Origin of the sequence: Neobacillus vireti (genome assembly GCF_001026695.1) — a bacterium.
Classification (GTDB): domain Bacteria; phylum Bacillota; class Bacilli; order Bacillales; family Cytobacillaceae; genus Neobacillus; species Neobacillus vireti.
This window is the reverse complement of sequence record NZ_LDNB01000021.1, coordinates 173,015-219,787: the sequence shown is the minus strand read 5'-3', so window position 1 is coordinate 219,787 and position 46,773 is coordinate 173,015. Positions and strand designations below refer to the sequence as shown.

The following is a 46,773-nucleotide window of genomic DNA, read 5'->3' as shown; positions in this document are numbered from 1 at the left end:
GAGTTGCTTTCCAATTAATATCCAGTAAATGTCGTAAGTTTCGAAAAATAGGTGGTAAGTGCCCGAAAATATGTCGTAAGTGACCGGATATTTGTAGTAAATTCTCGAGATTCGAGTCGCTTTCCAATTAATATCCAGCAAATGTCGTAAGTATTGAAAAATAGGTAATAAGTGACCGGAAATATGTCGTAATTAACCGGATATTTGTAGTAAGTTCACGAGGTTCGAATTGATTTCCAATTAATATCCAGTAAATGTCGTAAGTTTCGAAAAATAGGTAATAAGTGACCGGAAATATGTAGTAATTAATCTAAAATACGTAGCAAATGCGCAGAAATACGTTGTAAGAGAGGTAATTTAACATGAAACATCCATACTTAAACGAAGATCATGAAATTTTTCGTCAGTCATTAAGAAAGTTTTTAGAAAAGGAAGCATATCCCTTTTATGAGCAGTGGGAAGAAGATCGGATGATTCCCCGTTCCTTTTGGACAAAGATGGGCGAGCAGGGGTTTCTATGCCCTGATATCGCTGAAAAATATGGCGGCAGTGAGGTTGATTGGGGATTTGCCGTTGTTATTAACGAGGAACTGGAGCGAGTAGGCTCCGGATTAGTAGGCATTGGACTTCACAATGATATTGTGGTTCCGTATATCACCTCCTATGGGACGGAGGAACAGAAGCAGCGCTGGCTGCCAAAGTGTGTTACCGGCGAAATCATTACCGCGATTGCGATGACAGAGCCCGGTACTGGTTCCGACCTCGCCAACATCAAAACAACCGCCAAGCTGGATGGAGACCATTATATCGTCAACGGTCAAAAGACGTTCATCACAAATGGGATTCAATCCGACTTGATAGTTGTGGCAGTTAAGACCGACTTGCAAGCTCTACCGAAGCACAAAGGTGTCAGCCTGCTTGTCATCGAACGAGATGCTCCCGGTTTCTCCAGAGGTAGAAAACTGAACAAAGTGGGACTCCACTCACAGGATACTGCGGAACTGATTTTCGAAGATTGCCGTGTTCCGCAAGAAAATCTGCTCGGCGATGAGGGCAATGGCTTCCTTTACTTAATGGAAAAACTCCAACAGGAACGGCTTCTTGTCGCGATTGGGGCGCAAACGGCGTCGGAAGTGATGCTGAAAATGACTCTGGATTACGTGAAAAGCCGGGAAGCGTTCGGAAAACCTGTCGGCCAGTTTCAAAATACGCAGTTTAAAATTGTCGAAATGACTACCGACATTGAAATGGGCAGGGTGTTTTTAGATCAGTTAATTGCCGAGCATATTGAAGGAAAAAACGTGGTCACAAAGGTGTCAATGGCAAAATGGAAGCTGACGGATATTGCCAAGAAAATAGCGGCAGAATGTATGCAGCTCCACGGCGGTTATGGATATATGGAAGAATACGAGATTGCCAGAAGATTTCGCGACATTCCGGTTTCGAGCATCTACGCCGGCACGAATGAAATTATGAAAACAATTATTGCGAAAAACCTAGGATTATAGAAAGTGAGGATGAAGAACATGCGTGAGGTAGTAATTGTTGAGGGGGTCCGTACCCCTGTTGGAAGAAGAAATGGTGTGCTAAAGGACATCCGTCCCGATGACCTGGCAGGGCTGACCTTAAAGGAACTTGTCAACCGGGCGGGGATTGATCCGGCGATTGTGGATGATGTTATTTTAGGGTGTGTCACTCAAGCGGGGGAACAAGCAGGGGATATCGCGCGGGTAGCAGCGTTAATCGCTGGATTTCCAATTGAGGTGCCAGGCACCACGATTGACCGCCAATGCGGCTCAAGTCAGCAGGCGGTGCATTTTGCCGCGCAAGCCATCCTTGCGGGGGATATGGATGTAGTTATTGCTGGTGGTGTTGAAAGCATGTCTCGTGTACCAATGGGTTTAAATTATAAAGGGGTAGAAGAACCATTTAGTCCGAATTTAAGGTCAAAGTACGAAATGATTCATCAAGGGCTGTCAGCTGAGCGGATTGCCGAAAACTACGGATTTACCCGTGAGGAACTTGATCAATTCTCTCTCGAAAGCCATCAAAAAGCATTAAAGGCTCAAGAAGAGGATTATTTTTCAAGAGAGATCTTTCCGTTAGAAGTAACGCTTCCGGACGGAACAACAACCGTTATTAAGGAGGATTCTGGTCCAAGAAAAGGTACATCGTTGGAAGCATTGGCAGGACTAAGAACTTCTTTTAAAGAAGATGGCGTCATTCATGCTGGAAATGCCAGCCAAATTAGCGACGGGGCGGCCGCGTTATTACTCATGTCACGTGAGAAAGCGGAGGAACTCGGGCTTAAACCGCGATTCCGTGTTCACACCCGCGTGGTCGTTGGTTCTGACCCAACCTTGATGCTGACAGGGCCGATTCCTGCCACACATAAGGCACTAGAAAAATCCGGGCTCTCCATCGATGATATCGATGTATTCGAAGTAAATGAGGCATTCGCGCCAGTACCGCTTGCCTGGCTGAAGGAAACGGGTGCAGATCCGACAAAGCTGAATCCAAATGGGGGTGCGATTGCCCTTGGTCATCCACTAGGCGGCAGCGGCGCTCGCTTAATGGTGACGATGATGCACGAACTCGAGCGAAGCGGCGGCCGCTACGGATTGCAAACGATGTGCGAAGGCCACGGCATGGCAAATGCTACGATAATTGAGCGATTAGTTTAACAATCAGAGGTTAATTGCTGTCCATTTAAATTGGATTCGCTGATTGAATGGGGAAATTCGCCGATTGAAGTCCAAAATTTCGCCGATAGAATGGCCAGATTCGCCGATAGAACCCGGAAATTCGCTGATAGAACGGAATATTGTTTGATAACGATAAGAAATGGGAGCAAATCTGTAATTCTACCGGGGTAGATTGTACAGAAAAAACATATTGGGTTAATAAAAAGCGAAAATGAAGATTTTTTCTAGGTAACACTCTTCGGAAATAATTAAGGCAATCGGCGCACCCGACGATTGCCTGCAAATCTATCAATGGAGGCGTTCAAAATGACCACGACAATCGGAAAAATCTTTGATTTAACAGTGAAAAAGTTTCCGCACAAGGAAGCCCTCTACGATTTTCGGAAAAATGTCCGCTACACCTATCAAGAGTGGAGCGAACAAGTCAACCGGCTTGCAAATGCCCTGCTAAACGAAGGAGTCAAAAAAGGAGACCGTGTCTCCACCTTCATGTTTAACACCGAAGAATTGGGAACTGCCTTCTTTGCCTGCGCGAAAATCGGAGCAATTTTTAATCCGATTAATTTCCGCCTCACACCTGAGGAAGTGGCGTATATTTTATCGGATGCCACTCCAAAGGTTGTTCTTTTTGAAAAAGCATTGGAGCCAGTCATCGGGGCGATAGAAAACCGCTTCGACAAAATCTCTTTCTGGTTCATTGATGAGGAAAAACCGGAATACGCCGCCAGCTATCAAGAAAAAGTCGCCTCCGCCTCCACTAAAGATGTTCAAGCTGAAGTCAATGAGAACGATATCTACGCATTTATCTATACAAGCGGCACAACCGGAAGGCCAAAAGGAGTCATGCACAGCCACCGAAATATGGTGGATCAAAGCGTATTATGTAATGCTGCTCAGAAGCTTGAGTCGGAAGATGTAGGCCTCGTGACGGCACCGATGTTTCATTGTGCCGAACTGCATTGCGCTTTCCTGCCAAGGGTGCATATTGGTGCAAAAAATGTCATCTTGCATCAATTCAATCCCAAAGCGATCCTTCGATTAATCGAACAAGAAAAAATTACGAAATTATTTGCCGCACCAACCATGTGGAACATGCTTCTTCAAGAAGATTTGAGCCAATATGACCTATCAAGTCTGAAGCTTGGTTTATATGGTGCAGCTCCCATGGCTCCGACGCTTGTGCATGCTCTCCATGACCGCTTAGGGATCACCTTAATTCAAGCCTATGGGATGACAGAAATGGGGCCGGCGATTACCTTTTTATCGGAGAGTGACCAGCTCCGAAAAGCGGGTTCCGCGGGACAGGCAGCGCTAAGCCACGATATCCGGGTTGTCCACACAAGGGAAGATGGACCATCAGAGCCTGACGATGTTGTCGCAACCGGAGAAACTGGTGAGATTATTGTTCAAGGGCCGTGTATGATGATTGGCTATTTCAACCGCGAAGAAGCAACGGAAAAAGCGTTGTATAAAGGCTGGTACCATTCGGGTGATATTGGTTATCTCGATAAAGATGGTTTCCTGTTTGTAAATGATCGTGTCGACGATATGATTATCAGCGGCGGGGAGAATATCTACCCAAGGGAAGTGGAGGATGTTCTTCATGCACATCCGGGCGTCCTAGATGTTGCGATTGTCGGCCAGCCTGATGACCGCTGGGGCGAAACCGTGACGGCTTTTGTTGTGAAAAAAGATCCGAATCTGAACGAAGAGGAATTGGATGAATTCTGCAAAAATAGTGATAGTCTCGCAAACTATAAGCGCCCGCGCAAATATGTTTTCTGTGAGGCATTGCCGCGAAATGCCAGCGGGAAAATCATGAAATTTGTCCTAAGAAAACAGCTGGAGGAGCTTTTTACTCCAGGTCCAACGAATTCGTAAGAGAGGATCATCACAATGTTAAAAGGTGTTAAGGTCATCGATTTCACTAAAGGAAGAATCCGGTGTCGAAACGGCGTTTAAATTAATTGCCCATATCGATGTTGTGATTGAAAGCTACTATTGAATAAAACAAGGGACAGCCTCTAAAGCTGTCCCTTGTTTTATTTGTGCAACCCCACCTTTTACTAACGCTAGCTGGTGAGTGAGTAATCCCCTAATTGTTCTCAGACGAATCCCCTTTTTCAATCGTATTAAATGTTTTAATAATCGTCTTAGCCAAAATTTCGATTCCTGTCAGTAGTGCATCATGATTAAAGGTCATTTTTGGATGATGGAGACCTGGTACTAAGTCACAACCAAGCCCAAGCATCGTTGCTTTAATAGTTGGCCTCTTTAGTGTGTAAAAATGAAAGTCCTCGCCGCCGCTGGACATGTAGGGCATGACATGGTTTGCCTGTCCAAGTGTTTCCGTAATGACATCCTGCATAATTGCTTGGGCCTCCACACTAATTTGGGCAGCGGCGACTCCAGCATTCACTTGAAGTGCAATCTCTACCCCGTAAAGTAAAGAAACAGATTCCATGATTTTTTCAACGCGCTCGGATAGTTGATTCATGACATCGTTACTTTGGGCACGAAGATCCAATGCGAATGTTGCACGCCCAGGGATAATATTGCTGCTTTCTCCGCCTGCATGGAATGAAGTCATTTTAACTGAGTAAGGGACCATCGGGTTAAGATGGATTTTGCTGAGTTCATTAACGATTGATGCCCCAACCTCAATCGCATTTTGCCCTTGATGCGGTCTGGCACCGTGGGCATCGGTTCCATTTATTTCACCAGTAATAAACTGGGCTGCACCGTTAATAATTCCCGATGAAGCCTTTCCAAAGGGTACTTCTTCCATCGGGCGAAGATGAACACCATATAAATAGTTAATATCATCGACCACTCCTTTTTCAATTAACTTTAATGCCCCTGTTCCTTTTTCCTCTGCGGGTTGAAAAATGAATTTTAACCTGCCAGGTGGTTGATAATTCATCTTTTTAAGTAAAAGTAATGTCCCGAAAACGATCGTCATATGCGCATCATGACCACAGGAGTGATTGGCTTGAAACGTGCCGTCTACCTCCTGCCAAAGTGCGTCGATATCTGTTCGCAGCCCAACACAGGCTTCACCCGAGCCAATTTCAGTTACTAGCCCGGTACAATCATCAAAAGAAGTAATAGAAAGACCAAGGTTCTCTATCAATCCCTTCAAATAATCTGTCGTGTTATATTCCTTCCAGCTAATCTCGGGATTGGTATGTAAATGGTTAAAAATACGGTAAAGTTCTGATTTCAATTCAGCGAGCTCTGTTTGCATGATTTCCTCCTTGGAACTGATTTTTAATTGGGTGAATTAGGTGGATGTCGCAATAGAAAATAGCAACCTAATCCTTTTTAAACTGACTTATTGACAAATTATATCAAAATAATCTAAAAATTAAAACTTTATAGGTTGTTTTAGGTTAAAAAGTGTTTTATAATAATTTAAAATTATTAAAATTTTTAGATTAATAGCTGTGAAAAGTAATGTTCCGTTCCAGGNGCGCCTGCGGGGTCTCACCTGTCCCGCTGCTCCCGCAGGAGTCTCGCGCCTTCCACTCCAATCAACATTGTGTTCAAAATCAACAATATTCTTTAACACAGCCAAAATAATAGAAATGAGGGGTGATAGAATGGATTCTACAAAATTAGTAAATGTAACTAGGGGGAATCTAGTAGAAAGTTCTCATAAGGGGCACGTAGCCGTCGTGGACTCAAAGGGTCAATTACTATACTTTGCAGGAAATCCTAGCGCTAAAGTTTTTGCCCGTTCCTCCATGAAACCAATTCAAGCGATTCCAGTAGTGGAAACAGGAGCTGCCGACCATTATGAATTCAGTGATGCTGATCTTTCCCTATGCTGTGCTTCGCATAATGGCGAGAATATGCACACCGATCGTGTTCTATCCATACTAGGAAGGACGGGAATGGAGGATACCTGTTTAAAATGCGGCACCCATATTCCTCGTTGGCAAGATACATATAAGCAGCTAATTTTGGCAGGGAAGGACGTTACTCCTTTATATAACAACTGTTCCGGGAAACATACAGGGATGCTGGCAACTGCGAAACACATGAATGAAGCGATTGAAAATTATTATGATTTGGACCATCCCGTACAACAACGGATACTGGCAGCAGTTAGTGAAATGACAGATTATCCAAAAGAGGAGATTGAAATTGGGATTGATGGATGCGGCGTGCCAGTTCATGGGGTGCCACTTGAACGACTGGCTCATGGCTATGCAAAAATGGCTAAGCCTGACGAACTTTCCGAGAAACGCCGTAATGCCATCAAGCGAATTACTAAAGCAATGGTAAATGCGCCGGAAATGGTTGGCGGCACCGATCGCTTTTGTACAGATTTTATGAGAGTGGGCAAAGGGAGATTTATTGGTAAAGCAGGTGCGGAAGGCGTTTACTGTATTGGAGATCTTGAAACTGGAATAGGTATTGCAATCAAAATTGAAGACGGAAATGGTCGAGGTGTTTACCCTGCGGCAGTGGAAGTGTTAAAACAGCTAAATTTATTAACGGATCAACAAATTGAAGAACTTATGGGTCACTTTCGTCCAAAATTACGGAATGCTCGTAATGAAGTGATTGGGGAATTGGTAGCTGATTTCAAGCTTCAAAGTGCAGGAGCACTTCAAGAATAATTTTTACTATAAGGCTGTGTTAAAAGTGAACGTTGATTTCCGTTCCAGGCACTTCGCTTTCCGCGGGGCGGGCGGTGAGCCTCCTCGGCGCTAAAGCGCCTGCGGGGTCTCTCCTGTCCCGCTGCTCCCGCAGGAGTCTCGTGCCTTCCACTCCAATCAACAATGTCATTTAACAAAGCCAATAATAAAAGGAGGAAGTCCATTGAAAAATCGTTATTTGCATATGTTACTTGCCGTATTTGTAATGTGCAGCTTGTTCTTAATTGGGTGCAGCAATTCAAACAAGGCTTCAAGTGATTCGAAAGATGGCAAGAAAAATATTAAACCGGCGGAAACACAGGAGTTGGCTAAAAAAGAAGGAAAAGACGTTACAATTGCTGTTGCGGATAATTTTATTAGCATGGATCCACATGACACAAATGATACACTTTCTTATTCAGCTCAAAAAACCATGCTTGAAGGATTGGTTGGTTTTGACAAGGATATGAAGGTTGTCCCAGTTCTTGCGGAAAGCTATTCGGCTAATGATGCTGCGACGGAATTTACTTTTAAACTTCGTCAAGGTATTACTTTCCATGATGGAACACCATTTAATGCCGAAGCAGTAAAAGGAAATATTGACCGCTTAGCAAATCCGGACCTTAACCTAAAGCGTCATAGCTTATTTGCTCTTGTGAAAGAGACACAGGTTGTCGATGAGAACACTGTTAAAGTAGTTTTAAGCGAACCATTTGGTGCGATGATTAATACATTTGCCCATCCTGCGGCAATGATGATTAGTCCGAAAGCGTTAGAAACCTATGGCAAGGATGTCTCACAGCACCCAGTCGGAACAGGGCCATTTAAATTTGCAGACTGGGATCAAAGCGATCACTTAAAAGTTGTGAAGAATGATCAATACTGGAAAAAAGACTATCCGAAGGTTGATTCGATTACATTCAAACCAACACCTGAAAATGGGGCGCGGGTAGCGATGCTTCAAACAGGAGAGGCTGATTTTATCTATCCAGTGCCAACTGAGCAAGCAGAAAGCCTTAACGGTAAAAACGGAATTATGGTTGAAAACAACCAATCAATTGTTGTCCGTTATTTATCGATGAATACAATAAAGAAACCATACAGTGATGTCCGTGTTCGTCAGGCCATTAACTATGCAATCAATAAGGATGCGTTTGTAAAAGTTGTTATGAACGGTTTTGCGACACCTTTAGACTCAGTCATTGCTCCAAACGTGCAGTTTTATTCAAAGCAAGATCAGTACAAATTCAATCTTGAAAAGGCTAAAGAATTGCTGAAGGAAGCCGGACTTGAAAAAGGCTTTACTGCAAAATTATGGGGCAGCAACAGCTCGCAAACGATTAAAGGAATGGAATTTATTCAGCAGCAGCTTGCTCAAATTGGCGTAAAGGTTGAAATCGTCCCAATGGAATCTGGAACAATGGCGGACAAAATTTGGTCTGTTCAAGATCCTAATGCAGCGGAGATTGAATTGTATTATGGCGGCTGGTCACCATCCACAGGTGATGCGGACTGGGGGATTCGTCCGCTTGTAGGCGGAAAAGATGCATTCCCGCCGAAATCCTATAACACGGCTTATTATAACAATGATGAAGTAAACCAAGCGATTAAAGATGCTCTTGCAACTGCAGATCCTGAAAAGCGAAAAGCAGCATATGAAAAGGCTCAAACGGCAATCTGGAAGGATGCTCCGTGGGCGTTCTTATCCGTTGATGACACGATGGCAGGAAAGAAAAACTACCTGGAAGGCATTAACTTGCTGCCAGATGGTGCTTTAAGTGTAGAAAATATCGAAATCAAACAATAAGTAAGGTTGAGCGCTATAGTCATATAGCGCTCATCTATTATCTGTAAAGGAGGAATCCAATTGTTAAAATTTTTTTTAAAAAGATTAATTGGAATCATACCTATTTTATTCTTTGTTTCCATTTTTATTTTTCTGTTTGTCCATATGATTCCAGGAGATCCAGCTAGATTAGTAGCAGGACAAGATGCCAGTTTAGCAGATGTCCAAGCCGTTCAGAGAGAGCTCGGCTTAGATAAGCCATTGTATACTCAATATGCAGATTTTGTAAAAAATATTGTTCAAGGGGACTTTGGTTTATCGTTAAAGACAAAACGTCCTGTTTTTGATGAAATTGCCGCACGCTTTATGCCTACTTTTTGGTTAACCTTTTGGAGTATGATTTGGGCTGTGTTATTTGGCCTTGTGGTAGGAGTATTTTCTGCAACGAAAAGGAATAAATGGCAGGATTATCTCGGAATGTTCGGGGCAGTATCAGGAATTTCCCTTCCATCCTTTTGGCTCGGCCTTATGTTAATTCAATTATTTGCCGTGAATTTAGGCTGGCTGCCAACTGGCGGGATGGATTCATGGAAGAGTTACATCTTACCTTCCATCACACTTGGGGCTGGGGTTGCAGCAGTTATCGCACGGTTTTCCAGGTCTTCATTAATGGAAGTTATGAAAGAAGACTATATTCGTACAGGACGTGCAAAAGGATTAAAAGAAAATAAAGTGGTTTGGGGGCATGCGTTAAAGAATGCGATGATTCCCGTTGTTACCATGACAGGGTTACAGTTTGGATTTCTACTTGGCGGATCAATCGTCATTGAAACGGTGTTTAGCTGGCCTGGTTTAGGGAGATTGCTGATTGATTCTGTTTCCTTCCGCGATTACCCAGTTATCCAGGCAGAAATGCTTTTGTTTGCTTTAGAATTCATATTAATAAATTTATTTGTCGATCTATTATACGGAGTTTTAAATCCACAAATCCGTTACGAATAAAGGCTGAGAACAAGGAGGAAAGATGAATGGCGGAAATGAAAGTAGGAGAAGTGATTCAACAACCGCTTCCTCAAGCAGGTAACGTTAAAAAGTGTACACCAAAACAAGAGTTTTGGCGGAAGTTTAAAAAGCAAAAAATGGCGTTAGCCGCCGGTTTTTTTGTTGTAATCCTATTTTTATTAGGAATTATTGGTCCCTTTATCGCGCCTTTTGGTGCGGCTGAATTTGATTATGACCACATTCTTGAGGGGCCGTCAGCAGCACACTGGGCTGGTACAGATGCGTATGGGCGGGATATCTTTAGCCGCATTCTCATCGGAACAAGACTATCACTTTTTGTTAGTTTATTATCTGTATTTTTAGGGGCGGTTGGCGGAACTGTCCTAGGACTTATCAGCGGGTACTATGGAAAATGGATTGATAATTTAATTATGCGATTCTGCGATATTCTCTTTGCTTTTCCTGGAATTTTATTGGCGATCGGAATCATTGCCATTCTTGGACCTGGTTTAGGAAACGTCGTGATTGCAATCTCCATTTTCAGTGTTCCTATTTTTGCAAGGATTGTAAGGAGCAGTACATTACAGGTGAAGGCAACTGTTTATGTGGAAGCGACGAGATCAATTGGTGCGAAACCGCGAAGAATCATTTGGAAGCATATTTTCCCTGGAACTCTCTCAAGTATTATCGTAAATTTTACAATGCGTCTTGGTACGGCAATCTTAACAGCCGCGTCGTTAAGTTTTCTTGGACTTGGAGCACAGCCGCCATCACCTGAGTGGGGAGCAATGCTGAGCGGCGGAAGGGATTATTTGAATAATGCTCCGCATGTGACATTTTTTCCGGGGCTTGCAATCTTTCTAACCGTGCTGGCGTTTAACCTGTTTGGTGACGGGCTAAGAGATGCATTAGATCCAAAAATTAAAGATTAACCTTCAGAAAGGAGTACGGTGATGGCTGAAAAAATACTTGAAATAAAGAATCTGCAAACACATTTTACGAGCGACAGCGGAGTGGTGAAAGCCGTTGATGGTGTAACGATTACGGTTAATAAAGGGGAAACGGTTGGAGTCGTTGGCGAATCAGGGTGTGGTAAAAGTGTTACCTCATTATCAGTAATGCGCCTATTAAAGGATACTCCCGGAAAGATAGTAGGCGGAACGATTGAATTTGAAGGAAAGAACCTGGAAGCCATTTCTGAAAAAGAAATGCGTATGATCAGAGGAAATGAAATTGCGATGATTTTCCAAGAACCAATGACGTCGTTAAACCCTGTCTATAAAATAGGCAGGCAAATAGAAGAAGCGGTCCAGCTTCATTTGAAATATGACAAAAAACAAGCAAGACAACACGCTATCAATATGCTAAAGCTGGTCGGAATTCCAAGAGCAGAGGAAATCGTTGATGAATTTCCCTACCAGTTATCCGGAGGAATGCGGCAGCGGGTCATGATTGCAATGGCAATGGCTTGTAAACCTAAGCTTCTGATCGCAGACGAGCCGACTACTGCGTTAGATGTGACCATTCAAGCGCAAATTTTAGATTTAATGAGGAAATTAACTAAAGAAGGCGATACAGCAATTATGCTGATTACTCATGATTTAGGGGTAGTTGCTGAAATGTGTGATCGGGTTGTCGTTATGTATGCAGGCAAGGTGGTAGAAGAAGCGGATGTGTTTACCATCTTTGAAAATCCAAAACATCCATATACAGAAGGGTTGCTATATTCAGTTCCAAAGCTTGGTCAGAAGGTCGACAGATTAGATTCGATTCCAGGGAATGTTCCTACACCGAGCAATATGCCTGAAGGATGCAAATTTGCACCCCGCTGCCCAAAGGTCATGGATATATGCAGACAGCAGGATCCAGAATTACTGCTAATAGATAAAGAACATACATGCAGATGCTGGCTCTATCAGAATAGCGAAGCATTGGAGGTATAAGCCTATGGAAGCTCCATTAGTTGAAGTGAAAAACTTGAAAAAATACTTTCCAAAGAACAAAGGGTTATTTGGCGGAAAGAAGTCATTTGTCAAGGCAGTAGATGATATCTCCTTTACGATTAAAAAAGGGGAAACGCTTGGCCTTGTTGGTGAAAGCGGCTGTGGAAAGTCGACTACCGGAAGAATGCTGATGAGATTGCTTGATCCGACAGAAGGCCAAATTTTATTTGAAGGAAATGAAATCAGTAGTTTAAACGATAATCAAATCCGGGATATGAGAAAAGAATTTCAAATGGTGTTTCAGGACCCATATGCGTCCTTAAATCCAAGGATGAAGGTAAGCGACATTATTGCCGAACCTCTAATCGTTCATGGTTATCCAAAAGAAAAGAGAGAAGAACGTGTCCAACATTTATTAGAGGTAGTTGGATTAAACGCCTATCATGCGGACCGATTTCCCCATGAATTTAGTGGCGGCCAAAGGCAGAGAATTGGGATTGCCCGCGCTCTTGCCGTTAATCCAAAGTTAATTGTTGCAGATGAACCTGTTTCAGCGTTAGATGTATCCATTCAATCGCAAATTTTAAACCTTTTAAAGGATCTTCAAGAGGAATTTAATTTAACCTATTTATTTATTGCACACGATTTAAGCGTGGTTGAGCATATAAGTGACCGTGTTGGTGTCATGTACCTTGGAAAGATTGTCGAATTGGCCGATAAGGATAACTTATATAAAGAGCCTTTACACCCCTATACTAAAGCATTGCTTTCTGCGGTTCCGGTACCAAATCCCCGCTTGAAAAGGGAGCGGATTATTTTAACAGGGGATATTCCAAGTCCGTCCAATCCACCGAGTGGCTGCACTTTTCATACGAGATGTCCATTTGCAATGGAAGAGTGTAAAAAAGTGGTCCCGCAGCTCAAAGAAATTTCTAATAGGCATTTTGTATCATGCCATTTATACTAGTATAATAGAAATACTTTGGAGGTAATTCGGGGGTTGTACTGGTGAAATCTAATCGAGCTATTCACATTATCGCAATACAAGAGAACTACTTAGAAGAAATAACGAAACAAATGAAAGACGTGCTCGGCCATGAGATCATGATTAGACCGACTGCGCTAAAAGAATTACGGGCCAATATGGTTCAGGACGATGATATCGTTGTTCTTTCCCATCATATGATAAAGGGATTAGTCAGCCAGCTAATTCCTGCTGATTGCCCGTGTATTATTGCTAAGCGGGATGTTAATTTTGCCAATGCAAGGGAAGTAATTAATCTCCCTCCTGGTCAAAAGATTCTTGTTGTTAATGATACGAAGACTAATATCGAAGAGACTGTTGCTTCGCTGAGAGAAACCATTTTTGAGCATGAGTACTATCCATACAACCCAGATGAATCAATCCCAGATTCGATAGATTACATTCTAACACCAGGAGAAATGGACTTCTTGCCTACGGGTTTAATAGACGTGATTAATATCGGCTCAAGACTTTTAGATATTGAGACATTTTACGAAATAGCAAACGCTCTTGGATTCAAAAATGATCAGACACAAATAGTAAAAAGATATTTTAAAACACTAGTATCGCTTTCAACGGAATATGATGAGGGAAAAAGAAGTACAAAAACGAATCCAATAAAGGATATTCGCAATGTTGCCAGCTATTCATTTCAAGATGTTATAGCAGTGAGTGAGCCGATGCAGAAAGTCGTTCAGCTTGGAAAGGAATTTGCCAAAACACCACTTTCAGTCCATCTATACGGCGAAGATGGGACTGGGAAAAGCATGCTCGCCCAGGCTATTCATCATCATTCCAACCAATCTGGTAATCCTTTTATTGCGATTAATTGTAAATCTAAATCCACCGACATGTTGGAGAGAGAATTATTTGGATCAGAAGAAAACCAGATGATTTCTATTGGTGCATTTGAAGTTGCTGAAAATGGAACCGTATATTTGGAAGATGTGGATGAATTGCTCATTCCACTTCAAAACAGAATTTTTCAGGCAATAAAGGAAAAAAATTTTCATCGTGTGTGTGGTATCAAGACCATTCCTTTTCAGGTAAGGTTGATTTCATGCAGTAAACAAGGATTGATATGGCAAACTGAGGGTGGAGAGTTTAACCGTTCTTTTTATGAAGCGCTTACGTCGTTGACATTAAAGGTCCCATCGTTAAAGGATCGTAGAGAAGATTTTGTTGCGTTAATCGAGGATATAAAAACAAGACTGAAAAAAACAGATATTATTTTGAATCAGGACGTAATGAATCAATTACTGAATTATGAATGGCCAGGGAATGTGACAGAACTGTATAATACCATAACTTATCTATCTTTCTTAGGAGAACAAACGATAGAGGTGGAATTATTGCCTTTACGGATTCGAATAGAGGAGAGTACCTTCCGATCATTACCAAAGATAGAAATAAATCCAAATGAGACAATAAGAAAAATTGAAGCTCATGGCTTTTTGGAGGAAAGTGTTGAAATCCTCAGGATATTTGAAGGTGGAAAGCGGGAACGGATCTCATATGGGCGGTTGACGCTTAAAAAGCATCTAGAGAAAAAGGGGATAAATCTCACCGAACAGCAATTGCGGATGAGAATGGAAGTCCTTCAGGAACTAGATTTATTAATTGTTCGACAGGGGAGGGCAGGATCAACCATTTCACAAAATGGAGAGGAGTTTCTTCGATTTATTTCGAATTCTATTCTAGAAAATTCAAAAAGATAAGTAAGAAACAAAACGAAGAGGCTTATGCGCCTCTTTTTCTGTGTAAACTATTATTTTATCTGCTCAAAGCTAAAATCGAAAAATGTTTCAGAGCGAATGGCTTTTTCATGAAAGTTTAAAAAGGCTGTAACCTGATTTGGAATAACGATGCAGGTAATCCCGGCTTCTATTGCAGCCAAGGCTCCATTAAGCGAGTCTTCAATTGCCAAGGCCTCTTCTGGTTCAACCTGTAATGCCTCCAAGGTCTTAATATACAAAGCAGGATCAGGTTTAACGTTAACTACATCTTCTTTTGTCTTTATCACAGAGAAATAATCCCAAAGGTCAAACTGTCTAAGGAATCCTTCTACCCACTCTCTGGATGAGCTGGAAGCAAGCCCTATCTTATATCCAAGCACCTTGGCTTCAGATAGTTTTTCCTTTACTCCCTCGCGAACCGCTAAGATTCCCTTTTTTGCTAAAAAGCGTTCAGTTGCTAACTTTTCTAAGTCCTGTTGATCAATCTTCTTTCCGGTTTGGTTTTCTATGTATTGAAAAAACTGCTCATCAGTCGTACCGATACTTTTTGCAAATTCCTCTAGCGGCAATTCCATTTGATAAGTCTCTTTCAGGATTTCCTGATAAACTTCAAACCAAATCGATTCCGTATCAATTATCGTCCCATCAAAGTCAAAAATCACTGCTTTAATTATCACATTCTCCCCCATTCTATTACACCTTTAATCTCTTATGATAGTTATATTATATGAATCCCAGGTGATCGACACAAATTAATGGATTAAATGACTGGAATTTATTGTGTGGGAGCCTTGGAAAGATAAGGGTGAATCTTTTTCCACAGTCGTTAATTTTCTTCTTGACTTAGAGCTAACTCTAAGTTGTAGCATGTGATTAGGAGGTGGTGTTGTTAATGTTTAGTATTTCAGAGGTTGCCAAGGAAACAGGATTTTCTGCTCATACTTTACGATATTACGAAAAAATTGGCTTATTGTCGGCACCAAAGAAACTTGGCGGAAAACGGCAATATACGGCAGGCGATATTCGCTTGCTGCAGTTTATGAAAGTGTTAAAAAATACGGGAATGTCTTTAGAGGATATCCAAGAGTTTTTGTTGGATGGATGCCTTTTGGAAAGTGAGGATTCAGAACATGAAAGAACACCGAAGGTACAAAAACGAATGAACATTCTTCAAAAGCATTTACTCACTTTGGAGCAGCAACGGAAAGAAATCGAGATGGTCATCCGGCTAACAGAAGAAAAGCTGGAAACCTATCAGGAAATGTTAGAAGGGGGACATAAAGATGAACGGTAAAGTGTTTGTGATGTTACTAGGCTTTGCCATTGTTACAGGTGCCACATTTAATCTTGCCAAATACGCTGTTGATTATTTCTCAGCAGCTAGTGCGGCAGGCTGGAGATTTGGGATTGCAGCCATTGTGATGCTTTTTATTCTGTTGCTACAAAGGAAACTAAAATGGGGCGTTATTAGAAAATACGCTGCCATATACGCTTTGTTAGGTGTTATCGGAATTTTCGGTTTTAATGCCTTATTCTTTTTCGGAATGAAACTTACTTCTCCATTAAATGGAGCATTAATTATGGCAACGAACCCTTTAGTTACGACCATTTTGTCTTATTTTATGCTAAAAACCCCGATAACCAAACGACAAACAGCAGGAATTATTTTTGCACTCATTGGAGTGATATTGGTTTTAACTCATGGCTCATGGGAGGTTATTCGTACCCTTTCCATATCAAAGGGTGACATGTTGATTTTATTAGGTAATGTGTGCTGGGCGTTATATGGGGTATTGGGGCGAAAGTATTTAAAAACCAGTTCCTCTATGGAGACCACCACCTATACAATGATTGTCGGTGCCGCTTGTCTCGTTCTTTTATCGCTATTTTCACCAAGTACTCAACCGCTAGCAGACGTTACGATATCTGCCTGGGAAGCAATATTATTCATGGCCCTCTTTACGAGTGTGTTAGGTTATCTATGCTGGAATAGAGCAATGGAGATGATTGGGGCGGCTAAAACCTCGATCTTCTTTAACCTCGTTCCTGTGGTTACCATGATCCTTTCAATCATAACGGGAACGCAAGTATCAATTGTTCAAGTGCTTGGAACAACAATGGTTATTTTGGGTGTTTTAACATCTTCAGGTTTTCTTAAATATCAACTGATAATGAAATCTACAAGTAAAAACGCTTGAGGTTATGTTTGACCCTCAAGCGTTTCCCCATTACTAATTAATAAGTTTCTGAACTTCGTATCCATTTTCCCTAAAATAGGAAAGAATCCCATTTTCCCCTTCTAGGTGTCCGCTGCCGACAGCCGCAAAATAAATATCGCCACTTTCGATAAAAGACGCAAATTTTTCCACCCAGACTTTATTTCTGTCCTCAACAAGTATTTTATTTTGTTTTTTATCAAATTCATCTGCAAGCTGCTCTTCAATGTCTACTAATTTTCCTTGAATATAATCAGTATATAATTGTGCCAGCTGCTTTTTAGATTCTTTAAATGAGGGAATTTGCTTGATTACTTTTTCAGCTTCATTTTCAGAATATACTTTTTGCATCGCTTCGATTTGGTATTGTGGTGTTTCAAGAAATTTGTTTATAAGACGATAGAAATCCGCCAATTCCATTATCTTTTGATCAACGCCATAATCCGCTGTCAAATCATCCGTGCCAGCGTCTAAAAATAAACTCATCACATACCATAATCGATATTGCTGAAGAGATGGATAATCGAGCCCATATTCTTTAGCCCGCTTTTCCAAATGCTCTTTGGCATCCGTTGATAAATAATCACTTAAGCTTTCATCCTTTTTAAAAAAACACATGTCTTGAAAATCACTATTCATCAGGTCGATGGCATTTGTTTCCGTAACGAGAAATTTTGATTCCTTGAGGGCCTGTGAAATTTTATTAGGAAAGGGATACATCTCTTTTTTACCTATATGTATGGTACCGAACAGATACATGTAGTGATTATTTTTTTCAATTCTATAAATCGGCCACTTTACATCAATCTCAGCTTCATTTCTTGTTTGACTTGCAGCAGCAGCATCGCAGCTTGTTAGCAGTAAACACAAGAAAATCGGGACCTTCCTAATAAATGATTGATTCAACACTACTGGCTCCCTCCACGTAACCCAAATATCTATATTCATTGGTAAATATACCACATTAATCTTTAACAAAGCGGCAAAATTAGAGTTATAATAGGATAAGCACCCTTGCACTATTACATAGATTATCCCCAAATTGAAAGGAGAAACCATCTTGTTTGAAAAAGCACTCCCCTTACTAGAATCCCATTTTGGCTATAACGCCTTCCGGAATGGCCAAGAGCAGGCAATCCGCTCAGTATTAACCGGAGAAAACACGATTTGTGTCATGCCGACCGGCGGCGGAAAATCGATTTGCTACCAAATTCCTGCCCTCATTCTGCCAGGCACCACGATAGTCATCTCCCCGCTGATCTCCTTAATGAAGGACCAGGTAGATGCCCTCATTCAAGTCGGGATTCCGGCGACATTTATTAATAGTTCCCTTACTTTTAATGAGGCTGCCGAACGGATTCGAGCGGCAAAGCAGGGCAAATATAAATTACTCTACATTGCACCCGAGCGTTTGGAATCGTACGAGTTTCTGGAAGATCTTAATGGGATGGATATCCCCTTAGTTGCCGTGGATGAAGCCCATTGTATTTCACAGTGGGGCCATGATTTCCGCCCAAGCTATCGCCATATCCAGCAAATGATTCAAAATCTGCCGAAGCGCCCGAATGTGCTCGCCCTAACAGCAACCGCAACCCCAAGAGTCCGCGCAGATATTTGCCAGCTGCTAAATATTGATGAAAACAATACTGTCATTACCGGGTTTGAACGGGAAAATCTTTCTTTTTCAGTTATAAAAGGACAGGACAGGGGCAAGTTTCTCCAAGCCTATCTTAAAAAGAACGACAAAGAAGCAGGGATTATTTATGCGGCAACAAGGAAAAATGTGGACCAGCTTTATGAACGGCTCCGCAAGGAAAACATTAATGTTGCCCGCTACCATGCCGGCATGGGCGATGCGGATCGTGCCCGAGAGCAAGAACGATTTTTAGAAGATAATGCATCGGTCATGGTTGCGACCTCTGCCTTCGGAATGGGGATAGATAAATCAAATATTCGCTATGTGCTTCATTTTCAGATGCCGAAAAACATGGAGAGCTATTACCAGGAAGCAGGCCGTGCTGGTCGTGACGGGCTGGAGAGTGAATGTATCCTGCTTTATTCCCCTCAGGATGTGCAGGTGCAGCGCTTTTTAATTGATCAATCAAGTGACCGGGGCCGGATCACACAAGAATTAGAAAAGCTTCAGCAAATGGTTGATTATTGTCACACGGAGAGCTGCCTCCAGGAATTTATTTTAAAGTATTTTGGCGAAACAGAAACGGACACCTGCGGCAGATGCGGCAATTGCTTAGATTCGCGGACAAGCATCGATGTCACCAAGGAAGCGCAAATGGTGATGTCCTGTGTGATTCGGATGGGGCAGCGCTTTGGCAAAAATCTAACCGCACAAGTTTTAACAGGATCGAAAAATAAAAAAGTTACCGAAATGGGCTTTAATCGGCTCACCACCTACGGAATCATGAAGGATCAAGGGGCGAAAGAGGTCAGTGATTTTATTGAATTCTTGATTTCACAGGAGTTGATTGCGATTGAACAGGGGCAATTTCCGACCATCTATGTTTCTCCGAAAGGAAAAGACATTCTATTAGGAAAGCAGCCGGTTTATCGCCGAGAAGCCGTTAAAGTGAAAGAAGTTTCGAAAAATGACCCATTGTTTGAAGAGCTTAGAGAGGTCCGAAAAAGCATTGCCGAAACAGAAAAAGTACCGCCATTTGTCATTTTTTCTGATGCCGCGCTTAAGGACATGTGTGCCAAACAGCCGAAAACGAACGAAGAGTTTTTACAGGTCAGCGGTGTCGGGGAACATAAGCTGCAAAAATATGGACTTGAATTTATTCAAGCGATTCGGACCTATTTAGAAGCCCATCCGGATTATCAGAGCGAAATCCAAGCGGAATCAACTGTGCCGAAAAAGCCAGCCAAAGCTGTAGGAGATTCGCATCTAGAAACACTCGAGCTGCACCAAAATGGTCTGTCCATTAACGAGATTGCGGAAAAGCGCGAGCTTGCGATAAGCACCGTCGAAAGTCATCTGCTTCAATGTGCCCAGCAAGGAGTAACTGTAGACTTCATCAGGCTGATTCCAAGTGAATACATTCCACTGTTAGAAAAGGCAGTCGAAGAGGCTGGTCGAAATCGGCTAAAGCCAATTAAGGAACTACTCCCTGAGGAAGTTAGTTATTTTATGATAAAGGCATATGTGTATTATTTGAGTAAAAATAAATAATAGATTGGCTGGCGCAGAGGAAAAACCCCTTCGCCAGCCATATTTTTACCGGAAATAAAGGCAGAACATGGTAAAATAAAAGTATCAAATGTGATAGAAGGTGATGGTCATCGAAGAAATAGTATTATGTTTACGAGATTTAAAGAAAAATTACGGGACAAAAGAGGTATTAAAGGGGATTGATTTAACGGTCCACCGCGGGCAAATCATCGGTTATATTGGACCAAATGGCGCCGGGAAAAGCACGACAATCAAGATATTGCTAGGGCTCGAGGGTGACTTTTCCGGGAAGGTGGAGATTTTTGGCGAGGAAGTAACCGAGAAGAATATCGGCTATAAAAGGAAGATTGGCTATGTGCCGGAAATCGCCGAACTCTATGATAATCTCACCGCCAGGGAATATTTGACCTTTGTCGGAGAACTATACGGAATGGATTTTCAAACGGCGGATGAAAAAGCACAGCGGTTGATGAAAGTCTTCGGCATGGAAGAGGTGTACGATTCAAGAATTGCCTCCTATTCCAAAGGAATGCGGCAAAAGGTACTGATTATCTCAAGTTTACTACATAACCCGGACCTGTTATTTTTGGATGAGCCGTTAAGCGGCCTTGATGCCAACAGTGTCATGGTCTTTAAAGAAATCCTCGCTGTGCTGGCTGCGCAGGGAAAAACGATTTTCTACTCGTCACATATCATGGACGTCGTTGAGAAAATCAGTAATCGGATTATCTTAATTAATGATGGAAAAATTGTTGCCGATGGCAGCTTCAACGAGTTGAAGGCGCAAAATATGGAAGGGACCTTGGAACAAATCTTTAATCAGCTAACTGGTTTTAATGAATATAAGGCGCTGGCGGAGGAATTCGTGGCCATCGTCCAAGAGGTATAATTCGATGAAAAACTTTCAAACGCTCAAATTCTTAGATTTGTTCCGGCGGATTTTTGAGAGCTTTGGGATTGACTATCCCGTGATGCGAAAAATTTTAGCAGTCAAATTAACGATGGATGGGCGAAGGACACCGACCATCTTTAACCAACAGGCTAAGAAAAAGAAAAAGCCGGAAGAAAACGGCTTTATCAAATCGTTAGGGATGTATGTATTATTAAGCCTCTTTCTAATTCCTATTGTAGTTTTTGGACAGAATTATCTCTATCAAATGAGTATTCTTTTCGGAATCGTCATGTTTCTGGTAATGACCTCGATGATCTCTGACTTTTCCAATGTTCTTCTCGATATCAAGGACAAAGGAATTCTGCAGACAAAACCGGTTGGGCGAAAAACGATAAGTGCTGCAAAAACGGTTCATATTAGTATTTATCTATTCTTTCTGACGGCGGCTATCGCGGGAGCCCCGATTGTGGCCGGGACATTTAAGTATGGAATCCTGTTTTTACTCCTCTCACTGATTGGACTGATCTTGGTCAATTTATTTATTGTCGTATTAACGGCGATTATTTACTATTTCATCCTCCGTTACTTTGACGGTGAAAAATTAAAAGATATCATCAACTATGTCCAAATTGGTTTATCGGTTTCGATTGCTGTCGGTTATCAGATTTTGGGGAGGGCCTTTAGTTTTATCGATATGAAAATTACCTTTTCGCCAAGCTGGTGGCAATTCTTTATTCCACCCATTTGGTTTGGGGCACCTTTCGAGTTGTTCTTAGGGAGCCATTCGAACGGATATCTAGTGATCTTTTCACTATTGGCTTTGGTTGTGCCAGTCCTCGCGATTGTTGTTTATAACCGAATGATGCCTTCATTTGAAAGAAATCTGCAAAAGTTAACAAATAATAGCGGGGGAGGCAAACGGAAGGAACGCAGGTGGAAACAGTGGCTGACGGGTGTTATTTGCCGAAGTAACGAGGAAAAGGTATTGTTTCGATTCTCCGATAATATGATGCGGAACGAACGGGAATTTCGCTTAAAGGTTTATCCCTCTTTAGGGCTATCGCTCGTTTTCCCATTTATTTTTATGTTTAACGAAATTCAAATGAATTCCTATGCACACCTCGTATCGAGCAAATGGTATTTAGGACTTTATGGGTCTTGTTTGATGATCCCCAATGCGGTGACGATGCTGAAATACTCGGGGAAATATAAGGGAGCCTGGATTTACAAAACCGCACCGATACAGAGCTTAGCACCCTTATACAGTGCGGCATTGAAGGTGTTTATTGTCAATCTTTTTCTTCCGGTTTATTTGATCCTATCCGTCATTTTTATCGGTATCTTCGGGATAAAAGTCATCCCAGACCTTTTGGTTGTTTTCGTGACCGCCGTATTATACACGATTATTTGCTCAAACTATCTTAAAGGGACGCTGCCTTTTTCGGAATCGTTTGAGGATGCCCAGCAGAGCGGGGGAGCAAAAATTCTCCTTGCGTTACTTCTGATTGCTGTTTTTATCGGTATCCATTTTGCCGTTACATTTATTCCATATGGAGTGGTGATGTATTACATATTGCTCCTGGTAATCACCATTTTTGCGTGGAAACAGGCATATAAGACGATTTGGAATTTTCAATAGATAATTATACGTTCTTCATAATTATTGTCGAAATCACACTCATATTGTTGTTATTTCCCCGGTAATTGTCGATAAAAAAAGAACAGGGCCACAGTAGAATTAAGCTGCCCTGTTCTTTTATATATTCATCCAAAAACGGTTTATTAGCGTAAAGGTACATTATCGCCATGAACATGGAGCCGCCATGCTGTTATGCAGTATGCCTCACTAGCTTTGGATTGCGCTGCATGGTGACAAGTAAAATAAATCCGCTGATAATCAATAAGGCACTTGTACTAATAAATACCGCGGAAAATCCGAAAGAGCCAGAGATGAATCCTCCCAACAATGGACCAATAATATTTCCAAGAAACCTCAGACTTGTATTGTAACCAAGCACCTCACCTTGCATCGCAATCGGTGCCTCCTGGCGGATATAAGCAATTCGTACCGGAATAATGCCGCCAATCGTGACACCGAGGGCAAAGCGGATGATGACAAGCTGCCAAAGACTTGTAACGGCTGCTCCCGGCAGATAGACAATTCCCGCCAAGAAAAGAAGAATGATAAGTATTTTGATATAGCCATACTTATCAGCAATTTTCCCCCAATTCCTCGACATCATTAAATTTCCAAGACCTGCGGCGGAAAAGGCAATCCCTGAATAAAAGGCAATATTTGCTGGTCCGTGCAGATCACTAACAAATAAGGACAAAATCGGTTGGATGCTAAAGTGGGCAATCTGGACAAGTGCAGAGATTAGCAGCACGGTTAATAATACGGGATTGCGCGTAATATGCTTCAATACTTCCTTGCTTGAATAATGGGATTTTGTGCCCTTTTTGGCTTCAAGCAGAAATTCTTTTGTGGCAATGACAAGGAGGGCCGAGATGAATATAGAAATGGAGGTCCACTTAAAGGTGGTCGAATATCCAAGGGAATCTGCCAATATTCCGCCTAACATCGGCCCTAACAACGAACCTGTGATACTGCCGGTTTGCAAAGTCCCAAGAACACGTCCGGCAATCTGTTTCGGTGTTTGTGTTGAGATAAAAGCTTGTGACATCGGGATAAACCCCGAAAAGAATCCCATGAAAAATCGCAGCATAAATAGCTGCCAAACGGAATGGACATAGCCTATAAGAAAAATCGATAACGCCATTCCTAATCCGGAAAAGATTAGAATTTTTTTTCTCCCATAGCGGTCGCCAATTCTTCCCCAAATGGGTGAGAAAAGGAAGGCCGAAACAAATGTAATTGCAAATGTTAACCCTGACCAATGCTGGACATATGTTTCGGAAAAATCACCAAATGACTCAATGTACAACGAAATAAACGGCATAACCATCGTCATACTTCCGGCTACAAAGAAGTTGGCAAACCACATGATCAGTAAATTACGTTTTGCACTTTCCTGCTGGTTCAAGTAATTAACACTTCTTTCTGAAATTTATTTCGGTTTACTAAATATTATCATACCGAAATTTCAAATGATTATAAAGAGATAGCACTTACATTTAAACTTGTGTAATTTTTCCCTAAATGTAGGGGTTTTGGATATCACTTTATTAAAAATATTCAAAACACTATTGACAACTTATTAATAGGAGTTTAAATTTAGTTTAATACTTTAAATGAATAATACGTTCTCTTATCAAGAGTGGCAGAGGGACTGGCCCGATGACGCCCAGCAACCGTTCCGAAAAGGAATTGGTGCTAAATCCTGCAAAACAAGTAATTGTTTTGAAAGATAAGAGAGGAGTAATCCGTCTATTTGTGATGAAACCTCTCTTTTCTGGAGAGGTTTTTTATTTTACATAAAAGCTAACCTTTCCAATAGGAATAATGCGTTAATTGGTAAGAGGTAAAAAGGGGGAGTTTCAAAGATGAAAAGGAATTTATTAAAAACTACACTCGTATCAGCATTGGCAGCAACGCTATTACTCACTGGCTGTACTTCTGGCGGGGAAACAAAACAGGCAAGCGGCAATAAAAAGGTTTCTCTTGAAGGGGTACCGGAGGCATTCTCTAAAGGGGATCAGTTGAAAATCAAGGTCATTCGTAAAATTGGCGGTGACGACCATACAGCCCAATTCTTAGCTGGGGCAAAAGAAGAAGGAGAAGCATTAGGGATAAAAGTAGACGTGTTTACCGCAAATGGGGACACAGCGAAATTTCACGATGCCATCAATCAGGCATTAGATCAGAATTATGATGGATTTATCATTTCCCATGGTGACGACGATGCCACAGTAAACGATGTAAAGAAAATCGTAGAAAAAGGAAAACCTGTTGTTGCATTTGACTCGAATCCAAACCTAGCGGATGTTGAAGGCGTGACGCTTACTTCTCAGGATGATGAAGCATTAGCGGCCTTAGCACTTGACCAGCTCGTAAAGGATACGAAGGGTAAAGCCAATATTGCTTATCTTTGGGTAGACGGCTTCCCACCAATGGTCCGTCGGAATAAAGTTTATCAGGATGTGCTTGCGAAGAACCCTGGGCTTAAAGAAGTTGAACGCTTTGGCGTAGCAGCAGCGGACACAAGTGTACAAACGCAAAATGCCGTTGCCGCGATGTTGAACAAATACCCTAAGGGCAAACTTGACGCTATCTTTGCTACGTGGGATGCTTTTGCGATTGGTGCAGCGCGTGCACTTAAAGAAGCAGGCCGTGAAGATGTGAAAATCTATGGAATTGATGTTTCCAATGCGGACCTTCAGGATATCCAAAGAAAAGGCAGTGCGTGGAAGTATACAGCGGCAGTCGACCCTAAATTAATCGGCGCTGTCGATTTGAGATTACTTGCGAAAAAACTGGCTGGCGAAGAAACACCAAAGACCTATGACTTAGAAGCATCACTTGTTTCTCAAAAGAATCTGCAGGACTCCAAGGATCCAGTCAACATGGTTAATCTTTCAAAAATCATCCCAGGCTGGGGTGAGTCTGCGGCATTTGAAGAAGAATGGATGAAAACGTTAAAGAAGCATTATAAAAAATAAATCCGGCTGGCACTCTCTTATTCAATCGATTAAGAGAGTGCCGTTTTGATAGGGGTGGCATTTTGATGAGTTCAACATTGGCAATGAAAAACATCTCAATTGAATTTCCAGGCGTGAAGGCGTTGAATCATGTCAATTTTTCGATGGAAACGGGTAAAGTTCAGGCATTGATCGGGGCGAATGGTGCGGGGAAATCAACGTTAATGAAGGTTCTCTCCGGAGCCTATGACCACTATACCGGCGAGATATCTATGGATGGGCGAAACCTGAAGATTCGTTCACCGAAAAATGCCCAGGATGCTGGTATTCAAATTGTTTATCAGGAGGTTGATACGGCCCTTATTCCCTATTTAACCGTCGCTGAAAATATTATGCTGCTTGACACTGTTCATAACATGGGAAAACGACAATGGATGAGATGGAATAAAATTCATCAAAAAGCGGCGCGAATCTTGGCCGGTATGAATATTAGACTTTCAACGAAGACGCTGGTGAGTGAGTTGTCACTTGCTGAAAAACAAATGATTTTAATCGCTAGAGCCGTTTCAAATAAGTGTAAGTTTCTTATTTTAGATGAGCCGACTGCACCCTTGAGTCATGCCGAAACGAGCGAACTTTTTCGGATTACCCGGGAACTAGTTAAACAAGATGTAGGGATTATTTTTATCTCACACCGCCTGCCGGAAATATTTGAAATCTGCGATGAAGTGACGGTCATGCGAAATGGCGAATTTGTTGTAAAAGAGCAGGTTGCCGCGACAACTTCCAATAAAGTGGTTGAGCATATGCTTGGTCAAAAGCTGGAGGAGCAGTTTCCCGAAAGGAATACGACTTTTGGAAACAGCGTCCTAGAAGTGAAAGGACTTTCTGATAGAGGAAAAATTAAAAACTTGAATTTTCACGTTAAATCAGGAGAAATCGTTGGAATTGCAGGGCTTGTTGGCGCTGGGAAAACTGAAATGTGTAAAGCGTTATTCGGTTCCGAGAAACCAACTAGCGGAGAAATCCTACTTCACGGGGCCGAAGTAAAAATAAAGAGTCCGTATAATGCGGTAAAGAAGGGGTTTGCTTTAGTTCCCGAAGAGCGGAGGAAGGAAGGAATTCTTGTTCTTGAATCCGTGGAAGCTAATTTGACAGCGGCTAGCCTAGGGAGCTTTTCAAAGGCTTTTAGCTTCTTAGATAGAAAAAGAGAAAAAGAGACAGCTAGGCAATTGATCAGCCGTCTCGGAATTAAAACACCATCTGAGGAAACGAAGGTCCAAAATCTGTCTGGTGGTAATCAGCAAAAGGTAGCAATCGGAAAATGGCTCGTTGCCGATGCGGATGTCTATATTTTTGATGAACCAACCAAAGGCGTTGATGTCGGGGCGAAGAAAGATATCTTTGAATTAATTGCCGAATTGGCCAGCCGGGGCAAAGCGATTATCTATGCTTCATCCGAGCTTTCTGAGATTATCGGGATTACAGACCGGGTCTATGTTTTATATGATGGCAAGGCGGTAAAGGAACTGGAAACAAAAGCAACCAGCGAAGAGGAACTTTTAATGTATTCAACAGGGGGCAGGTAAAATGGAAGCAAACATTTCAGCGAAGAATCAGGAGGCCCCAGTGAAAAAGGCCTTTGAGCTATTTCAGTTTTTATATAAATACGGGACCATCATTACGATTCTTGCACTTATCATTATTTTTTCAGCCGCCAATCCTGCATTTATTCAGGGCAGCAATATTATCAATATTTTACGTTCGATATCGATAGTGACGATTATTGCGATTGGTATTACGATTTCGTTGTCTGTAAATGGTTTCGATCTGTCGGTCGGTTCGGTGGCATCACTTTCTAACGCGGTTGTCATTTCGATGTTTGTATGGTTTTCACAAAATACACTGGTGGCGATTATTTCTGCGATTGCAGCGTCATTGGTTGTTGGGGCATTAAACTCGTTCATGATTGTGAAGTTAAGAATCCCTGATATGCTAATGACGTTGGCGACGATGTTTATTATCCAAGGGACAGCACTAACCTACACAAAGGGAGCAACGGTTTCGCAAAATATGGTGATGCCGGATGGCTCAATGGCAACAGGTTTGATTAGTCCATTTTTTGCAAAAATCGGTGAGGTGCCATGGATTATTATTATCATGGCTGTGACCGTCATACTTGTACACATCTTTTTAACCTATACAAAGCATGGCCGCTATATGTATGTAATCGGTGGAAATAAAGAAGCGGCAAGACTCTCAGGGATCCCTGTGAATAAATATAAGGTAGCCGCCTACTTACTATCGGCACTGTTTGCGGCGATTGGCGGGATTGTGCTTGCATCTCGTGTCATGACGTCAGAAATTAATTCAGGGGCGCCATACTTAATGGATTCAGTAGCCGCCGCCTTTATCGGCTTTTCAGTACTTGGGGCCGGGAAGGCCAATGCAATTGGCACATTTGTTGGGGCAGTCTTAATTGGGATATTGCAAAACGGGCTCGTAATGATGTCGGTACCGTATTATGCGATGGATATTGTTAAGGGTGCAGTATTGGCCTTTGCACTGGCGATTACCTATTATAAGCAGAAATAAACCTATTCACATTGTGGATAGGTTTTTTTGTGCCTTAACTGTTCCTGGGTCAATGGTCAATGCGTAAATAAACTGTCACGAATCGCAAATAAATCCTATATTTTCGCAAATAAACCAGTAGGATTAGCAAATAAACTGGTATTATTCGCAAATAAACTTCATAAAGTTGGAGTTTTATTAAGGAATTATTAAAAATATCGTCAGAATTGGATCCTAAAGTCTGCTTGCTGTGTTTTATCAGCGGATTTGAACTGTTTATCAGCGAATCCAGCCCTTTTATCAGCGAATTTCCTCATTTATCAGCGGAAATCGTGATTTTATCAGCGAATCAAAAAAGAGAGTAGCTGGCGATTACTTTCATTAAAAAAGTTGAAAAAATATCCAATTTTTATATTGACAATATTTATATTAACAATGATAATATAAACATAAATAATATGAGGTGATCAAAGATGAACATACAAGATGTTATCCTTGGCTTTATCTACGAGGAGCCGATGAGCGGCTACGATATCAAGCAAATGATGGAAAACTCCGTGTCCTACTTTTTCGACGCGTCATTTGGGGCGATTTATCCGGCATTAAGGAAAATGGAAAAGGAAGGCCTGGTTGAAAAACAGGTGATTCAGCAAGACGGAAAGCCGAACAAGAATTTATTCGTGATAACCGAAAGTGGAAAAGAGCAATTTCAACATTACCTTAACAGCCCAGTCAATCCGACAATTACTCGATCAGACATCCTTATCCGCATCTTTTTCGGGCGGTTTACCACCAATGAAAAAATTCAGCAGTGGTTAGAGGAAGAACGGGAAAAAAGCCAGGCAATGTTTGATAACTTAAACAAAATTGCCGATATGTACCCAGAGATGGAACAGCACAAAAGATTTACATTAGAATTTGGGATCCGCCAAGCTGAGATGATTTTAGGAATGGTTGATGAAGAACTAAAAAAATTAAAACAACAACAAGGGGAGATATAGAATGAAGGGAACGGGTGGAATGAAGGTTGTTTTGCTCATGTGTTTGGGGATATTTGTTTGTATGCTTGACTCTACAATTATGAACATTACGCTGCCGGCGATTCAGAACAGCTTGCACACAACATTAGAAACGAGCTCATGGATGTTGAATGTATATACGATGACGATTGCTGTATTAGCCATTCCGCTGGCAAGGTTTGCCGAAATGTTTGGCAGAAATAAATTTTACATTGTTGGGCTGTTTATTTTTGGATTGGGGTCTGCGCTTTGCGGACTTGCAACGAGTGGGGACTTCTTAATTGTTGCACGGTTCATTCAAAGCTTAGGTGCCGCTATCTTAATTCCTTGCAGTATGGTGATTGGTATTGCTGCAATGCCGATTGAAAAAAGAATACTGCCACTCACCTTACTAGGGGCAACACAAGGTTTAGCCACTGCAATGGGGCCAACGGTGGGGGGAATCATAACGGAAAAGTTAAGTTGGCATTGGGTATTTTATGTGAATGTTCCAATCTGTTTAATGGCCATTGTCATTGCCTTCTTTTTACTAACATTAAAGGAAGAAAATCGTGTAAAATCAAAAATAGATTGGTTTGGATTACTCTTCTCTGTTTCAGCCATTTTCTCGTTAAATCTTGTGTTAATAAAGGGAAATACATGGGGCTGGAATAGTACTCAAGCGATTTTCTGTTATCTTGTTACTGCCGCGTCCATTCTGCTATTTATTTTTGCAGAGAAAAAATCAAAGGCTCCAATGGTAAATCTAAATCTCTTTAAAGACCGCTTGTTCACAGGTTCAGTTGTAACAGTGACAACAGGGTTTATCTTCCTCATCGGTGTAATGGTCCTACTACCTCAGTTCTTAACTAACTTCCAGCATAAGACGGAGCTTCAAGCCGCATTACTCGTCACACCCGTGTCTGCCGCCATCTTTGTTTTTTCCAACATCGCCGGTTTACTAACGAAAAAAATCGGATATACCATCCCAGTCATTCTTGGTTTTGGAATTATGGGATGCGCGTATTATTTGTTGCACAATTTAACTATTCACAGCACTTCAAAAGAAATTGTCCTATTGTGCAGTTTGCTTGGCTTGGGATTTAGCTTTGTTATTTCCTCGGCCACGATTGCCAGTACATCCTCTTTCGAAGGAGAAATGCTCACTGCCTCCCAGGGTGTTTTTTCGATGCTGAGGCAATTAGGAGTAGTGTTAGCCGTCGCTATTTTTGTGGCAGGGCTAACGAATAATATTGACACTAAAAAGAAGGATGTTGTTCATTTCGCAGCCCAACAGCTTGAAAAGCTCGACGTACCACAAGCGGCAAAAGAGAAAATCTTGAGCGAAACAAAAAGATCAATTAATGGCGATGAGACTGCACGCAAAATCAATCCAACCTTAATGACAGCAGTGGAACGTCAACAAATCATCGACATTAACGTCCAAAAAGCACTTGCCACTATTCCGGAAGAACAAAGAATCTCAGCCAAGGAATTGATTTACCCCAAGGTAGCAATGCAGGTGGATAAGGATATCGCCGAAAAAGGAAAGCTTGTAAAAAACTATTCGAATCAGGTATCAACTTTTGCGAAAGAAACAATTGCTTCTAGTTTTGCTGACCTTTATAAAACGAGCATTCCATTTGTATTACTTTGCTGCTTAGCTGGATTCGTTTTTATCGAAAGAAAAAAGAAGTCAACTACTGCTTTTGTAACTACTCCTGCTGCTGAATAAAGAAGATAGACATTGTTATATTAGAAGGGCGTGGACGAATGGAAGGATTAAAAGTAATTAACCTGGGAGTGCGTTTTCTTTTAGAAATCTTAGTTTTGGTCATTTTAGGGTATTGGGGTTTTCGGGTTTCACAGGGAACCATCATGAAAATAATAGTAGGAATCGGGTCCCCTCTGCTAGTAGCTGTCATTTGGGGAATGTTCGGTGCTCCAAAGGCAACGTACGTGCTAAGTGGACTCCCTTTTCTTTTATTTGAAATTGTTATATTTGGTTTACCCGTTGCAGCCTTGGTTTTTATCGAAAAACAATCGCTTGCCTATATTTACGGGTTCATTGTAATAATTAATCTTGTATTAATGAAAATTTGGCATCAGTAAACCAAAAAACTGTTTATACTCAGAGGATGAAAGCTGTTTTGTTATCACCAGGTGCATTAGGATCTTTGCTCATGGCTATATCTTGTGCATTGCTTCAAACCATTGTTTTGATTTAAACTAAGAAGCAAATGTAGGAATAATGGGTGAGATATAATGGGAAACCAAGTTGAACAAACATACGATATCATGGAGGTCTGTCTGCTTGCTGGGAAAATTATGCTCCAGAGCGGCGCGGAGACCTATCGGGTGGAGGATACGATGATGCGGATTGCCTCCTCCTTTGGGATTGTAAAAACACATAGTTATGTAACCCCAACCGGGATTATTTTTTCAGCGGAGGGGGATGAGCCGACAAAGACTAAGCTGATTAGAATTTCGGAGCGCTCTACGGATCTGAAAAAGGTGGCTTTGGTTAATAGTATTTCGCGAAATATCAGTAGCGGTACAATTAATCGAAAACAGGCATTAGAGCAATTGAATGAGATTGATTCCATGGACCTTTCCTTTCCCCTGGGAACTCAAGTGGCCGCCGCAACTTTAGCCAGCGGCTGTTTCATGATAATGTTTAAAGGCGGCTGGAATGACTTTATTCCCGCGATGATTTCCGGTGGATTAGGGTATCTTAGCTTTGTCTGCTTCCACCGCTTTATCCCAATCAAGTTTTTCTCGGAATTTTTGGCTTCCTTCGTCATTGGATTGCTGTCGTTTATTTTTGTGAAAATGGGTGTAGGCCATCAATTAGATAAAATTATCATTGGTTCGGTGATGACGTTGGTACCTGGTCTTTTAGTGACGAACGCCATCAGGGATTTAATGGCTGGACATTTAGTTTCAGGGTTGTCAAAAGGAGCAGAGGCTTTCCTGACGGCCTTTGCCATTGGGGCGGGAATTGCCGTTGTCGTTTCATTTTTATGAGGGTGAGGTTAGAAATAGTGGCGATTCTTGCACAGTTAATCACGAGTTTTATTGCTACAGGGTCCTTTGGGATTGTTTTTAATGCGCCGAAGGAAACCTTGGTGAAATGCGGGCTGATTGGCATGGGCGGCTGGCTAGTTTATTATCTTCTTGAAGGCTATACAAATAATGCTGTGCTCGCCACATTGGCAGCCACTGTATTTATCGCAGTCCTCAGTCAGGAGCTAGCAAAGTTTTATAAAACACCTGTAATTATTTTTAGTGTAGCCGGCATTATTCCGTTAGTGCCGGGCGGCCTTGCTTATGATGCCATGAGGAATTTTGTTGAGAACGATTATAATACGGCGCTTGGCTTAGCGGCAAAAGTACTTATGATTGCCGGATCAATTGCCTTCGGGCTAGTCTTTTCCGAAGTAATCAATCAAGTGATTCGAAAGCTTACTCCAAAAAAAAGCTGAGAAATTCCCTTTTAGCGAAAAAGCTAAAGGGGTTTTTTCTTTAGGCTGTGCTAAAGAACAATGTTGATTTTGAGCACAATGTTGATTGGAGTGGAGGGCGCGAGACTCCTGCGGGAGCAGCGGGACAGGTGAGACCCCGCAGGCGCTTTAGCGCCGAGGAGGCTCACCGCCCGCCCCGCGGAAAGCGAAGCGCCTGGAACGGAAATCAACATTCACTTTTAAACAGGTCTTGCTTAAAGAAAATCTTTAGAAAAGATGAATAGAATGTATTTGGAAATATATTTCCTTTATCCTTTTAGTATTATTTGATATGGTTATATAGTAGCATATTTCGATAGTCGTAATTTATAGATAAAATTATCTTATGAGGAATGGTATAAAATTCTATGAAAAAATTGCTAATCATCATTATTATTATTATTGTCATATCATTTATTAGTACGAAAACGATAATTGCTGTGAAATCCAAGTCCAAATCCACCCAATCGGCAATCGCCTCTCTGAAAGAGGCTGCTCAATTAAAAATGCGTGAAGTAAATATTCTGCAGAAGGAAGTTCCCAGTTTACCAGATAGTATCCTTCTCGATGTTCCGTTATTAAATCAAATGGATAAACCCAAGCTCTACAACGGGTGTGAAGTTACCAGTTTGGCCATGATTCTTAACTATCATGGTATAAAAGTGACAAAGAATGAATTAGCTGATAAAATCAAAACAGTCCCGTTAACTTACAGTAATGGCAAGAAGGGGAATCCAAATGCTGGCTTTGTCGGGGATATGGCACATGGACCAGGTCTAGGTGTATACAATGGTCCGGTATTAGAACTGGCAAAGAAATATGTTGGGGATAAAGCAGTCAATTTAACGAATAAACCGTTCGACGATTTATTAAATGAAGTGGGTCAAGGGCTTCCTGTGTGGATCATTACAACATCCAGCTTCTCACCTGTCTCTGTCTTTCAAACGTGGGATACACCGCAGGGGAAAATTGATATTACATTTAGTGAACATAGTGTCGCAATTACCGGCTACGATGAAAATTATATTTACATAAACGATCCTTATGGAGAGAAAAATAAGAAAATAAACAAAGACAGTTTTATCAAAGCTTGGGAGCAAATGGGCAAACAAGCAATTGTGATTAAAAAATAAAAATGCCCTGAAATGGGCGAAGGCAGAGGAATAATGATCCCTCTGCCTTCTTAGCTTTTGATTCAATTTTTTTGAATCCTTATCGTAACTTGTGATTGGTTGTAATGTTAATGTCCAGCGCCTAACTAAGTTGCTTGCGCTTTTCTTAATCGCCATCGCAAGGTAAAAACTTATATATTGTAATTGTTATAAAAACAAGTTTGCCGCGGTTATTCTTCCACCTGATGGTTTTATACCTAAACGACGTAAGCCCTACCTCTCTTACATCCTAACGGCTCCGAAGCCGATCCAGTGTGAATAAGTTTTTATTTTAAACATAAGCAGAATGCCAGAAAAAATTCTTACATTGCGTTATCTCATTAATTACAAGTTACTTTATTTGTAAAGCACAAATACTAATATTACAGGATAATTGTAGTTTTGTCAACATTTTTTAATTCTATTTGTAAAAAGAAGGATTTCTCATCCATTTCTCTAATTACCTTATATAAAAGAAAAAAGGTGGAACTTTATATGAACCCATTTGTATTTGCTTGTATGGCGCCGCATGGAGGGGAAATTATTCCGGAACTACAAGGTGTATACCCTGAAAGAATGTCTGTGACACGTGAAAGTATGAAAATGTTAACGACTTTCATGTCTAAGGAGAATCCGGATTGTCTCATCATTCTTACACCGCATGGAACAAGAATCCATGGTCAATTTGCGATAACGGATTCAGAAAGAATGGCTGGGACCGTTGAAGAAAATCAGGCGTCTTATGCAATGGAAAGACTGGTAGACAGAGAACTAGCTAGGATGATTAACAAATGTGCACTAGAAGAGGGAATTCCCTCTGCCACGATTAATTTTGGAACTGTTGCTGGTCCAATTTCTTGCCTGCCACTCGATTGGGGCGTAATTGTTCCGCTAAGGTTTATGCCAGATGTGCCAATTGTCGTCATTAACCCGGCAAGAGAACTTTCTTTTGATCAGCATTTGGAATTTGGAAAGGCACTTGGAAAAGCTGTCAAACAATCACAAAAGCGCGTTGGTCTCATTGCCAGCTGTGATTGGGCCCATGCCCATGACGAGGATGGACCATACGGCTTCGACCCGGCGGCCAAGGCTTTCGATGAACAAGTAGTAGATTTAATTAAAACTAATCAATTAGAAAAAATGGCGCAATTTGAAGAAGGATTTATTGAGGCAGCAAAGCCGGATGGAATTTGGCAGACGTTAATTCTTGCCGGGGCAATCCCTGCTGAAGAACGCCATGTCGAATTTCTATCCTACGAAGCGCCAACCTACTTTGGCTTAATTTGTGCGGCCTATTATTCCAAAAGAAAATAGCTATTTTTACAAAACGCAGGTCAGTACGATGACTTTCTATTTTTTATGTGAAAATAAAGTAAATTTTATGAAAGTTTTTTTGAGTTGAAGGAAAATAGGGGACTTTTGTCGTATTGTTTATCTATCTATTTGGTTATTCCTGGGGGAATTGCAATGTTGGCAGAAAAACTTCTTTTGAATGTATTAATTACATTAGCACCCGTTCTGCTTTATAGCATTCTTATGGATGATAAGCAAAAAGTTAATTCTCGCTTGATGTTTGGGCTGGCACAAGGTGCTGCCGCGGTTTCGTGTATGCTTTTTTCCTATTCAAATTACGGTTTCCATTGGGACCTGCGTTATGTTCCTCTTATTATCTCGATCCTTTATGCAGGTCCGGCAGTGGGCGGAATCGTTTTTTGCATGATTTTTGGAGCGCGTGTTATCATTGGCGGTGACACAGTAGTTTTTGGATTAGTGAATATCTTTTTAATCGCGCTTGTATCCTTTCTCTTGAGGAGGAAATTTTTGGATTTTACCGCAAAAAAAAGAGTTCTTATCGCAACGGGTATTGGCGGCTGGTCGATAATCCTTTGCTATTTATCCTTTATCTTTTACCGCTATTTTAACGGAGGTTTCTTTAAATTAGATTTTAATATTCCTGACGTCCTCCTTGTCGGTCTGATTGAAACGCTGGCTATTGTCTTAGGAGCTAAGCTGAATGAGGGGATAATCGATAGGAAAAGGATGAAAGAAGAGATTCAGCGGGCAGAAAAGCTGAATACACTTGGAGAGCTCGCCGCTTCGATTGCCCATGAAGTCCGCAATCCATTGACGGTCGTAAAAGGGTTTCTTCAGATGATGCAGCAACAGGAGGAAGGAAAGAATTACGAATATCTTTCCCTTGTTTTAAGTGAATTAGGTCGCGCGGAATCGATTATTAGTGACTATTTGAATTTTGCCAAACCTAAATTTGAAAAAATAGAAACATTTAAATTAAAAGAAGTGCTCTTAGAAGTAGTTATGCTATTGGAGCCGCTTGCAGTAAAGCAAGGGGTAGAGCTGAAAAGTGAATTGGACGCATCTGAATTCTCGCTAGTTACCGATCGGAATCAGTTAAAACAAGCCTTAGTTAACTTAATAAAAAATGGGATTGAAGCCACTCCAGATGGTGGGATAGTAACTATTCATTCAAAGATTGACAATAATCAGGCGGCTATTCAAATCTCTGATACAGGCAAGGGGATGACGAAGGAACAAATAGCGCGGATTGGCACCTTATTTTATACGACTAAAGATAAAGGAACAGGGCTTGGTACATCAGTTTCCTTAAGAATTATCGAAACCATGAAGGGGAAGGTGTCTTACCAGAGTGAACCTGGATTAGGTACAGAAGTTACCATGGTCCTACCGGTAAGTAAAAAAGAAGAATTATTGATAGGTTAAGCTAACCATTTTGATAAGTGGTTAGCTTTTTTTGGGTTTTTTATCGAAATATGTCGAAAATCACATTTTTTTCGTTTTTTTTGTCATTATTTATGAGGAAAGATGATAAGATAGTAGGAGAAAATACTATTTAATATTTTCAGAAAACTTGTCGGGGAAACTCGGCCAAGGGAGCTACTAACATGAAAGAAAGCAATAATAGTCCTAAATTGATATATGAAGAGAAAAAGGCAATAAAACTATTCTTGTGGTTGTTTTATATCTTTTTTATTACCTACGATATATTTTGGTATGCTATTTTACCAAGATATACAGGGTATGGGGGTTCGAAATTTCCAGACGGTGGACTGGGATTATGGCTTTATGTATTGATTTTAGGCTTTCTGCCTGTATCTATTAATTTTATTAAAAAGGGTAATCCGTACGTAGTTAAATATTTTTATCTTTTAGGCTATGTTATCCTCGATGTAATAGATACTTTTATAAAGTATTTTGGAACTAAGGATGTTTTTGCTTCAGGAAATGCAGTTGAACTTTTATTTGTGTTTTTTTCTCCTATATTTGTAAATAAAAAGTATTTCTGGACTGTTGCATGTGGAATTATTGGGAAGTATATTCTTTTAGGCGTCGCACTCAAAAATGGAGGTGTTTTACCACCTATAGTTATAACAATAATAATATCTGCGATTGCATCCATTATTCTTATCCGATTTTATTCGTATATAAATTCCTTAACTTCGGCCCATGAAGATCTCCGCCAAAAAGAAAAGCTAGCTGTTATCGGTCAAATGGCTACAGCGATTGGCCATGAAATTCGTAACCCCTTGTCATCATTAAAGGGATTTACTCAGCTGCAGCAAGAACGGGATCCAAATAGTAACGAGTATTATCCAATTATGATTCAGGAAATTGACCGGATTAATTCCATTGTTAACGATCTGATGTACCTTGGGAAACCGAAGGAAATCAAATTTGAAAAGGCTAGTATTGAAGAAATTATTGCCTATACGTTATCGATTACGCAGCAACAAGCTGAACGACAAGGGGTAACAGTGGAAACGATAATGGCCGGACCGCTGCCGCCTATCGACTGTGATGAGAAACAACTAAAGCAAGTGTTTATTAACTTAATCAAGAATGCGATTGAATCTATGCCTAATGGGGGAGAGATAAGGGTCCATGTAAAGGTTCATGAGCAGAAAAAAATGCTCATCGTTATCCAAGATGAAGGTTCCGGAATTGAGGATGAAGACATTCTTAACCTAGGAGCACCTTTTTATACAACGAAAAAAGATGGTACTGGATTAGGTCTAATGGTGACGAATCAAATTATTCAAGATCACCATGGAAAGTTGAAAATAGAAAGCGAGATTGGTAAAGGAACGAAGGTTAATGTAACTTTACCTATAAAGCAGGGAAATTATTCAAAAAAATAGTTCTATATTTATACAAAATTCTTCAAGATAATATCTATCATGGGTACAACGAATGATATATAATGGAGAAGAATATGGAATTATAATAGATTTTGTAAGCAATAATTGATATGCTTATTACGAAAAATTCGAAATTGTGATAAAATTACTTAAACCTTATATTCCGACCAAACAAGACATAAGGCAATTGTAATGAAGGACTTGGAGGATTATATGATACCACACGAAGAAAAGCGAACGGTTAAATGGTTTCTATTATTTTCATATATTATTTTGTTTGGATATGATTTTTTTAGTTATTACCTTTTTCCGAATTTCATAGCACATAAGGATATTGTCCCGCCAAGGTTTTTGTATTTAACCTATATTATTGTATTGTTATTAATTCCAATCGTCTATTATTTAAATAAAGTTAAAAAGCAATTTTGGATAAAATATGTATTTTCTATTACCTACATAATAACCACTTTTGCTGTTGAACTCTTAACTTTTTCTAGAAAAGATGACTACACATATAGTGGAAATATAGTAGAAGTATTTTTGATTTTATCCCTACCTCTTTTCATTAATAAAAGATATTTTTGGATTGTGAGTGTAGGTATCACTGCAAAATATCTATTATTAGGCATTATTTTAGATTCTTCCTATGTGATAATTGCTATTATTTTAATTACAGTTCTATCTATTATGTCATTCTTTTTATTAGTTCGTTTTCAAGGTTATGTTCATGCAATTAGTACTTCGTATGATAATCAATTGCAGGGTATTGTAAAAGGGGTAATTGCGACACTAGAACTAAAAGATCCATATACAAGAGGACATAGTGAACGCGTAGCCAGCTATGCTTTGTTATTTGCTCAAAAAATTGGTGGTTTTTCGAAAGAGGACCTAAAATCCTTTTATTATGCCTGCTTACTACATGATATAGGCAAAGTTCATATTCCTGATTCAATATTAATGAAACCCGGGAAGCTAACGAAGGAAGAATTTGAGATTATTAAATTGCATCCTGGTGTCGGTGCTGAAGCCGTTAAGAATGTTGAGGGGATAAAGGATTGTATCTGTGTTATTCGTTCTCATCATGAGCGGTGGGATGGTAAAGGGTATCCTGATCAATTAAATGGGGAAGAAATTCCTTTACTTGCAAGAGTGACCTCTATTGCAGATGCTTTTGATGCGATGACTTCTTCACGGTCTTACCGTGCAGCAATGCCGGTTGAAGAGGCTTATCAGCGAATTATTGAAGGTAAGGGTTCCCAATTCGATCCAATGTTAGTGGAGGAATTCAAAAAGGTTTTCCCTATTTGGATTGAATTTCATAAAAAATATCAGTGGACGAAGCAATGGGAATTACCAAAGGAGGTGGAGTTATGAAAATCCGCAAACTTAAGAAAATAAAAACGACGTGTTGGTGGTGTCCTTTCATACCTGGATACAAACCATGAGAAAAAGGGATGCTAGCAAAGGCTAGCATCCTTCTTTAATACAATTGATAGGTAGGGTGTAAATAATGAGCATTACCTTCGATTCATGTCTTTCTTTAAAACCAGTTGATATTCGTAAGGAAAAAAAACATTACATCGTTGAAGACAAGACTTCTGGAGAGTTCTTCGAGATGCCCGAGGTGTGTATCGATGCCATCAATTTTATTAACAATGGCAAAACGTTAGGGGATATTGAACAACTGCTTAAAGAGAAATATCCTAATGAAGAAGTTAATCTGATTGATTTTGCCGGACAGCTTCTTGAACTGCAACTCATTGCTGAAGTAGATGGCGTAATAATTGATAAAAAGATACTAAAAATAGATAGACTCGGTTTTTTATGGCTTTCACCACAAATAGGGAAAATCTTTTTTAATAAGATTTCACTTTTTCTTTATGCGATCCTGTTCATAACTAATGTTTGTCTTTTCATCGCCCAACCGGTCTTATTTCCCCATTACCAGGATTTATTTATCTTTGATTTAATGGTTCTCAATATCCCAGCATGGATGCTTTTGACTTTTATTCTTGTCTTAATCCATGAATTCGGCCATATTTTAGCTATGAGGGCGCAAAATTTGCCGACTAAGTTAGAGGTCAGTCATCGTTTATTCCTAGTTGTCCTTGAAACTGATATGTCCACAGTATGGAAACTGCCTTCAGGAAATCGCAATGTTTTATTTCTTGCCGGGCTTTGTTTTGATACAGTAATCCTGACGATTGCGTTAATTAGTCAGCTAATCTTCGCAAACGGGCCAGCGATTTTCCTGAGTATCATGCATGTCGTGGTTTTAGACACATTTATTCGCATGGTGTACCAATGCTGCGTCTATATGAAGACTGATTTATATTATGTTTTTGAAAATGTGTCCGGATGTTATAACTTGATGGAAAATGCACAGCAACAGTTAAGGAAATGGCTCCCGTTTCAACAATCAGCTTCAAATGGTGAAGTTGTTTTTGCTGAAGAAAGAAGAGTTGTAACAGTCTATTCTATTTTCTATTTCATTGGTGTATTTGTGACCCTTGGTTTATTTGTGATTTATTATATCCCACAACTATTGTTTGCCTGGAAAAAGGTCTTGCCCGGTTTTGCGGCCGGTCCGGCTTCACTTCCGTTCTGGGACGCTATGCTTTTCACCTTGCAAATATTAATTGGAATAGGGCTTCTTCTCTACGCATTGCGGAAAAAAAATGCCCGTTGATTGGGTTTGTGTCAGAACTTTGTCTAAAAATGAATATCTCAGGGTTTTTTCCCCCGATGATAGGGGAGTTCCCCGATATAGATAGCACTTCTGTTTTTCTTACAATAAGGGTAAGAAAACGGAAGTGTTATTTTTTCTAAGGGGGAGCATGAAATGCAGGCGAATACTTCAACAACTAAAAAAACGGAAAGCTCAGTCAATGATGCCTTTGCTTCACATTTTGCGAAATCAATGTTTCTATCGATCGTCGGACTACTGATCTTAACTTTTATCGGCACAAGAATGTTCACCCACGTCGACTTGAATTTATACGGATATATGGTCGGAACCATCGTATTTATCGGAGGATTCTTCTACCGCTTTATTGCTTGGGGTGAAAGGCCGCCGACCAAACTTTTTATAAAAAAAGGCTTAAAGTTGCTGTTTAGAAAAAGCACACCGAAAACGGCAGTAAATCATTTAGCAATTTTCGATTTCATCCGCAATCGCGGCGTTTACCGCTGGGTTCAGCATATCTTAATCGGCTGGGGCTGCGTCCTTGCCTGCCTAGTTACCTTTCCTCTCGTGTTTAGCTGGATGTATTTTACGATGGAAGACAATGGCTATTATACGATTGTGTTATTCGGAATGAACATCATGAACGTAAAAGCTGATGGAATCATTGCTTGGTTATCCTACAATGCCCTAAACATTGCAGCCATCATGGTTACCGCTGGTGTATGCATGGCGTTATACCGCCGCTTGAAAAATATGCAGGCAAGAGCAGAGCAAAAGTTTATCTATGATTTCTTGCCGCTTTACCTATTATTATTTATTTCGATAACTGGACTACTGTTAACTGTCCAAAACGTTTTTCTACATGGCTGGATGCAGCCACAAATGTCGCTGATCCACCAATTTTCCGTTATTGTAACGTTAATCTATCTGCCATTCGGAAAGCTGGCCCACATTCCTTTCCGTCCAGTGAGCGTTTTTGCAAGAAACTACCGTGAACATTATGGGGAACAACATATGAAAGAGTGTAAAGTGTGTGGCGATCAGTTTGTATCGGTTGAACAATCAAATGATGTCATTCAAGTGTTAGGCGTAAATGAAATTGATTTCAATATGAATGACGGTTTTAATCTTGCTGAACTATGCCTGCCATGCCGCAGGAAATATCGAATTGCGAAATTCTCAGGTTTCGCAACGCATCAAGTGAAGGTCAAGGAGGCAAACCAGAATGCAAATGGATAATTTTAGAAATGAACGAGATCAATATTTTAAAGAAGTCGACAACTTAAACCATCCAAATGAAACATTAGTCAAGACGCATTGCAGCTATTGCGCGATGCAGTGTGGGATGAACTTAAGGGTAAATACAAAAACAAACAAGATCGTTGGGGTTGAGCCTCGATATGATTGGCCAGTAACTTTAGGAAAGATGTGCCCGAAAGGAGTTACGGCTTACCAGCAAGTAAACAATAAAGATCGTTTATTAAAACCATTAATTCGGGACGATCAATCATTAAAAGGAACGAAAAATGGCTTCCGTGAAGCAAGCTGGGATGAAGCATACGATCTTATAGTGAAAAAATTCACCGAACTGCAAGAGAACTATGGAAAAGATTCACTCTCGGTGTATAGCGGTGTTTCTATGACAAATGAAAAGTGTTATTTAACCGGAAAATTTGCTCGTGTCGGACTTCAAACACGCTATATTGATTATAATGGCCGTTTCTGTATGGCTAGTGCTGCAGGTGGTTTAAATCGTTCATTGGGTATTGATAGAGGTTCAACAATTCCTTGGACGGATGTGCAGGATACCGATTGTATATTTCTGGCCGGCAGTAATACCGCTGAATGTCATCCGACGATGATGTTCCGGGTTTGGGCAATTCAAGAACGGGGCGGCTATGTGATTGTTGCAGATCCACGGGAAACACCGGTTGCTAGAAGAGCAGATCTTCATCTTGATTTAAGACCAGGTACAGACCTTGCACTAGCCAATGGAATCGTCAATTTATTAATCGAAAATGGCCATATTGACGCAGAGTTTATCAAAAATCATACAAATGGCTTTGAAGACACAAAAGAACTTGTTAAACAATTCACACCGGAATATACAAGCGCAATAACAGGTGTGGCACCTGAGAAAATTATTCGCGCGGCTGAAATTTACGGTAAAGCTCCAAACGCAATTGTCATGTTTGCCAGAGGGATTGAGCAACAAATTAAAGGGGTAGATAATGTTTCTGGCTATACGAATATGGCACTTGTAACCGGGAAAATTGGTCGTGCCAAATCAGGTGTTGCAACCATTACAGGACAAGGAAATGGCCAAGGTGGACGTGAACATGGGCAAAAAGCAGATGCATTGCCTGGCTATCGAAAAATTGCCAATCCTGATCACGTAAAATATGTTTCAAAGGTGTGGGGCATTGAACCGGAAGAAATGCCTAAAGAGGGTGTTTCCGCTTTTGAAATGTTTGGGTTGATGAAACAAAAAACTATTCGTGCTTTATACCTATTATGTTCAAATCCTGCCGTTTCTGCACCAGATCAAAATTATGTTCGGGAACAGATGAAAAACTTGGACTTCATGGTATGCGTTGACTTTTACCTATCAGAATCTGCTGAATTTGCTGATGTCGTGTTACCTACAACAACTTGGGCAGAGGATGAAGGGACAACAACAAATGTTGAAGGTCGGATCATTAAGATTAATCAGGCACAAATGCCGGTAGGCGAATCAAAGCCAGACTGGAAGATTCAAGTAGAACTTACCGAGCTAATGGGCCGTGGTAAATATTTTTCTCACTTAAAAACCCCTGAAGACATATTTAATGAACTTCGGGTTGCTTCTAAGGGCGGCACAGCTGATTACTATGGCGTTACATGGGAAAAAATCGACAAGCAAGATGGCGTGTTCTGGCCATGTAAAGATGAAGATGATCCTGGAACACCACGTTTATTTTTAGATAAAAAGTTCAATCATCCAGATGGAAGAGCTAAAATTTTTGCCTTGCCTTACAGACCTTCCGCAGAAGAACCGGATGAAGAATACCCATTGCGATTAACAACAGGACGTGTTGTCTACCATTATTTATCAGGGAATCAGACGAGAAGAATTCAATTCCTTCGTGATATGTGTCCGGATCCATTTGTTGAAGTACATCCAGAAACAGCAGCAAAATACAATATTGATCACGAAGAACTTGTCCGTCTCTATACACGTAGAGGAGAAACAACCTATAAAGTGAAAATCACAGAGGCCATTCGGAAGGATACCTTGTTTGTTCCGTATCACTGGGGCCATGAAAAATCTATTAATCTATTGACAATAGGTGAGCTTGATCCAATCTCAAGAATGCCGGAATTCAAGGCATGTGCCGCGCAGATTGAAAAACTGAAAATAAAGAAGGTGCAGTAAATGAAGAAGAGGCTATATTTAGAACTTGAAAACTGTATAGGGTGCCGCTCTTGTTTAGCGGCTTGTACACAGTGCGGAGGGCATGAAGAGCGTAACCGTAACTATGTGTACGACGTGAACCCGCTTGTTAATCGTCAAACGATGCCTCTTATGTGCCTTCACTGCGTGAATCCGGCATGTGCGAGAAGCTGTCCGGCTCAGGCAATTCAAATTCACGAAACAGGAGCAGTCCTTTCCGCTCTTGTAGAAAAATGTATTGGCTGCCAAAACTGTACGATTGCCTGCCCGTATGGTATACCAAAGTTTGATACAGAACAAAATCTCATGTATAAGTGTGATTTATGTATCGACCGGTCAAAGGATGGCATTCCGCCGATGTGTGCTAGTGTATGTCCTACAAACACGTTACAATGGTTAACAGATGAAGAAATTGAAGCGAAGCAAAAGCAATTTAATTTAGATAATGGTAAATGGGTCACAAGCATGCCTTATTTAGAAGGCGAAACGAATGTAAAAGTGAATCTCCCTGGGATCCTTCAGGGTGTCACTAAACTGTTTTAGGGGGGATTAACATGAGCGATAAAAATAATAAAATCCCGTTCAATGAAGATAACTATACGCATAATATCAACCGCAATAATGAACGAAAACTGGACCGCCGCGGGTTTATGAAAACATTAGTGGGGGCAGCAGGTGTGTTCGCTGTTTCCTCCCTGCCATGGGGAGTGCTTGCAGCAAAAGAATTAACCGGACTTGGAGACAAGAAATATCCGAAACAGAAAATCACTGATGTTAGTGCTTTACCAATCGGTGATGCTGTAGATTTTTCTTTTCCAGGCGAGCACGATAGCGCAATATTAATCCGGCTTTCAGAAAATAAATACGTGGCCTATCAAAATGCCTGTACACATCTGCGCTGCCCGGTTTTTTGGAAAAAGGATGAAGGGGAAATGATTTGCCCTTGTCATCATGGGAAATTTGATGTCAATTCCGGCGAACCGACTGCGGGGCCGCCAAGACGTCCGCTTCCGGAGATTCATGTAAAAGTAGAAAACGGTGCGGTTTATGCCGTGGGGGTGAAACGTTATGAAGCGTAGTTACCTGCCGGTCGCCCTCCTTCTAGCTGTGTTAATGTTAAACATTATTTTCACGCAATATATGGTCCATCAATATTTTTATGAAAACTATACAAATACCATCATTGCAGCGGTCATCAACGTGATATTATTTCCAGTCGCCCTCCTTATTTATAAAAAAGGCGTGAATGTCCATGACTAGTGAGACCTATATTGATTTATGTTTTGTCCGTCCTGCATCAGGCGGTTTCACAGCGGAAATCGATGAATTGTTAAAAAGCACTTTTGCCAAAAAAAGCTTGAACTGGTTTCTTGAAGAGAAATCACTTGATGGGGCTGAAATGGTTGTTGCAGAAGTTAAGGGAATGAGCGATTGGAGTTCTGAAGAAGAAACAATTCAGTTTCTTGAAGACCATGCAGATGAGAAGTTTTGGGAGTATCTACAAGGCTACAAAATGTTTATCTATCCTGTCGTGAAAGGATGCAATAGTTGTGGAACTCATTAAGGTAGAAGATGTGAAACGTTTTGTTGGCGGAACCGTGGAAATTGTGATACATGATGCCGAGGGCGGGGACCAGGCACCCGCCGTGAGGAAAACAGTGAAAAAGGTGCAGCTATGTCCTGACAGCACCCATATACGTTTCTATTTTGACGATTTTTATTTCCTTGCCGTACCGCTTTCCAGTCGCGTAAGTGAATCAGATGAACAATGGTCAGCTTTCGACCCTGAAAGCGGCTTAACTTATACAGTAAAAAAAGTTCAGGTCTTTTAATTAAGAACCTGGCTTTTTTTTAGCCGATAGGAAAGTAAAACTTTCCAACCAGGCATATGTGCAACTCCGACTCATGAACCGCCCAAACGGGCTTGCCAGTCGGCGATTTTACTTTAAAGGAGAGTCGTAAATGGAGGCAAAATCAAACCAGCAGATTAGCTCTTACATTATCCAGTCACAGGAAGAAGAAATTAAGCGGATTTCCATCGAACTTCATGAGGGTGTCGGTCAAAACCTTTATAGTATTTTAACTGGTTTACAATTTATTGAATCCGGTTCACAAGAGCCGCAACTGAAAAATCATCTCCGTGAAATGTCGCAGTTAATCGAAAAAACCATTCAAGAAATTAGGCTGCTCTCTGTAGAATTGTATCCTCCTGTCCTAACAACTCTTGGTTTACTGCCGGCCATGAAAAGCTATATTAAGCTGTATACTTCGACATTTGGAATTCTTGTTGATTTAGAATCTGCCGGCACGGAAAAGTGGCTCCCGGAAAATAGCAGGATTGCGGTGTTTCGGGTTTGTCAAGAGGCACTGACGAATATAGTGAAATATGCTGACACATCGAATGTGAAAATAAACTTTATTTGGACAGAGGACGAACTGAAAATCACCATTAATGATTATGGTAAAGGATTTCAACCGGATGAACAGGAAGACAGCATTCAATCATCAGGTCTTGCC

General features: G+C 40.9%; 41 protein-coding genes and 1 riboswitch (1 of these 42 running past the window's edge). Of the genes, 37 read left to right on the top strand and 4 right to left on the bottom strand.

The features are described 5' to 3' along the window. Positions 1-362 precede the first annotated feature (362 nt). From AA980_RS24685 to AA980_RS24675, 3 genes are all read left to right on the top strand, one after another. Positions 363-1,508 carry an acyl-CoA dehydrogenase family protein gene (locus tag AA980_RS24685; protein ID WP_024026827.1) on the top strand — a complete coding sequence of 382 codons (1,146 nt, stop codon included), beginning with the start codon at positions 363-365 and terminating at the stop codon, positions 1,506-1,508. An 18-nt stretch (positions 1,509-1,526) separates the two neighbouring features. Beyond that, entirely contained in the window at positions 1,527-2,684 is a 1,158-nt protein-coding gene (locus AA980_RS24680; RefSeq protein WP_024026826.1) for a thiolase family protein, read from the top strand. Between the two features lie 327 nt (positions 2,685-3,011). Further along, positions 3,012-4,586, top strand: a complete 1,575-nt coding sequence (locus AA980_RS24675) for a fatty acid--CoA ligase (RefSeq protein WP_024026825.1) — start codon at positions 3,012-3,014, stop codon at positions 4,584-4,586. Between the two features lie 214 nt (positions 4,587-4,800). Here the strand turns inward: AA980_RS24675 and AA980_RS24670 are convergent, their stop codons facing one another. Further along, on the bottom strand, positions 4,801-5,952 hold the full coding sequence (locus tag AA980_RS24670) for a M20 peptidase aminoacylase family protein (protein WP_024026824.1): 1,152 nt from the start codon (positions 5,950-5,952) through the stop codon (positions 4,801-4,803). Positions 5,953-6,307: 355 nt separating this feature from the next. Here AA980_RS24670 and AA980_RS24665 point away from each other — a divergent pair, with 355 nt between their 5' ends. The 7 genes from AA980_RS24665 to AA980_RS24635 all read left to right on the top strand — a co-directional run bounded on the left by AA980_RS24665 (position 6,308) and on the right by AA980_RS24635 (position 14,824). Then, entirely contained in the window at positions 6,308-7,333 is a 1,026-nt protein-coding gene (locus AA980_RS24665) for an asparaginase (protein ID WP_024030955.1), read from the top strand. 202 nt (positions 7,334-7,535) lie between these two features. Beyond that, positions 7,536-9,158, top strand: coding sequence for a glutathione ABC transporter substrate-binding protein (locus tag AA980_RS24660; RefSeq protein WP_024030361.1), 1,623 nt, complete (start codon positions 7,536-7,538; stop codon positions 9,156-9,158). Positions 9,159-9,218: 60 nt separating this feature from the next. Continuing rightward, positions 9,219-10,139 (top strand): glutathione ABC transporter permease GsiC, encoded by a 921-nt coding sequence (gsiC, locus tag AA980_RS24655; RefSeq protein ID WP_024030362.1) that lies wholly within the window; start codon positions 9,219-9,221, stop codon positions 10,137-10,139. A gap of 35 nt (positions 10,140-10,174) precedes the next feature. Then, a complete protein-coding gene (locus AA980_RS24650) occupies positions 10,175-11,071 on the top strand; it encodes an ABC transporter permease subunit (RefSeq protein WP_034724827.1) in 897 nt (298 codons plus the stop codon). Positions 11,072-11,092: 21 nt separating this feature from the next. Further along, a complete protein-coding gene (locus AA980_RS24645; protein ID WP_024030364.1) occupies positions 11,093-12,082 on the top strand; it encodes an ABC transporter ATP-binding protein in 990 nt (329 codons plus the stop codon). Positions 12,083-12,086: 4 nt separating this feature from the next. Further along, positions 12,087-13,049 (top strand): ABC transporter ATP-binding protein, encoded by a 963-nt coding sequence (locus tag AA980_RS24640; RefSeq protein WP_024030365.1) that lies wholly within the window; start codon positions 12,087-12,089, stop codon positions 13,047-13,049. 41 nt (positions 13,050-13,090) lie between these two features. Further along, positions 13,091-14,824: a sigma 54-interacting transcriptional regulator gene (locus AA980_RS24635; RefSeq protein ID WP_024030366.1), complete on the top strand. Its 1,734-nt coding sequence runs from the start codon at positions 13,091-13,093 to the stop codon at positions 14,822-14,824. Positions 14,825-14,874: 50 nt separating this feature from the next. On the opposite strand, the gene AA980_RS24630 is transcribed toward AA980_RS24635, so the two are convergent. Beyond that, a complete protein-coding gene (locus tag AA980_RS24630; RefSeq protein ID WP_034724828.1) occupies positions 14,875-15,513 on the bottom strand; it encodes an HAD family hydrolase in 639 nt (212 codons plus the stop codon). A 221-nt stretch (positions 15,514-15,734) separates the two neighbouring features. Between AA980_RS24630 and AA980_RS24625 the strand changes: the two genes are divergently transcribed. Further along, positions 15,735-16,136, top strand: a complete 402-nt coding sequence (locus AA980_RS24625) for a MerR family transcriptional regulator (protein ID WP_024030368.1) — start codon at positions 15,735-15,737, stop codon at positions 16,134-16,136. Then, positions 16,126-17,040, top strand: coding sequence for a DMT family transporter (locus tag AA980_RS24620; protein ID WP_024030369.1), 915 nt, complete (start codon positions 16,126-16,128; stop codon positions 17,038-17,040). Before AA980_RS24625 ends, AA980_RS24620 begins: the two co-directional genes overlap by 11 nt. 33 nt (positions 17,041-17,073) lie before the next feature. Here AA980_RS24620 and AA980_RS24615 read toward each other — a convergent pair whose 3' ends face one another. Next, on the bottom strand, positions 17,074-17,967 hold the full coding sequence (locus tag AA980_RS24615; protein ID WP_024030370.1) for a TraB/GumN family protein: 894 nt from the start codon (positions 17,965-17,967) through the stop codon (positions 17,074-17,076). 151 nt (positions 17,968-18,118) lie between these two features. On the opposite strand from AA980_RS24615, the gene recQ reads away from it, so the two are divergent. The 3 genes from recQ (at position 18,119) to AA980_RS24600 (ending at position 22,776) form a co-directional block, all read left to right on the top strand. Beyond that, entirely contained in the window at positions 18,119-20,245 is a 2,127-nt protein-coding gene (recQ, locus tag AA980_RS24610) for a DNA helicase RecQ (protein ID WP_024030371.1), read from the top strand. 103 nt (positions 20,246-20,348) lie between these two features. Next, complete coding sequence (locus AA980_RS24605) at positions 20,349-21,134, top strand: ABC transporter ATP-binding protein (protein WP_024030372.1); 786 nt, start codon at positions 20,349-20,351, stop codon at positions 21,132-21,134. Between the two features lie 4 nt (positions 21,135-21,138). Beyond that, positions 21,139-22,776, top strand: coding sequence for a hypothetical protein (locus AA980_RS24600; protein WP_024030373.1), 1,638 nt, complete (start codon positions 21,139-21,141; stop codon positions 22,774-22,776). A gap of 190 nt (positions 22,777-22,966) precedes the next feature. On the opposite strand, the gene AA980_RS24595 is transcribed toward AA980_RS24600, so the two are convergent. Beyond that, entirely contained in the window at positions 22,967-24,142 is a 1,176-nt protein-coding gene (locus AA980_RS24595) for an MFS transporter (RefSeq protein WP_034724830.1), read from the bottom strand. Positions 24,143-24,403: 261 nt separating this feature from the next. After that, positions 24,404-24,512: riboswitch (SAM riboswitch) on the top strand. Positions 24,513-24,641: 129 nt separating this feature from the next. Between AA980_RS24595 and AA980_RS24590 the strand changes: the two genes are divergently transcribed. From AA980_RS24590 to AA980_RS24480, 22 genes are all read left to right on the top strand, one after another. Further along, a complete protein-coding gene (locus AA980_RS24590; RefSeq protein WP_024030375.1) occupies positions 24,642-25,757 on the top strand; it encodes a sugar ABC transporter substrate-binding protein in 1,116 nt (371 codons plus the stop codon). 65 nt (positions 25,758-25,822) lie between these two features. After that, positions 25,823-27,325 (top strand): sugar ABC transporter ATP-binding protein, encoded by a 1,503-nt coding sequence (locus AA980_RS24585; RefSeq protein ID WP_024030376.1) that lies wholly within the window; start codon positions 25,823-25,825, stop codon positions 27,323-27,325. A 1-nt stretch (position 27,326) separates the two neighbouring features. Beyond that, complete coding sequence (locus AA980_RS24580; RefSeq protein ID WP_024030377.1) at positions 27,327-28,331, top strand: ABC transporter permease; 1,005 nt, start codon at positions 27,327-27,329, stop codon at positions 28,329-28,331. A 452-nt stretch (positions 28,332-28,783) separates the two neighbouring features. Further along, on the top strand, positions 28,784-29,311 hold the full coding sequence (locus tag AA980_RS24575) for a PadR family transcriptional regulator (protein ID WP_024030378.1): 528 nt from the start codon (positions 28,784-28,786) through the stop codon (positions 29,309-29,311). Between the two features lies 1 nt (position 29,312). Then, the gene (locus AA980_RS24570) at positions 29,313-31,043 is read left to right on the top strand and encodes an MFS transporter (RefSeq protein ID WP_024030379.1); all 1,731 of its coding nucleotides are present in this window, start codon (positions 29,313-29,315) and stop codon (positions 31,041-31,043) included. Between the two features lie 38 nt (positions 31,044-31,081). Continuing rightward, positions 31,082-31,420 (top strand): YrdB family protein, encoded by a 339-nt coding sequence (locus AA980_RS24565; RefSeq protein ID WP_024030380.1) that lies wholly within the window; start codon positions 31,082-31,084, stop codon positions 31,418-31,420. A gap of 153 nt (positions 31,421-31,573) precedes the next feature. Next, positions 31,574-32,335: a threonine/serine exporter family protein gene (locus AA980_RS24560; protein WP_024030381.1), complete on the top strand. Its 762-nt coding sequence runs from the start codon at positions 31,574-31,576 to the stop codon at positions 32,333-32,335. A 17-nt stretch (positions 32,336-32,352) separates the two neighbouring features. Then, positions 32,353-32,793, top strand: a complete 441-nt coding sequence (locus AA980_RS24555) for a threonine/serine exporter family protein (protein WP_024030382.1) — start codon at positions 32,353-32,355, stop codon at positions 32,791-32,793. Positions 32,794-33,179: 386 nt separating this feature from the next. Continuing rightward, positions 33,180-33,944, top strand: coding sequence for a C39 family peptidase (locus tag AA980_RS24545; protein WP_024026498.1), 765 nt, complete (start codon positions 33,180-33,182; stop codon positions 33,942-33,944). Between the two features lie 513 nt (positions 33,945-34,457). Next, the gene (locus AA980_RS24540) at positions 34,458-35,276 is read left to right on the top strand and encodes a DODA-type extradiol aromatic ring-opening family dioxygenase (protein WP_024026499.1); all 819 of its coding nucleotides are present in this window, start codon (positions 34,458-34,460) and stop codon (positions 35,274-35,276) included. Positions 35,277-35,429: 153 nt separating this feature from the next. Continuing rightward, complete coding sequence (locus tag AA980_RS24535; RefSeq protein ID WP_024026500.1) at positions 35,430-36,701, top strand: ATP-binding protein; 1,272 nt, start codon at positions 35,430-35,432, stop codon at positions 36,699-36,701. 182 nt (positions 36,702-36,883) lie between these two features. Continuing rightward, on the top strand, positions 36,884-38,137 hold the full coding sequence (locus AA980_RS24530) for an ATP-binding protein (protein ID WP_024026501.1): 1,254 nt from the start codon (positions 36,884-36,886) through the stop codon (positions 38,135-38,137). Positions 38,138-38,350: 213 nt separating this feature from the next. Then, positions 38,351-39,511, top strand: coding sequence for an HD-GYP domain-containing protein (locus AA980_RS24525; RefSeq protein ID WP_024026502.1), 1,161 nt, complete (start codon positions 38,351-38,353; stop codon positions 39,509-39,511). Positions 39,512-39,647: 136 nt separating this feature from the next. Continuing rightward, positions 39,648-40,826 carry a hypothetical protein gene (locus tag AA980_RS24520; protein WP_024026503.1) on the top strand — a complete coding sequence of 393 codons (1,179 nt, stop codon included), beginning with the start codon at positions 39,648-39,650 and terminating at the stop codon, positions 40,824-40,826. A 153-nt stretch (positions 40,827-40,979) separates the two neighbouring features. Then, positions 40,980-42,062 (top strand): hypothetical protein, encoded by a 1,083-nt coding sequence (locus AA980_RS24515; RefSeq protein WP_024026504.1) that lies wholly within the window; start codon positions 40,980-40,982, stop codon positions 42,060-42,062. Next, the gene (locus tag AA980_RS24510; RefSeq protein WP_024026505.1) at positions 42,049-44,238 is read left to right on the top strand and encodes a molybdopterin oxidoreductase family protein; all 2,190 of its coding nucleotides are present in this window, start codon (positions 42,049-42,051) and stop codon (positions 44,236-44,238) included. The genes AA980_RS24515 and AA980_RS24510 overlap by 14 nt, the downstream gene beginning before the upstream one ends. Then, positions 44,239-44,799, top strand: a complete 561-nt coding sequence (locus AA980_RS24505) for a 4Fe-4S dicluster domain-containing protein (protein WP_024026506.1) — start codon at positions 44,239-44,241, stop codon at positions 44,797-44,799. An 11-nt stretch (positions 44,800-44,810) separates the two neighbouring features. Next, the gene (locus tag AA980_RS24500; protein ID WP_024026507.1) at positions 44,811-45,335 is read left to right on the top strand and encodes a QcrA and Rieske domain-containing protein; all 525 of its coding nucleotides are present in this window, start codon (positions 44,811-44,813) and stop codon (positions 45,333-45,335) included. Continuing rightward, positions 45,325-45,516 (top strand): hypothetical protein, encoded by a 192-nt coding sequence (locus AA980_RS24495; protein ID WP_024026508.1) that lies wholly within the window; start codon positions 45,325-45,327, stop codon positions 45,514-45,516. Before AA980_RS24500 ends, AA980_RS24495 begins: the two co-directional genes overlap by 11 nt. After that, on the top strand, positions 45,509-45,820 hold the full coding sequence (locus AA980_RS24490; protein ID WP_024026509.1) for a hypothetical protein: 312 nt from the start codon (positions 45,509-45,511) through the stop codon (positions 45,818-45,820). The genes AA980_RS24495 and AA980_RS24490 overlap by 8 nt, the downstream gene beginning before the upstream one ends. Then, the gene (locus tag AA980_RS24485) at positions 45,807-46,088 is read left to right on the top strand and encodes a hypothetical protein (protein ID WP_024026510.1); all 282 of its coding nucleotides are present in this window, start codon (positions 45,807-45,809) and stop codon (positions 46,086-46,088) included. The genes AA980_RS24490 and AA980_RS24485 overlap by 14 nt, the downstream gene beginning before the upstream one ends. Positions 46,089-46,218: 130 nt before the next feature. Further along, positions 46,219-46,773, top strand: the 5' portion of a protein-coding gene (locus tag AA980_RS24480) for a sensor histidine kinase (RefSeq protein WP_024026511.1). It continues 102 nt past the right edge of the window; 555 of the gene's 657 nt are visible here — the first part of the coding sequence; it begins with the start codon at positions 46,219-46,221; its stop codon lies off the right edge, out of view.

Coding starts and splice junctions, on each gene's coding strand:
- AA980_RS24605 (WP_024030372.1), top strand. CDS start 20,349: ATGGTCATCGAAGAAATAGTATTATGTTTACGAGATTTAAAGAAAAAT.
- AA980_RS24570 (WP_024030379.1), top strand. CDS start 29,313: ATGAAGGGAACGGGTGGAATGAAGGTTGTTTTGCTCATGTGTTTGGGG.
- AA980_RS24535 (WP_024026500.1), top strand. CDS start 35,430: ATGTTGGCAGAAAAACTTCTTTTGAATGTATTAATTACATTAGCACCC.
- AA980_RS24620 (WP_024030369.1), top strand. CDS start 16,126: ATGAACGGTAAAGTGTTTGTGATGTTACTAGGCTTTGCCATTGTTACA.
- AA980_RS24680 (WP_024026826.1), top strand. CDS start 1,527: ATGCGTGAGGTAGTAATTGTTGAGGGGGTCCGTACCCCTGTTGGAAGA.
- AA980_RS24590 (WP_024030375.1), top strand. CDS start 24,642: ATGAAAAGGAATTTATTAAAAACTACACTCGTATCAGCATTGGCAGCA.
- AA980_RS24625 (WP_024030368.1), top strand. CDS start 15,735: ATGTTTAGTATTTCAGAGGTTGCCAAGGAAACAGGATTTTCTGCTCAT.
- AA980_RS24520 (WP_024026503.1), top strand. CDS start 39,648: ATGAGCATTACCTTCGATTCATGTCTTTCTTTAAAACCAGTTGATATT.
- AA980_RS24490 (WP_024026509.1), top strand. CDS start 45,509: ATGACTAGTGAGACCTATATTGATTTATGTTTTGTCCGTCCTGCATCA.
- AA980_RS24585 (WP_024030376.1), top strand. CDS start 25,823: ATGAGTTCAACATTGGCAATGAAAAACATCTCAATTGAATTTCCAGGC.
- AA980_RS24560 (WP_024030381.1), top strand. CDS start 31,574: ATGGGAAACCAAGTTGAACAAACATACGATATCATGGAGGTCTGTCTG.
- AA980_RS24665 (WP_024030955.1), top strand. CDS start 6,308: ATGGATTCTACAAAATTAGTAAATGTAACTAGGGGGAATCTAGTAGAA.
- AA980_RS24545 (WP_024026498.1), top strand. CDS start 33,180: ATGAAAAAATTGCTAATCATCATTATTATTATTATTGTCATATCATTT.
- AA980_RS24530 (WP_024026501.1), top strand. CDS start 36,884: ATGAAAGAAAGCAATAATAGTCCTAAATTGATATATGAAGAGAAAAAG.
- AA980_RS24650 (WP_034724827.1), top strand. CDS start 10,175: ATGAAAGTAGGAGAAGTGATTCAACAACCGCTTCCTCAAGCAGGTAAC.
- AA980_RS24580 (WP_024030377.1), top strand. CDS start 27,327: ATGGAAGCAAACATTTCAGCGAAGAATCAGGAGGCCCCAGTGAAAAAG.
- AA980_RS24540 (WP_024026499.1), top strand. CDS start 34,458: ATGAACCCATTTGTATTTGCTTGTATGGCGCCGCATGGAGGGGAAATT.
- AA980_RS24575 (WP_024030378.1), top strand. CDS start 28,784: ATGAACATACAAGATGTTATCCTTGGCTTTATCTACGAGGAGCCGATG.
- AA980_RS24505 (WP_024026506.1), top strand. CDS start 44,239: ATGAAGAAGAGGCTATATTTAGAACTTGAAAACTGTATAGGGTGCCGC.
- AA980_RS24595 (WP_034724830.1), bottom strand. CDS start 24,142: ATGTGGTTTGCCAACTTCTTTGTAGCCGGAAGTATGACGATGGTTATG.
- AA980_RS24495 (WP_024026508.1), top strand. CDS start 45,325: ATGAAGCGTAGTTACCTGCCGGTCGCCCTCCTTCTAGCTGTGTTAATG.
- AA980_RS24675 (WP_024026825.1), top strand. CDS start 3,012: ATGACCACGACAATCGGAAAAATCTTTGATTTAACAGTGAAAAAGTTT.
- AA980_RS24515 (WP_024026504.1), top strand. CDS start 40,980: ATGCAGGCGAATACTTCAACAACTAAAAAAACGGAAAGCTCAGTCAAT.
- AA980_RS24500 (WP_024026507.1), top strand. CDS start 44,811: ATGAGCGATAAAAATAATAAAATCCCGTTCAATGAAGATAACTATACG.
- AA980_RS24685 (WP_024026827.1), top strand. CDS start 363: ATGAAACATCCATACTTAAACGAAGATCATGAAATTTTTCGTCAGTCA.
- AA980_RS24640 (WP_024030365.1), top strand. CDS start 12,087: ATGGAAGCTCCATTAGTTGAAGTGAAAAACTTGAAAAAATACTTTCCA.
- AA980_RS24670 (WP_024026824.1), bottom strand. CDS start 5,952: ATGCAAACAGAGCTCGCTGAATTGAAATCAGAACTTTACCGTATTTTT.
- AA980_RS24525 (WP_024026502.1), top strand. CDS start 38,351: ATGATACCACACGAAGAAAAGCGAACGGTTAAATGGTTTCTATTATTT.
- AA980_RS24565 (WP_024030380.1), top strand. CDS start 31,082: ATGGAAGGATTAAAAGTAATTAACCTGGGAGTGCGTTTTCTTTTAGAA.
- AA980_RS24645 (WP_024030364.1), top strand. CDS start 11,093: ATGGCTGAAAAAATACTTGAAATAAAGAATCTGCAAACACATTTTACG.
- AA980_RS24510 (WP_024026505.1), top strand. CDS start 42,049: ATGCAAATGGATAATTTTAGAAATGAACGAGATCAATATTTTAAAGAA.
- AA980_RS24600 (WP_024030373.1), top strand. CDS start 21,139: ATGAAAAACTTTCAAACGCTCAAATTCTTAGATTTGTTCCGGCGGATT.